This window comes from Marivita geojedonensis (assembly GCF_002115805.1).
Lineage (GTDB): Bacteria > Pseudomonadota > Alphaproteobacteria > Rhodobacterales > Rhodobacteraceae > Marivita > Marivita geojedonensis.
Genome location: NZ_JFKC01000001.1, coordinates 1 through 56,355, shown reverse-complemented (window position 1 = coordinate 56,355; position 56,355 = coordinate 1). Strand labels below are relative to the sequence as shown.

The window sequence follows — 56,355 nt, the reverse complement described above, 5'->3', positions numbered from 1 at the left end:
CTTCGACCACCAGAGCGTTGTCGGTCGGGTAGGGCGAGGAGCGCGAGAAGTGCGGCGCGGTGGTGAAGCCGATCTGGTTGTTCACCACGATATGGATGGTGCCGCCGGTCTTGTGCCCGCGCAGGCCCGAAAGCGCGAAACATTCGGCCACAACGCCCTGACCGGCAAAGGCCGCGTCGCCGTGCAGCAGCACGGGCATGACCGCGCGGCGCTCTGCATCGTTAAGCTGGTCCTGCTTGGCACGGACCTTGCCCAGAACCACCGGGTTCACCGCCTCGAGGTGCGAGGGGTTGGCGGTCAGAGAAAGGTGGACGGAATTGCCGTCGAACTCGCGGTCGGAGGACGCGCCGAGGTGGTATTTCACATCGCCTGAACCATCCACATCTTCCGGTTTGAAGCTGCCGCCCTGGAATTCGTTGAAGATGGCGCGATAGGGTTTGCCCATCACGTTTGCCAGAACCGACAGGCGGCCGCGGTGCGGCATGCCGATGACGATCTCCTTGACGCCAAGGTTGCCGCCGCGCTTGATGATCTGCTCCATCGCAGGAATGAGGCTTTCGCCGCCATCAAGGCCAAAACGCTTGGTGCCCATGTATTTCACATGGAGGAATTTCTCGAAGCCTTCGGCCTCGACCATCTTGTTGAGGATCGCTTTTCGGCCTTCGCGTGTGAAGGCGATTTCCTTGCCGTAGCCTTCGATCCGTTCCTTCAGCCATGCGGACTGTTCCGGATCGGAGATGTGCATGTACTGCAGCGCGAAGGTGCCGCAATAGGTGCGCTTCACGATGTCGAGGATTTCGCGCATGGACGCGATCTGCAGGCCCAGCACGTTGTCGATGAAGATCGGGCGATCCATGTCGGCTTCGGTGAAGCCGTAGGATTTCGGATCAAGCTCCGGGTGCGGGGTCTGCTCGCGCATGCCCAGCGGATCGAGATCGGCGGCCAGGTGGCCCCGGATCCGGTAGGCGCGGATGATCATCAGGGCGCGGATCGAGTCGAGCACGGCGCGCTGGATCGCGTCGTCGGTGACCTGAACGCCTTTTTCCTGTGCCTTGGCTTTGATCTTGTCGCCTGCCCCTTTGATCTCGGCCGGAGCCACGGGCCACTGGCCGTCAAGCGCCGCCGTCAGGTCGTCGTTCGGCACGGGTGGCCAGTCGGTGCGCGCCCAACTTGGCCCTGTGGCCTCTTTCTTGACGCTGACCTCGTCGTCACCCAGCTGCCGGAAAAACGCCTGCCACGCCTCGTCGACCGCGTTCGGGTCGTTGGCGTAGCGCGCGTACATCTGTTCCAGATACGCGGCGTTGTGCCCCTGCATAAAGCTGGACGCGTGGAAAAGATCGTTAGGGCTTTGATCTGTCATGTGTCGTGGTCCTCCCGAACCGGTCTGATCAAGCAGCAGGAAAGCGGATCGCAGGATCCGCTATCGCGCGGCTTTGGTGGTGTGCGCAAGCCGGGCAGTTGCCCGGCCTGTGCGTTTTCTGTTTTGTGCAGGTCGGGTTTCACTCCCGGCCTGCGGGGCGCGTTACCCCTTGATCGCAGCCAGCACCGCTTCGCCAAGGCTTGCAGGGCTTTCAGCAACAACGATGCCTGCGGACTTCATCGCTTCGATCTTGTCCTCGGCGCCGCCCTTGCCACCGGCGACAATGGCGCCAGCGTGGCCCATGCGGCGGCCCGGAGGGGCGGTGCGGCCTGCGATGAAGCCTGCGGTCGGCTTCCAGCGGCCTTTCTTTTTCTCGGAGGCGAGGAATTCCGCAGCTTCCTCTTCGGCGCTGCCACCGATTTCCCCGATCATGATGATGCTTTCGGTTTCGTCATCGGCAAGGAACCACTCCAGCACGTCGATATGCTCGGTGCCTTTGATCGGGTCGCCGCCGATGCCGACGCAGGTGGACTGGCCAAGACCGACATCGGTGGTCTGCTTGACCGCCTCGTAGGTCAGTGTACCCGAGCGGGACACGACGCCGACGCTGCCGCGCTTGTGGATGTGGCCCGGCATGATGCCGATCTTGCAGGCGTCAGGTGTGATGACACCGGGGCAGTTCGGCCCGATCAGACGCGACTTGCTGTCCATCAGCGCGCGCTTGACCTTCATCATGTCGAGCACCGGGATGCCTTCGGTGATGCAGACGATCACTTCCATTTCGGCGTCGATCGCCTCGAGAATCGAGTCGGCTGCGAAGGGGGGCGGCACGTAGATCACCGAGGCATTCGCGCCGGTTTCGTGCTTGGCCTCGTGAACCGAGTTGAAGACCGGGAGGTCAAGGTGGGTCTGACCGCCTTTGCCGGGGGTGACGCCGCCGACCATCTTGGTGCCGTAGGCAATGGCCTGTTCGGTGTGGAATGTGCCCTGCGAGCCGGTGAGGCCCTGGCAAATGACTTTGGTGTTTTCGTCGATAAGTACGGCCACGGTGGCTCTCCTACTTGTGTCGTTCGATCCGCGCGGAGCGGAGTTATTCGTAAATCTGGCTGTACCCGACCGAGAGGGAGACCCCTCTGTCACGGATCCAGCTGTGTGAGACGGCGAAGTGGCGTTCCTTGGGGACGCGGAAGACCCACTGGTGTGCGGCCTCGTGCGGCGATGGTTTGTCCATCTCGTCCGAGAGCGCACGGGGGTAGGTCGCGTCGATCCGGGCCTGCATGATGTCGCGCAGGTCGGTGAAGAACGCCTCGGTTCCGGGGTCGGGCGGGATGTTGAGCTGGCAGGCCATCGAGTCTATCCGGCGCGAGAACACCACATGTGCGCCACCGGGATTGCCGAACATGGCGGCCTCGTCCGAGGCCATCACCTGCGGCAACCCTGCGGCGGATGCGAGTTCCTGTGCCGACGCGAAGAGCGCATCGAAGTCCAGCGATGTGGTGACACATGCCTCTCCGATCAAAGCGCCCGCATCCGCCGGATCGTCAAACGGTCCGGCGAAGGCCCAGCCCGGGACGGCCGCAAGTGCGATTGCGGTTATCCAGCCAGCCCGTTTCATCAGCCCTTGACCGCCTTCACGATCTTCTGTGCGCCATCCTTGAGGTCGTCGGCGGCAATCACGTCGAGGCCGGAGGTGTTGATGATCTCCTTGCCCTTTTCGACATTGGTGCCTTCGAGACGCACAACCAGCGGCACCTTAAGGCCAACTTCTTTGACCGCGGCGACCACGCCTTCGGCGATGACGTCGCAGCGCATGATGCCGCCGAAGATGTTGACGAGGATGCCTTTGACGTTCGGGTCGGAGGTGATGATCTTGAATGCCTCGGTGACCTTTTCCTTGGTCGCACCGCCGCCCACGTCGAGGAAGTTGGCAGGCTCTGCACCGTAGAGCTTGATGATGTCCATCGTCGCCATGGCAAGGCCCGCGCCGTTCACCATGCAGCCGATTTCACCGTCCAGCGCGATGTAGTTGAGGTCGTATTTGGAGGCCTCGAGCTCTTTCGGGTCCTCTTCGGTCTCATCGCGCAGTTCTGCGATTTCCGGGTGGCGGTAGATGGCGTTGCCGTCGAAGCCCATCTTGGCGTCGAGGCACTTGAGATCGCCTTCATCGGTGATGATCAGCGGGTTGATCTCGAGCATCTCCATGTCCTTGTCGACAAAGAGCTGGTAGAGCGTGCCCATCAGCTGAACGCACTGTTTTACCTGCTTGCCTTCAAGGCCGAGGTTGAAGGCGATGCGGCGACCGTGGAAGGCTTGATAGCCGGTGGCCGGATCGACGGAGAAGCTGAGGATTTTCTCGGGTGTGCTTTCGGCAACCTCTTCGATGTCCATGCCGCCTTCGGTCGAGGCAACAAAAGACACGCGCGAGGTCTGACGGTCGACGAGCAGCGCGAGATACATCTCGGTCTGGATGCCAGATCCGTCTTCAATGTAGATACGGTTGACCTGCTTGCCCGCTTCGCCGGTCTGCTTTGTGACCAGCGTACGACCGAGCATCTTCTTGGCTTCATCGGCAGCTTCTTCGACCGACTTGGCAAGGCGAACGCCACCGGCTTCACCGGCGCTTTCTTCCTTGAAGGTGCCCTTGCCGCGGCCACCGGCGTGGATCTGTGCCTTGACCACCCAGAGCGGCCCGTCCATTTCGCCCGCCTTGGTCTTCGCCTCTTCGGCTTTCAGAACCACGCGGCCATCCGACACCGGAGCGCCGTAGCTGCGTAGCAGGGCTTTCGCCTGATACTCGTGAATGTTCATCGGTCAACTGTCCCGTTTGTTGCTGCGATTTGCGGCGATATAAGAGGGTGATTTCGGAACACTTAACGGTTTTTTTGCCGCACCGGCCTTCTGACGCGAAAAAAGCGACATTTGTGATCACAGTGAAAAATCGTGTGATCACATTTGGGCCGAGAAGGGGCGATGCAGGTGCGGCATGCGGAGTGATCACACCCGAATCTCTTGGTTTCATCGTCGGTTGCGCGCGGGTTCAGCCAAGGATTCCTGCCATTCTGCAGGGCGCTGCGCGCAGGACAAGCGCATGTTTGGGCCATTCCATTCGCGCCGGGCAACCCGCTAGATGGTGCTATCCAAGAGCGCTGCGACGAGTTTTTTCGCGAACGCACCCTTGGGGTTCGCCACGCGCGTTCCGAAGTGAGCGATGTCGGGGTTCGTGTCGATGCTGTCGATGGCCCAGGTCTGGTTGTCGGGGGCGTCTTGGGGGTTTTCCATATGAACCTTCACGGACATCAGCCGGGCACTTGGAAGCGCATCGAGGCACGCCGAAGCGACCTGCGCCCATTCTGCATGGAGCGTGTCGCATTCCGTGCCTGAGTCTTGGGTGGCTGCGACCAGACTTCCGTCGAATACGAGGAGCGACATCTGTGTCGTGTCTTCATTTGGCGACACACAGACCAGCTTGGTACGGTTGTTCACCTCTCTGGACAGAAGATCGCTGGCTTCGTCCGCGTTCGAAACGATGGTTTTGGACTGGATGTTCGATCGTGCGATCAGGGTGACGGTGCAGTCTTTCTTGAAGCGTGCAACAGCTCGTCTGAGGCCGCGCACGTCTTTTGGCTCGAGGATCAGTTCCCGTTTGAGGGGCAGACCATGCAGGGCGAACCTGTGGCGCAATCTGCTGCGGCCCAGAAGACTGGAATGTGCTTCTGCAAACCAGCCATTCAGCTGCGCCGAAACAAACTTTCTCTTTCGCGTCTTTGTCAGACAAATGAGGTTGCCGTCCAAAATATCCGCCTGCTTGGACAGAGAAGACATACAGGCGATCTTTGCGAATTCTGACGCGGGACATGCTGTGTCGCCGGGGCGTTCAAGAGGGATCGCGCTCTTGGCGGCTTTCTTCTTTTTCAGGGGTTTCAGGACATAGGCCGCGTCGATGAATTTCGGCTTTTTCTTGCTGTCGAGCAGCGTGCTCAGCAGCATTGAAACGTCGCTGCCTGTCCCTTCGATCGTCAGTTCCTGCGGGCCGGTTTTCCGTAGCAATTTTCCGTTTGCACCGGACTCTGCGTAAGAGTCGCAGAACGCCTCCAACTCGATCTCCTCGGCGCCTTCGCAACGGATCCGGATGTCTTTTGGTTTCACAGTTTTGCGGCGGGCGCCGAAGTAATGGCGCATTATCTGTTCCGGGCAGTCCACGGATTTTCCGACCGGTGGATACAACGCGCCAAACATGGCGGGCTGAGGATTTGTCTCGCAGATGATTGCGCTTCCGGTGTCTTTTTCGAAATCGCGGCACAGGACATCCATGCCAGGCGGTCCGGTGTATCCCAGCGCTTTCGCCACAGAGCAGGCAACGGTGTTTACCGGCTTCGACAATCGCCCGTTGATCGGGAGCAGATCGCCACCTGAACTGACGCTTTGCGTCAAACCCAGCAGAACCGGTTCTCCGTTCGCAGGGATGGACCCCATATCAAATCCCTGGAATTCAAGAAGCTGCTCTGATTTGGCATCGGTCTTGATCAATGCGACACGCAGCGCCGGGCTTTGGCGACGGCGGGCATTCTTTGCATCGACCAGTTCCGCAATCGTCGAGCGACCGTCACCCAGGATATTCGGGGGGATCTTCAGATAGGCGCAAATGACTTCCTTGTTCAGGATGAAGGCGCGCAGGTCACATCCGACGAACGTCTCTTCCATCATTATCGGGGATTGAGACCGCTCCTCGCGGGCGAAATTCCATGCGCGTATCAGTGTTTCGTCATCTCGGATTCCAACGGTCACTCCAAGGCCCTGACGGCCTCGGGACGGTTTCAGGACGACGGACTCTGCGAGTGAGCGACGGCTCTCGAGCGCATGCTCCAGAGACCGGACTTCATGTCCTTCGGCGTGAGGGATGCCATTTTCCTTGTAGAACGTTTTCTGCAGCAGCTTGTCATCGCAGAAATTGGTCAGGACCGGTTTCATGCAACTTGGCTGCGCGGCCGCAAACCCGATCTCGCGTGTGCCGTCGCTCAGGACAAGGTGGCGTGCGGGAAGGCTCGGGAAAGCGTGAACGTCCAGCCCATGTGCGCGTGCAGCACGGACCATTTCCTTGACGTCGGTCGAGGACGACACGTCGTACGTGTTTGTTTCGAGACCGGCATATTCTTCGAAATAGGGCCGGAACATCCGGTGATAGGTGGCAAGCGTGTCCTCTACCGTACCCGTATCGGCGCCGCTCTGAGACAGAAAGTCCTTCATGCCGCCGCCACGCGGCCAAGGTGCCGTCCGTTCGAAGGGAACGTGAGGTTGTCGCTGGATACAGCTCTACTGCGCAAATCGATCATTATCTGCCTCGTTAACCTGCCGTTCTCCTTGATTCATGCATATCGGCATGCCGAAAGACAGTTTTGGTGCGCTGTTCGGGGGGTCCCACGCGGCTATTGTGGCTTTATTTGCACAAGAACGCCGCTGACCTGCAGCTGCTCGGCAGGTTTTGCCGCGCTTTTGGGCGGTTTCAGCCCGTGCACGGGACCTGTCAGATCAGGTGCGGCGTTGGATGCTGGGAAAAGGGAGCGTCGGATGATTTGCCCCAAGCGATCTTGGCTGTCCCGCCATTGGCCTGATGTTCCGGGTCGCAAGAGAACGGGGCACAAAAAAATGCCCCGTGGTGATCCACGGGGCACTTATCTTCAAAGGTCGAGGATTTACGCGAGGCTCTCGTCGATGCCTTTGCAGGCTTCGACCAGGCCTTTGACGGCGTTGACCGAGTTGTCGAACATCGCCTGCTCGTCTTTGCTGAGCGAGATGTCGACGATCTTTTCGATGCCGCCGGCGCCGATGATGGTGGGGACGCCCACGTAGAAGCCGTCGAGGCCGAATTCGCCGTCGCAATAGGCCGCGCAGGGCAGGAGGCGCTTCTGGTCCTTGAGATAGGCTTCGGCCATTTCGATGGCGGAGGTCGCCGGTGCGTAGAAGGCGGAGCCGGTTTTCAGCAGGCCGACGATTTCCGCGCCGCCGTCACGGGTGCGCTGCACGATTGCATCGAGCTTGTCCTGGGTGGTCCAGCCCATCTTCACCAGATCCGGGAGCGGGATGCCTGCGACGGTGGAGTAGCGTGTCAGCGGAACCATCGTGTCGCCGTGGCCGCCCAGAACGAAGGCGGTGACGTCTTTCATCGACACGTCGAATTCGAGCGACAGGAAGTGACGGAAGCGGGCGCTGTCCAGAACGCCAGCCATACCGCAGACCTTGTTTGTCGGCAGGCCCGAGAACTGCTGAAGGGCCCAGACCATCGCGTCGAGCGGGTTGGTGATGCAGATCACAAACGCGTCCGGTGCGTTGGCGGCGATGCCTTCGCCCACGGATTTCATGACCTTGAGGTTGATGCCCAGAAGGTCATCGCGGCTCATGCCCGGCTTGCGCGGGACACCGGCGGTGACGATGCAGACGTCTGCGCCCGCGATGTCGGCGTAATCCTGTGTGCCCTTGAGCTTTGCGTCGAACCCTTCGGACAGGCCGGATTCGGCGATGTCGAGGGCCTTGCCCTCCGGGGTGCCTTCAGCGATGTCGAAGAGTACGACGTCGCCCAGTTCTTTGAGTGCCACGAGGTGAGCAAGGGTGCCACCGATCTGTCCCGCGCCGATAAGGGCAATCTTGGGTCTGGCCATGGATTTTGTCTCCGGTCCGTTTTGAATTTGCGCTGTGCTAGTCCGACTTGGGTTATTTCGCAAGTGCGGCGGAGACGCACGCCCAAGCTGGCGGAACGGGTCACGGGCGGATATGTCAATGGAATCCCGTAGGAAAGTGAGGCGCGCGTGGAGGTTCTGAGCTGGACAGTTTTTGCGCTGGGCGTGCCTGCCGTTCTTTTTGCGGGGGTCTCAAAAGGCGGGTTCGGGTCCGGAGCGGCCTTTGCCAGCGCATCGATTCTGGCTGTTTTGGTGGAGCCCGCAATTGCGCTGGGGATCATGCTGCCGCTGCTCATGCTGATCGATGTGGCCAGCCTGCCGGCCTATTGGAAAAAGTGGAACTGGCCCGAAACACGGCTGCTGCTGTGGGGCGGTGTGCCGGGGACTTTTCTGGGGGCGCTCTTTTTCGGATGGGCCAATGACGATGTGATCCGGTTCCTGATCGGGGGCATCTCGATCGGGTTCGTGATCTGGCAGTTGGTGCAGGCCGCAGGCTGGGTGAAGATCGGGGAGCGCCCGATGTCACCGACCGCGGGGGTCTCGGCGGGTGTGGCGCTGGGCTTCACCAGTTTCGTCAGCCATGCGGGCGGGCCGGTGGCGGCGGTCTATCTGCTGGGACGGAAGCTGAGCAAAACCGCGTTTCAGGCGACGACGGTGATCGTGTTCTGGGCGATGAACGTGCTGAAAGCGGGGATTTATGCCGCGATGGGCTTTTTCACGCTGGAGACTCTGACGCTGAACCTTGCGCTGGCACCGTTTGCCATTTTGGGCACCTATCTGGGTGTTCGGGCACATCATATCGTGCCCGAACGGGTGTTTTTCGGTCTGACCTATGTGCTGCTCATGGTGACCGGGTCGAAGCTGATCTTCGATGCGCTGACCTAGGCATCCTCGGCCGGGGTCGGCAGGGATTCGGCGAGCCGTTCGAAGGCCTGACCGCTGGCGACAAGACAGGTGAGGCCTGCGGCGTTGGTGACGGTGATCGTCCAGCTGCCGGTGTCCGTGGAGGCAAAGACCTCGACCATTGTATTGTTCTGGGCAAGCCCGATGGATTGGCGGGTTTCGCCGTAGCTGCTGGCGAGCCGTTCGATCACCAGCGCGCGCGGTGCGCAGTTCTGCTGTGCCTGCGCCAGTGATGCCGACGCAAGCAGCGCTCCGGTTGCGAGTACTGACATCGTCCAGAAATTCCGTTTCATCGCCTTACCCCTTTTCGGCTGTGATGGGGCAGAGCGTCCGGCGGGGTGCCTTACATATGGTTAACGAACCGCACGGAATGCGGGTGCAGCAGCTTTTTTCTGCGGTGCGGCAGATCACCTCTTGCAGTTTTTGCAAAAGAATGTAGCTCTCTGGCGCAACATTATTACTCAAGACTCGCTGAGGAGACCGCCATGGACATGCGCAGCCGCCCCTATCGCTCGGTTCTTTACATTCCGGGGTCTAAAGACCGAGCCTTGGAAAAGGCGCGGGGGTTGCCGGTTGATGCGATCATCTTTGATCTCGAAGATGCGGTGGCTGTCGATGAAAAAACCGCCGCGCGGGAAACGCTGAAGGCGGCGCTGGCGGCCGGTGGGTACGGTGCGCGGGTGCGGATCGTGCGGATCAACGGGCTGGATACCGAGTGGGGCCGGGCCGATGCTGAAGCCGTGGCGCAGATGGATTGCGATGCGGTTCTGTTGCCCAAGGTCGAGAGTGCAGCGCAGTTGGATGCGCTGGCCGAGATCACCGGCGACCTGCCGATCTGGGCGATGATGGAAACGCCGCGCGGTATGCTGAACGCGGTTGAGATTGCGGCGCATCCGAAGATGGCGGGGATGGTGATGGGCACCAATGACCTTGCCAAGGAATTGCAGACCCGGTTCCGCCCGGACCGTTTGCCGATGCTGACGTCGCTGTCGATGTGCCTTCTGGCGGCCAAGGCTGAGGGGCTGGTGATCGTGGATGGTGTGTATAACGCGTTCAAGGATGACGAAGGGCTCAAGGCCGAATGTACGCAGGGCCGCGATATGGGCTTTGATGGCAAGACGCTGATCCACCCCGCGCAGGTGGACATTGCCAATACCGCCTTTGCGCCCGCCCCCGAAGAGATCGACCTCGCCCGCCGCCAGATCGCCGCGTTCGAGGCGGCGGAGGCTGAAGGGCAGGGTGTGGCTGTGGTGGACGGCAAGATCGTCGAGAACCTTCACGTTGCCACAGCGCGTGAAATACTGGCAAAAGCAGAGGCGATTGAAACCATCCAAGCGGGGTAAGCCATGATGGGTCTTCTTGTTCTCGGACTGCTGATTTGGGTTGGAGCCCATATTTTCAAGCGCGTCGCGCCCGAACAGCGTGCGGCGATGGGCGACAAAGGCAAAGGCGTGGTGGCGGTTGCGTTGTTCATCAGCCTCGGCCTGATGATCTGGGGGTACGGCGGGGTGGAGTTCATTCCCGTCTGGTATCCGCCTGCCTTCATGGTGCACATCAACAACCTGCTGATGCTGGTGGCGCTGTTCGTCTTTGGTATGAGTGCCACCACGGGCCGCTTGCGTGGCAAGATGCGCCACCCGCAGCTGACCGCCGTTAAGATCTGGGCCGTCGCGCACCTTCTGGTGAACGGCGACTTGGCGTCGATCATCCTCTTTGGCGGGATGCTCGCCTGGGCCGTGCTCGAGGTGATCCTCATCAACAAGGCCGAACCTGTCTGGGATCGCCCGCAACCGGGTGAAGCCAAGAAAGACGTTCTTTTGGTTGTGATCACGCTGGTGATGTATGCTGCGATTTCGGCCATCCACGTTGGCCTCGGCGTCTGGCCGTTTCCGGGGTAAGCCATGAAGATTTATCGACTTTTGACCGAAGATGACACGTCGGCCTTTTGCCACAAGGTGTCGCTTGCCCTGAGCAAGGGGTGGGAGCTTTATGGCGATCCCACCTATGCGTTCGATCATGCCAATGGTGTGATGCGCTGCGGGCAGGCGGTGACCAAAGAGATCGACACCCCCTACAGCCCGGAGATGAAACTTGGCGAACAGTGACACACTCGACCGACCTGCGACCACCGCAAAGGGCGCTGCGATGACGAAAACGAATGAAGGCCGTTTCTTCGAGGATTACGCGGTTGGGCAGGTGATCCGCCACGCGGTACCGCGCACGGTGTCGGGTGGGGAGCGGGCGCTTTATCATGCTTTGTATCCCGCTCGACATGCGCTGTATTCGTCGGATCTTTTTGCGCAGAGCTGTGGCCTACCGTCGTCCCCGATCGACGATCTGGCTGCGTTCCATGTGGTGTTCGGCAAGACGGTTCCTGATGTGTCGCTGAACGCGGTGGCGAACCTTGGCTATGCCGAGGGGCGCTGGCTGGCGCCGGTCTATGCGGGTGACACGCTGCGTTCGGAATCCGAGGTGATCGGGCTCAAGCAAAACTCCAACGGAAAGACCGGTGTGGTCTGGGTGCGGACGCGCGGTCTCAACCAGAATGATCAGTTGGTCATGGAGTATGTGCGCTGGGTCATGGTGCGCAAGCGCGACGCGGATGCGGCAGCACCTGAGACTGTGGTGCCGGAGCTGAAATCCGTGCTGGCTGTCGAAGACCTGGCGATTCCGCGCGGGCTGGACTTTACCGGCTACGATTTCGAACTGGCGGGCGAGCCGCATCGCTGGGGGGATTACGCGATCGGTGAGAAGATCGACCATGTGGACGGCGTCACCATCGAGGAAGCCGAACACATGATGGCGACGCGGCTGTGGCAGAACACGGCCAAGGTCCATTTCGACGCCACTTTCCGGCCCGATGGGCAGCGGTTGATCTATGGTGGGCACGTCATCAGCATGGCGCGGGCGCTGTCGTTCAACGGTCTGGCAAATGCGCAGATGATCGTGGGCCTGAACGGCGGGGCACACGCGAACCCGTGTTTCAGCGGCACCACCGTGCGCGCTTGGTCCGAGGTGCTGGACAAGGCCGAAACCTCGGTCCCCGGTGTGGGCGCGGTGCGTCTGCGACTGGTGGCGACCTCGGCGAGCGGGTCGATGGACCTGAAAGGCGAGGACGGGAAGTACCTGCCTCATGTCTTGCTTGATCTCGATTATTGGGCCTTGATGCCTGTGTGAGATACGCGCTTGCCCTTTTGGCTGCCGGTGTCCCCGGTAGTCTGATGGCCGACGAGGCTGAAAACGCCTTTGTCGAAGCGAATATCCTTGGAATTTTCTATCACGAGCTGGGTCATGCCCTGATCGACGTGATGCAAATGCCCGTCTTCGGGCAGGAAGAAGACGCCGCCGACGTGGCGTCGATCCTGTTGATCGATCATCTGTTCGAGCCGGAGTCGGCCTTGGATATGGCCTATGACGTGGCCAATGGGTTCTGGGCCGAAGCCGTGGCGAATGCCGACTATCCGGTGCCGTATTGGGACGTGCATGGGCCGGACGAACAGCGGTTCTACAACACGGTCTGCCTGTTTTACGGCGGTGATCCGGACACCCGGGATGACTTTGCCGAGGACATGGAACTGCCCGACGAGCGCGCGGAATACTGTCCCGAGGAATACGATCTTGCCGCTGACAGCTGGGGGGCAGTGTTCGACGAAATGGCGGAAGGCGGTACGCCTATGCGGTTTTCGGCAGAGGACAAAACCACGGTGACGGCGCAACTGATTGCGGCGGAGGTGGACGCATTGAATGCGGATTTCGGGTTTCCGGCAGAGATCGGTGTCTATGCCGAGCCGTGTGGCGAGGCGAACGCGTTTTACGATCCGTCCGATCGGTCGATCATCATGTGCGAAGAGTTCGAAGCCCACTTGCGCGACCTCTACAGAGCCTTGGGGAACTGAAGGTCCGATCGGGTGCGGCGGTTGATGGTCGGACCCATGTAAAGCAGCCTTTGGGTAGCGGTAACGGAAAAACGCCTGAAAAAACGATAACTTCCATTGCCGCGCATTATGTGATCACAGTTTTTATTCGTGTGATCACAAATTTTGATATTTCTTGCTGATTGCGCCAAAAAACCGCGCCTGAGAGCTTTCGCGCGGCGTGACTCGGCTTTCAAAAGCAATAAAAAGGCTGTCAGGAACCGAAAAGGACTCAGACCATGCCTGACGTCAATCGCGGCAACCGGCCGCTCTCACCGTTTATGATCGGGCCGTACTATCGGCCGCAACTCACCTCCGTTACGTCGATCCTCACGCGGATCACCGGCAATGCGCTTATCGTGGCCGCGCTGATGATCGTGTGGTGGCTGCTCGCAGCATCGACCGGTCCGGAATACTTCGCCTTTGCCAACGGCTTTGTCACAAGCTGGTTCGGTGATCTGGTGATGTTCCTGTCCGTCTGGGCGCTCTGGTACCACACGCTGGCAGGCATCCGTCACCTGATATGGGACAACGCGAAGATGCTTGAGATCGACAAAGCCGAAATGCTGGGCTGGATGGTGATCATCGGCTCTGGCGTGCTGACTGTCTTTTCCGTCGTCGTGCTTTGGTAAAGGGGGCGCATCATGGCTTTTCTGACTGACCGCAAACGCGCCACCGGATGGGGCGCCGCGAAATCCGGGACCGAGCATTTCTGGGCGATGAAGAAATCGTCCGTCGCGCTGCTGATCCTGATCCCTTTCTTCGTATTCACCTTTGGCGGTATCCTTGGATCGTCGTTCGAAGAGGTGCAGGCCTACTATGCGCGCCCGTTCCCGGCGATCATCGCCGCGCTGACGCTGATCGTTGGCTTCAAGCATTTCAATGACGGGTTCCAGGTTCTGGTCGAAGACTATGTGCACGGCATCTGGGAGAAGATCCTGATCCTCGGCATGACCTGCATCAGCTACGGCGCGGCCGCCGTTGGCGTCTTTGCAATCGCCAAAATGGCCCTTTGAGACACGGAGTTTCCAGCAACATGGCTGCATACGAATACGAGACGCATGAATATGACGTCGTGGTCGTCGGCGCAGGCGGCGCAGGTTTGCGCGCCACGCTTGGCATGGCCGAACAGGGGTTGCGCACGGCGTGTGTGACCAAGGTGTTCCCGACACGGTCGCACACGGTTGCGGCGCAGGGTGGGATCGCCGCATCGCTCTCCAACATGGGCCCGGACCACTGGCAGTGGCACATGTACGACACCGTGAAAGGGTCGGACTGGCTGGGTGACACGGATGCGATGGAGTACCTCGCCCGTGAAGCGCCCAAGGCGGTTTACGAGCTTGAACACTACGGCGTGCCGTTTTCGCGCACCGAGGAAGGCAAGATCTACCAGCGTCCGTTCGGCGGTCACACCACCGAGTTCGGTGAAGGCCCGCCCGTACAGCGCACCTGTGCGGCGGCGGACCGGACCGGTCACGCGATCCTGCACACGCTTTACGGTCAGTCGCTGAAGAACAACGCCGAGTTCTATATCGAGTATTTCGCGGTCGACCTCATCATGTCCGATGACGGCGCCTGCACCGGTGTTGTCTGCTGGAAGCTGGACGACGGCACGATGCATGTCTTCAACGCCAAGATGGTGGTGCTGGCGACGGGCGGCTATGGCCGGGCCTATTTCAGCGCGACAAGCGCCCACACCTGCACCGGCGACGGTGGCGGCATGGTGGCGCGCGCGGGTCTGCCGCTTCAGGACATGGAGTTCGTGCAGTTCCACCCGACGGGCATCTACGGCTCGGGCTGTCTGATCACCGAGGGCGCACGCGGGGAAGGTGGCTATCTCACCAACTCCGAAGGCGAGCGGTTCATGGAGCGCTATGCGCCGAACTACAAAGACCTCGCACCGCGTGATTACGTGTCCCGGTCGATGACCATGGAAATCCGCGAAGGTCGTGGTGTTGGCGAGGAAGGGGATCACATCCACCTGAACCTGTCGCACCTGCCGAAAGAAGCACTTGCAGAGCGTCTGCCGGGCATCTCTGAGTCCGCCAAGATTTTCGCCGGTGTTGACGTGACCAAGGAGCCGATCCCGGTTCTGCCGACGGTGCACTACAACATGGGCGGCATCCCTACCAACTACTGGGGCGAAGTGCTGAACCCGACCAAGAAAGACCCGAACGCTGTTGTGCCGGGCCTGATGGCCGTGGGCGAGGCGGGCTGTGCGTCCGTGCATGGTGCCAACCGTCTGGGTTCCAACTCGCTGATCGACCTCGTGGTGTTCGGCCGCGCTGCCGCGATCCGCGCAGGCAAGGTTGTGGATCGCGATTCTGCCGTGCCGTCGACCAACACCGCGTCGGTGGACAAGGCATTCGACCGCTTCGACGGGCTGCGCAACGCCAAGGGTTCCATCCCGACCGCCGAACTGCGGCTTGAGATGCAGAAAACGATGCAGGCCGATGCCGCCGTGTTCCGGACCTCGAAGACCATGAAGGAAGGTCTCGACAAGATGGTCGCGATTGCGGGCAAGATGGATGATCTTCAGGTCACCGACCGCAGCCTCGTCTGGAACAGCGACCTGATGGAGACGCTGGAACTGACCAACCTGATGCCCAACGCGTTGGCGACGATCGCCGGGGCCGAGGCGCGCAAGGAAAGCCGCGGCGCACATGCGCACGAGGACTATACCTCGCGTGACGACGAGAACTGGCGCGTGCACACCATCGCAAGGGTCGAGGGCAACAAGATCGACCTCAGCTATCGTCCGGTGGTCAAAGACCCGCTGACGACGGAAGAGCAGGGGGGTATCAGCCTCAAGAAGATTGCGCCGAAGGAACGGACGTTCTGATGCGGACTGTTCTTGGCCTGTCATTGCTGGCCCTGGGCCTCGCGGGCTGTACGGGTCCGCAAATAGCGGTGACGCCGGAAGGGGTCGAGACTGTGGAGGGTACGAGCGGGACTGCTGTGCAGTATGTCGACAGTAATCTTCCGGCCAAGACACGTGTCCCGCAGGAGCGTGACCAAATCCTGAGGGATATGCGCCGGCAGCAGGATGGCGGTCGTTCGGCGTTCTGCACACCGGATGCGCCAGTGATGTACGGAGGCACGCAATATTGCCTAAAACGCTGATCCTGATTGCCATGGGGCTGGTGCTCGCTGCCTGTTCTCCGCAGGCACAGGACCGGATTGCGCGCGATGCGGCGCGCTCGGCGATTACCCCGGTTCTGGTCGAACGCTTCCCTGGCGTGCCGCTGGAACCGGCGCTGAACTGTGTGATCGACAATGCCAGCGCGGTGCAGATCCGGTCGCTGGCGCTCGACAGTGTGACCGGGCCAACTGAGAGCACGGTGCAGATCGTTACGGATATCGTCTCGAAACCCGAGACACTGACATGCCTGGCGGCCGAGGGCCTGCCAGCTTTGCTTCGCTAAGGAGAGAGATATGGTTCAACTGACCCTCCCCAAGAATTCGACCATCCGCACGGGCAAACGGTGGCCCAAGCCGGAAGGCGCCACCAATGTGCGCAAGTTCAGCATCTATCGCTGGAACCCGGACGATGGCGAGAACCCGCGTGTGGACACCTATTTCGTGGACATGGACAAGTGCGGTCCGATGGTTCTGGACGCGCTGATAAAGATCAAGAACGAGATCGACCCGACGCTGACCTTCCGCCGGTCCTGCCGTGAAGGCATCTGCGGGTCCTGCGCGATGAACATCGACGGGATCAACACGCTGGCTTGTATCTACGGTCTCGACGAGATCGAGGGCGATGTGAAGATCTACCCGCTGCCGCACATGCCGGTTGTCAAAGACCTGATCCCGGATCTGACGCATTTCTATGCGCAGCACGCGTCGATCATGCCGTGGCTCGAAACCAAGACGAACCGCCCGGCGAAAGAGTGGAAGCAGTCCATCGAGGACCGCAAGAAGCTGGATGGTCTCTATGAATGCGTGATGTGCGCGTCCTGTTCGACGGCCTGCCCGTCCTACTGGTGGAACGGCGATCGGTACCTTGGACCGGCCGCGTTGCTGCACGCCTATCGCTGGATCATCGACAGCCGCGACGAGGCAACGGGTGAGCGGTTGGATGATCTGGAAGATCCGTTCAAGCTCTATCGCTGCCACACGATCATGAACTGCGCCAAGACCTGCCCCAAAGGTCTGAACCCGGCGAAGGCGATTGCCGAGATCAAGAAGATGATGGTCGAGCGGCACGTGTAACGCGCTTTGACCAGCACTTTCACAGAAGCCATTCTGTTTTCCACGCTGGCCGGGATCGCGATCCCGGCTGGCGCATTTCTGGCACAGGTCGACCGGTTGCTACCGAGGTGGATGCTGGAGGAATTTCGCCATTCGGTGATCGCGTTCGGCGGTGGCGCGCTGTTTTCCGCGATTGCGCTTGTGCTTGTACCCGAAGGGACAGACCGGGTGGGTCCGATTGTGGCGCTTGTCCTTTTTGGGGCGGGCGGATTGGTGTTCGGGATGCTCGACCATCATCTGTCCCAAGGGCAAGGCAGCGTGTCCCAGTTTCTGGCCATGATGCTGGATTACGTGCCCGAGGCCATGGCCCTGGGTGCGATGCTGGTGGGCGAGGCGGATATCGCGCTGCTGCTTGCCGCACTGATCGCGCTGCAAAACCTGCCCGAAGGGTTCAACGCGTGGCGGGAAATGTCGGCGGACCGGCACCATCCAAACCTGATCTGGATATTCATCGCGATGGTGCCCGTCGGACCGCTGGCGACCCTGACCGGATTGCTGGTCCTGTCGGAACTGCCCGGCGTGCTGGGCGGAATCATGCTGTTTTCAGCCGGTGGTATTCTTTACCTTCTGTTCGAGGATGTGGCCCCCCGGGTGCCGTTGAAACGCAAATGGGGGCCACCGATGGGGGCTGTCTTGGGTTTCATGCTGGGGCTGGCGGGGCATCTTGCTTTGCAATGATTTTACATGCTGAGAGGCTAGGAGCCTGACCCATGCCCATCCTTCTGATCCTTCTTCTTGGCGTGCTGGCCTATCTCTACTGGCGGCGCAAAACGACGACGCTGACGCGGGAATGCCGCTGGCGGCGCACCGCGCCGGGGCAATGGCGCTGTGCGTTCTGCGGGGCAGAGACGGCGTCTGAGGACAGCCCTGTGCTGTGTTTGCGACGCGAGACATGAGCGCGAAAAATATTTTGAGTCAGCGAGATAATTTCTATTGCGCCGACTCAAAATCGACTCCATATGCGCGATTAGTGACGCCAACGCACGCGCCTCTGGCGAGGTGGGCAAGCAGGACCTGCACCCACGCGGTTACGTAGCGACGGTAACGTCTCTGAAAGAACTGAGCGGTCTGCGCCGAGCAATCGGAATGGCCGGGTCTATTGGAGATGACCAATGAACGCATACGTAACCGGGCTTTCTGCCCGCGAATCCGCATCTGTATCCCGTGCAGAGGCCTTCATCCTGAGCAACCGTTTTGAGCGCCCGACGCTTGTGATCGACACAGATGCTGTCGCACGTCAGTACGCAGCGCTGGCGCAGGGCCTGGGCCGCGCGCGCATCCACTATGCCGTCAAGGCAAACCCGGCTCCGGAAATCCTGCAGACCCTCGTGGCGATGGGCAGCAACTTCGACGCGGCATCCCGCGCCGAGATCGAGATGTGCCTGAATGCTGGCGCGGACGTGTCGCGGATTTCCTTTGGCAACACCATCAAACGTCCGTCGGACATCGCATGGGCGCATGAGATGGGGATCACCCATTTCGCAGCCGACTCCGAAGAAGAACTGCACAAGCTGGCGCAGAACGCACCGGGCGCAGAGGTCTATATCCGTCTGATCGTGGGCTCGCTGCATGCGGACTGGCCTCTGTCGCGGAAGTTCGGTTGCGCGCTGGACAAGACACCGTCGCTTTTCGCGCTGGCGATCGAACTGGGCCTCAAGCCGGTTGGTCTGTCCTTCCATGTCGGTTCGCAGACCCGCCGTGCCGAAATGTGGGGCGAGACACTGGATCAGGTTGCAGCCGTCTGGCGCGGCCTTAAGGCTGAAGGTTTCGAGCTGTCGCTGCTCAACATTGGTGGCGGGTTCCCGGCGTTCTACGGTCAGGAGCTGGATGCGCCGCAGAACTATGCGGCTTCGGTGATGCGCCAGATCCAGGACCGTTTTGGCGATATTCCGGCGATCATGGCAGAGCCCGGTCGCGGGCTGGTGGCTGAAGCGGGGGCGATTGCGGCTGAAGTGCTGCTCGTGTCCCGGAAGTCGGACAGCGATCTGCACCGCTGGGTGTATCTGGACATCGGCAAGTTCTCGGGCCTGGCAGAAACCATGGACGAGGCAATCCGCTACCAGTTCATTACGGACCGTGATCACGAGCCGACAGGCGCGTGCATTCTGGCTGGTCCGTCCTGCGACAGCGCCGATGTGCTTTACGAAAAGCAGCCTGTGCAGCTTCCGCTCGGACTGCAATCCGGGGACCGTATCGTGATCCGCAATTGCGGGGCCTACACCTCGACCTATGCATCGGTCGGGTTCAATGGCTTCCCGCCGCTGGACGTCATCGCGATCTGAGTCTCCTGCCCAGGCGCGCGATGGGAGGCGCGCGCCGGGTTTTGTAGGTCGGGCAGAATTGTCCGGCCTACGCTTGCGTTTTGTCACAGGCTGCCGTTGAGTTCCTGAAAACGGAGCCTGACATGACCAATGCCCCTGATGACGCAGATGAGCGCCGCGCTGTTGTGCCGGTGATCTGCTATCCAAACGACACGCTGCCCGTGCCCGATCTGTCGCTCTATGCGCAGGCGCTGGCCGGGGCAGACGTGGTGGACGTGTCGGTGGCTGCTCCGCGCGACGCCTGCACGTTTCGGGTTCCTGCGGGATCGTTCTTTCGCATCCTGAGCGTAGATGGTCCGCAGGTGGGGGACCTGAACCTGTGGAACGCCCATGACCTGTCCGAGCGGTTTTATTCCGGCAAGACCCGTGCCTTGCACGGCACACATGTGACCACGGGAGAGCGGTTGTGGTCCTCGTTCCCGACGCTGCGCCCGATGGCGACCATCGTGGAGGACTCATTGGGCTGGTACGGGATCGATTCCTATGGCGGATCGGTGCACGACGTGATCGGCACACGCTGCGATCCGTATACCGGCAACCTGCTGTCTGGCGTGCAGTACCACCACTGTTGTCATTCGAACCTCACGCGGGCGTTGGCGGATGCTACGGGGATGACTTTGGCCGAGGCCGAACCGCATGTGCATGACGTGCTGAATGTCTTCATGTGCACAGGCTTCACGCGGGATACGGGCCAGTATTTCATGAAGGCCAGCCCGGTGCGTCCGGGGGACCATCTGACCTTCTTTGCGGAGATCGATTTGCTGGGTGCGTTGTCGGCCTGTCCCGGCGGGGATTGTTCGGCGGAACATACCAGCGATGCTGCGGCCTGTTATCCCTTGCGGGTCGAGGTTCTGCAGCCCGCTCAGGGGGCTTTGGATGGGTGGTCGCCGCCCCCGGTCAACGGCTACGACCGCAGTCACGGACGGGGTTAGTCGGGACGCGTGGTCTTGTCGTAGGGGTGTGTGGCAAGGATCGTCCAGTACATCAGGTAGTGCAGGGCGATCGGGCCGAGTGTGATTGCAATGATCCAGTCGAATGCGGTGCCATGCCGGGAAGCCAGTTCGTTCAGAAGGATCAGGGCAAACAGACGGGCCACCTGCCAGTTTGCGGCGTTGCGCTGGCCTTCGTCCCAGTCGCGGGCGAACCAGCCGACTTTGTCGCCGTCGCCGAACATGAACACCACCACGACGAACATGCAGAGGTAAACGGCGATGCCGAGGCTCAGGGCGGCCTGTGCGACGGCAAGTGACGGAAGGGCCATGGCACCTGCATAGGCGGCCAGCCAGATCAGGATCAGCTTTCCGCCTGCGTTTCGGATGCCGATGCGTTCATAGCTCTGAAGAGAGGCCGGCATCTTGACCGCGACAACCGCCACGTGACCGAAGAGCGCGCACATGACCGGAAGGACAAGGCCGACTTCTTTGAGTGTCGCATGGTGATGCGATGTCAGAGTGAAGAGCGACAGGGTGATCACGCTGAACAGAAAGAGCATGCGCGGGATCGGCACGCGGCTGGTCAGCAGGACATATATATCGATCACCCAATTCGGCATGGCCCGGGTGTCGCAGAGGATTGTGGCGGTATTGCGAAAAGACCGGGAAATTCGTGGATCCCCCGGTTTTTCGATTTGGCCCTCAGGTGAAGGCGGCAGTCAGCGCAATCTCGACCATGTCTCCGAAACTGCGTTCGCGATCCTCGGCCGGAAGCGCCTCACCGGTCAGCAAATGGTCGGAAACGGTCAAAACCGCCAATGCGCGGACCGAGTGGCGGGCCGCGAGATTGTAGAGTTCTGCCGCTTCCATTTCGACGCCAAGGATGCCGTGGCGGGTCATCTGTTCGTTCAGATCGGGGCGCTCGTCATAGAACACGTCCGACGAATAGATGCCGCCGACATGGGTCTTCGTGCCCTTCATCTCGGCCGCGGCGACGGCGGCACGCAAGAGGCTCCAATCCGCACAGGGGGCGAAATTCAATTCCTTGAAAATGCCCCGCGACGGAGTGGACAACGTGCTTGCCGTCATCGCGAGGATGACATCGCGGATACCGACACTGGGCTGCATTCCGCCACAGGATCCGATGCGAATGAGTGTTTTCGCATCGTAATCCCGGATCAGTTCGTTGGCGTAAATGGACAGTGATGGCATCCCCATGCCGGAGCCTTGAATGGTCACACGGTGACCTTTCCATGTACCGGTAAAACCCAGCATGCCACGCACTTCATTTACGAGTTGCGCGTTTTCAAGGAAGGTTTCCGCCGCCCATTTCGCGCGATAGGGATCGCCCGGCATCAGGACCGTTTCAGCAATCTCTCCGGGTTTGGCTCCGATGTGGATTGTCATTTCAGATCTTCAGATCTTCCATTGTCTTGCCTGCGGCAAGCGCATCAATCACCCAATTGGGTTTGCGGCCTTTTCCGGTCCAGGTCTGGGACGCGTCAGCCGGGTTCTTGTATTTCGGCGCGCTCTTGGAGCCTTTTTTCTGCGGCGCTCCGCCAAGGAGTTCATCCAGCGAAAAACCGTACTCCTTCGCGGCGGATTCAGCAGCCTTCTTGGCTTCTGAAAGACGGCGTGCTTCGAGTGTTTTCAGCGCTTTTTCCGCGTCTTTGATCAGCTGTTTCAGCTCATCTTTCGACATATTGTTGAGATCAACGCTCATGTGTCCCTCCGAGACAATTTATAATTTATGGCAAGAGCGATAAGCGACTTTCGAGGGAAGTCAATTCGCGATTCAAAATTGCAATTTATGAGCGAAATTGGCGCAATTTGAAGTTGTTATTGACGCTATTGAGCGTCAATTTCCATCATGGATTGCATCATCGCTGCCATGAATCCGGACTCCTCCATGCGTTCCATCATCAGGTTGGTCAGCCCACATTCGGAGTTGACCTGAAGCGAGAACTCTTCTGAGATGCCTTCGGGCAGGAAATCGGTGTCCTCTTCCATCGTTTCCAGATCCATCTCCGCAATCTGGGGAATGAACGCCTCCATCCTGTCGAGCATGTCATCGACGACCGATGCGCTGGATGCGTTCGTGTATCTGTCCAGAAGACAGGCGCCAGCATCTCGGTACACATCGTTCCAGGTGCTGTCGGGGATCGCGTCACGCAGCGGCGCTGGATTGCCGCCTTCTTTTTCTACCATCCGGATCATGGCCTCGAACATACCGCTGGTCATTTGTTCGGAAATGGTCTCGAGCCGTTCAAGTTGGGTTTCGGCAAGTGCAGAGATCGGCAGGGTCACAAAAAGAACAATTGAAAGAACGTGTTTCATAACGGGTCTCTTGGAAATGCAAAACGGGTACGGTGGGACCGTACCCGCTTGTACCTGCATCCGAAAGATGGAGTTTGATTATTCCGCCGCGACAGCCTTGGGATCGGCCAGCGTGACGATATCCATCATGATCGCGTTCAGCTCGAAATCCTTGGGCGTGTAGACCTTGGCGACGCCCATGGCGCGCAGGCGTTTGGCGTCGTCGTCAGGGATGATGCCACCGACGATAACCGGGATGTGGCCAAGGCCCGCCTCGCGCATCTTGGTCATCATGTCCTCGACCAGCGGGATATGGCTGCCTGAGAGGATCGAGAGACCTACGACATGCACTTCGTTGTCGCGGGCGGCGGTGACGATCTGGTCCGGCGTGAGGCGGATGCCTTCGTAGTCGATGTCCATGCCGCAATCGCGGGCGCGGAAGGCGATCTGTTCGGCACCGTTGGAATGACCGTCGAGGCCCGGCTTGCCGACAAGGAACTTGAGGCGGCGGCCCAGACGGTCGCTGACGGCGTTGACCGCTTCGCGGATGTCGTCCAGCCCTTCGGTCTTGTTGGACACGGATTTCGACACGCCGGTGGGGCCACGGTATTCGCCGAAGACAGCGCGCATCTCGCCGGCCCATTCGCCGGTTGTGACACCGGCCTTGGCGCAGGCGATGGAGGCGGGCATGACGTTTGCGCCTTCCTTGGCTGCAGCGCGCAGATCGGCGAGGGCCTTTTGCAAGGCATCGCTGTCACGCTCGGCGCGCCACGTGTTCAGGCGATCGATCTGTTCCTGTTCCACGGCAGGATCGACAACCATGATGCCGCCGTCTTCGGTCTGAAGCGGCGAGGGTTCGCCTTCGACCCATTTGTTCACGCCGACGACGATGGTCTCGTTGCGCTCGATCTTGTTCAGGCGGTCTGCGTTGGAATCGACCAGACGGCCCTTCATGTATTCGATCGCGCCGATGGCGCCGCCCATGGAGTCGAGGTTGGCAAGCTCTGCCCGGGCGCCTTCCTTGAGTTTCTCGACCTTGGCGTCGACGGCTGGGTTTCCGTCGAACAGGTCGTCGAATTCCAGAAGGTCGGTTTCATAGGCCAGGATTTGCTGCATCCGCATCGACCATTGCTGGTCCCACGGACGGGGCAGGCCAAGTGCTTCGTTCCATGCGGGAAGCTGCACGGCGCGGGCGCGGGCTTTCTTGGAGAGCGTCACGGCCAGCATCTCGATCAGGATGCGGTAGACGTTGTTTTCCGGCTGCTGTTCAGTGAGACCCAGCGAGTTCACCTGTACGCCATAGCGGAAGCGGCGGTATTTTGCGTCAGTCACGCCGTAGCGCTGTTCGAGGATCTCGTCCCAGAGATCGACAAAGGCGCGCATCTTGCACATCTCGGTGACGAAGCGGATGCCTGCGTTCACGAAGAAGGAAATCCGGCCGCAGAGCGCGGGGAAATCCTCGGCTGGAACGCGGGGCTTCAGTTCGTCGAGAACGGCGATGGCGGTGGCCAGGGCGAAGGACAGTTCCTGTTCAGGTGTCGCGCCTGCCTCTTGCAGGTGGTAGGAACACACGTTCATCGGGTTCCATTTGGGGATGTGCGTGTAGCAGTATTCCGCCACGTCCCCGATCATCTTGAGCGACGGTTTCGGCGGGCAGATATAGGTGCCGCGCGAGAGGTATTCCTTGATCAGATCGTTCTGCACGGTGCCTTGCAGCTTGGACACATCCGCGCCCTGTTCCTCGGCCACTGCGACGTAGAGCGCGAGAAGCCAAGGGGCGGTCGCGTTGATCGTCATGGACGTGTTCATCTGTTCCAGCGGGATCTGGTCGAAGAGCGTGCGCATGTCACCGAGATGGCTGACAGGCACACCCACCTTGCCGACCTCACCGCGTGCGAGGACGTGATCGCTGTCATAGCCTGTCTGCGTGGGCAGGTCGAAGGCGACGGAAAGACCGGTTTGCCCCTTGGACAGGTTGGAGCGGTAGAGCGCGTTCGACGCCTTGGCGGTCGAGTGTCCCGCATAGGTGCGGATGAGCCAGGGGCGGTCACGGGTGGGTGTCTGTGCGTCGGTCATGTCGGCTCCGTCAGGCGGGATTCGGTTGTGTAATCTTGTTGCGTGATGCGATGCATACGCGAAACTTTATGTCGCTGTCAATTCGCCGCGCTGCGGCGAGAATAATGTTGCTGCGCGACAGCATATCCGATGCGCGCCACCGAGGAAAAGCAAGACCGTTGTCGCATGTCATGTGCAGGGACGCCCCATGCCGTGACGTGTCTCATGAGCAGTGTCCTTTGCTGTTTACCTGTGCGTTCATCGTTGCAAGAGTGACGCCATGACGACGCAGGTGACGCTACCGCTCTGGGCTTTTCTTCTGATCCTGCTTTTCGCAGCGGTGACTTTCGCCTCGCATTTCCTGTTCCCGTCGGTGCGCTGGTTCTTTCGTCGAAGGATGGAGCGCGCCGTTAAAAAACTGAACGAACGGCTGGAGAGGCCAATCCAGCCGTTCAAGCTCTTGCGGCGCCAGGACATGATTCAACGGTTGGTCTACGACCCGGAGATCACGCAGGCGATCGTGGATCATGCCAAAGAGGAGGGTGTGCGCGAGGATGTCGCCTTTGAACGGGCGCGGCGCTATGCACGCGAGATCGTCCCGTCCTTTTCTGCGTGGGCCTATTTCAGTTTCGCCATCCGCGCGGCGCGGTTTCTGAGCAATGCGCTGTATCGCGTGCGGATGGTTCATCAGGATGCGGGGCTGACCGAGGTCGATCCGGAGGCGACGGTGGTTTTCGTGATGAACCACCGGTCGAACATGGATTACGTGCTGGTGACGTATCTCGCGGCGGATCGGTCCGCGCTCTCCTACGCCGTGGGAGAATGGGCGCGGGTGTGGCCGCTGTCGCGGCTGATCCGGGCGATGGGCGCGTATTTCATCCGCCGCAGATCGCGCAATGACCTCTATCGCAAAGTGCTGGCCAAATACGTGCAACAGGCGACAGGGGCGGGGGTGACACAGGCGGTGTTCCCGGAAGGTGGGTTGAGCCTCGACGGCAGTCTGGCCGAAGCGAAGGTCGGGATCCTCAAATACATCCTCGAAGGGGCAGAGGCCGCAAATCGGGATGTTGTCTTTGTCCCTGTCGCACTGAACTACGATCGGGTTCTGGAGGATACGATCCTTCTGCGCGCGCAGGCCAAAGGCGAACGCAAGTTCCGCGCGCGGATCAGTGTCGTGTTCCGCGCCATTCTGCGTCAGCTTTGGTTGCGGGTGACCGGGCGGTTCCACAAGTTTGGGTATGCGGCGGTCAGTTTCGGGGAGCCTCTGGTTCTGAGCGAGGTGGCAAACGGGGCGGTTGATCCCGAGTCGCTGTCCCGCGCGATCATGGGGCGGATTTCATCGGCGGTTCCGGTTTTGCCTGTGCCTTTGATTGCAACGATCCTGCTGCGCGACGGACCCATGTCCCGCGGGGCCCTGGAGATCGCGTTTTCAGCAGCCTTGGAAGAGCTTGAAGACGCGCAACTGCATCTGCCGCGCAATAACCGGGATTATGCGGTCGAGGTTGGGCTGAGGAACCTGATCGAACGGAAGATTGTCGTCGAAGATGGTCCGCGACTGATCATCCCGGACCGAAAACGCACACTGGCCGAGTTCTATGCCAACTCGATCAAACACTTGATGTAAGGATATTCTGCGCGCGCGAAGGAATTTCTGCGTTCGCTCGGTCATAAAATTACAAAATACGCGCAAATCTTGTTGCATAATTTCAATCCGACCCCTATTTCAGGGTCAGACGCCGCGATTCTGCATTGCGGCACGCAGTAAAAATGACTTTAGGAGGCTCCGATGGCCCTGGATCAGCAGACCGGCATCGCGGCGTATGATGCGCCTGAGAAAGACTTGTACGAGATCGGCGAGATGCCCCCGCTCGGGTACGTGCCGAAGAAGATGTACGCCTGGGCCATCCGCCGTGAGCGCCATGGTGAGCCGGAAAAGTCGTTCGAAGTCGAAGTGGTCGATACCTGGGATATCGACAGCCATGAAGTGCTGGTTCTCGTTATGGCCGCTGGCGTGAACTACAACGGCGTTTGGGCGGGACTCGGTGTTCCGATCAGCCCGTTTGACGGTCACAAGCAGCCGTATCACATCGCAGGGTCTGACGCGTCCGGTATCGTCTGGAAAGTCGGCGACAAGGTGAAGCGCTGGAAAGTCGGTGATGAGGTGGTGATCCACTGCAACCAGGATGACGGCGACGACGAAGAATGTAACGGCGGCGACCCCATGTATTCTCCGACCCAGCGTATCTGGGGCTACGAGACCCATGACGGATCGTTCTCGCAGTTCACACGGGTTCAGGCGCAGCAGTTGATGCCGCGGCCCAAGCACCTTACCTGGGAAGAAAGCGCCTGTTACACGCTGACGCTGGCGACAGCGTACCGGATGCTCTTTGGTCATCACCCGCATGAGCTCAAGCCGGGTCAGAACGTGCTGGTCTGGGGCGCCTCGGGTGGTCTGGGATCCTACGCAATCCAGCTTGCCAATACAGCGGGCGCCAATGCGATTGGTGTGATCTCTGACGAGGACAAGCGTGATTTCGTGATGTCGATGGGCGCCAAGGGCGTCATCAACCGCAAGGATTTCAAGTGCTGGGGGCAGCTGCCCACGGTGAACACCCCCGAATACAAGGAGTGGTTCAACGAGGCGCGCAAGTTCGGCAAGGCGATCTGGGACATCACCGGCAAGGGCAACAACGTCGATATGGTGTTCGAACATCCGGGCGAGTCGACTTTCCCGGTCTCGACACTGGTGTGCAAGAAGGGCGGCATGGTCGTGATCTGCGCGGGCACCACCGGGTTCAACTGTACCTTCGACGTGCGTTACATGTGGATGCACCAGAAGCGCCTTCAGGGTTCGCACTTTGCCCATCTCAAGCAGGCGGCTTCGGCCAACCAGCTGATGGTGGAGCGTCGTCTGGATCCGTGCATGTCGGAAGTTTTCCCGTGGAACGAAATTCCGCAGGCCCACACCAAGATGCTGCGCAATGAGCATAAGCCGGGCAACATGGCGGTTCTGGTTCAGGCGCCGAAAACCGGGCTGCGGACCTTCGAGGACGCACTCGCTGCGAAATCGTAACCTTCTGCTTACATCTTGCTGCTAACACGAACCCGCAGGCCGATGAGGTTTGCGGGTTTTTCTGTGTCTAAGGATCATCTCAACCAAATCAGTGACGTAGAAATCAGCACCTCACTGGATCTGGGGAGTTGGAATAAGGGAATTTGTCAAATTCTCGACACATGTTATGGTTGTGTTAACGATCTGTTAACTATCTGGAGGTGACGCTGAAATGGGACATGACTGGATCATAGACGTGTTGACCGACCTCAAGACATTTGCAGCAGCAAATGATCTGGATGCGCTGGCGGCCAAGCTGGACGATACGCAGCTGTTCGCCCGGGCAGAGCTTGTGTCACACGGTGAAGGGATGAGCCGTGGGCTTCTTGGAGAAAGTGCCTCAGCTGGACGATGTGATCGCACGATTGGAGTGCGCAGAACATCTTGAGGAATTGCAGAATGTCATTGAATGGCTGTGCGACCATTATGCCGTCGATGACATGGTGTATCACTGGGTTTCCAGCAATGGCACGCAATATGGCTGTGGGACTTATGACCCGAAATGGGTCGCCCGATATCTTGAGAAAGGATATCTGCGCATCGATCCGGTGGTCCTTGGCTGTTACCAGCGGTTTCATCCCGTAGACTGGAAGCGCCTCGACTGGTCGAGCAAGGCGGCGCCGGCCTTTATGGCCGACGCGATGGAACACGGTATCGGCAATCAGGGCTATTCCATTCCGATCCGCGGTCCAAATGGCCAATTTGCCCTGTTTACCGTCAGCCACAGTTGCAGCGATGACGAGTGGCACAGCTTCACGGAACTGAACCGTCGCGATCTCATCCTTCTGGCGCATTATTTCAACCAGACGGCGTTGAAGCTGGAGCCCGGTCGCGCACCGGAGCCGACGCAACCACTGTCCCCGCGCGAGGTCGAAACGATGACGCTTCTCGCGGTGGGGTACAGCCGCGCGCAGGTGGCCGAGACCCTGTCGATTTCCGAGCATACATTGCGGGTCTAGATCGAAAGCGCTCGGTTCAAACTGGGAGCCTTGAACACCACCCATGCGGTCGCACGGGCCATGTCGCGGGGACAGATCGTGGTCTGACCGGCGGTGTTGCTGACGGATCGGCAAGTCAGTCCGCGCAACGGTCACCGTTCGGCGCGGCAAGAAACTGTTCACCTTTGATCCGCAGCCTGTCGTTCGACATCGGAGGACAGGCCCATGATTCGCTATCTTTATGCTGACCAACTCTCTCAGTTTCCGCGCCTGGGGCGCACCATGTTCGAAGATCGCGCGGATCAGTTCAGAACGCGCCTTGGTTGGGATGTTACGGTCAATGACGCCGGCCAGGAGCGCGATGAGTATGACGACCTCAACCCGCTTTACGTGATCTGGGAAAAGGCGGACGGCTCGCATGGCGGGTCGATGCGGTTTCTTCCGACGACCGGGCGCACGATGGTCAATGAGCATTTCCTGGACCTGACGCATGGCGTTCCGTTCCAAAGCCCGTTGATCTGGGAATGTACCCGGTTTTGCCTGTCCCGGAACACCGAGCCGGGAACTGCGGCTGCGCTGATGCTCGCCGGGGGTGAGATCATGCAAGGCTTTGGCGTACGACATTTTGTCGGTGTCTTCGATGCGCGCATGGTTCGGATCTACAATCGGATCGGAGCCGCGCCCGAGGTATTGGGGACTCAGGGCGAGGGCCGGCAGTCCGTCGGCGTCGGTCTTTGGGAATTCTCTGAAGCCGCGCAGAAGCAGGTGTCCCGGGTTGCGGGGGTGCCGCTCGATGCCTCGCGCGCCTGGTTTGACGCAGCCTTTGGTGACGTGGTGCCGCAACCCTGCATGACAGCCGCCTGACGCTGGTGCCTGCTGCGCGGGCGCTATAGGGTCCGCGCATGACCTTGCCCGCGTTGACATATTCCGAAGATCAGGCCGCCGCCCATGATGCTGTGGCCGACATGCTGCGCGAGGCGGGCATCGACCTTGACGATGGTCTTCTGCTGCCGCCGCGGGATGGCAAGACCAAGATCATGGCGATCACCGGCAAGGCCGGATCGGGCAAGACCCTGCTTCTGGCCGAGCTGTGCAAATCCCTGCAGGCGGCGGGGGTCGAGGTTGTTTCTGGCGACTATGAAGGACGTCGTCGTAAGGACCGCCGGACGCTGGCGGTTTTGGCGCCGACGAACAAGGCGGCGTTTGTTTTGCGGATGCGGGGTGTGCCTGCAACCACCATTCACCGCATTCTCTATACGCCGGTGTACGACCCCGAATACGAGCGCATCGCCGAATGGCTGATGGGCAATGGTGACAAGCCCGAGATCGAAGGGCTGACCGAGGAAGCACTCGCGCGTGCGCAGATGTCGTACGAGGCGCACAAGTCGATCCCGGCGGCATTGGCGGCGGCGGGCTTGCGCGGGTCGGATTTCATCACCGGCTGGAAACGGCGCGAAGACCCGTTGGATATCGGCTTCGTCGACGAAGCGTCGATGCTGGATGAACGGCAGGTCGAGGACCTGCGCGAGATTTTCCCGAACCTGCTTCTGTTCGGCGATCCGGCGCAGCTGGCCCCGGTGAACCAGTCGGGCAAGATGGTGTTTGACACGCTGGCACCAAGCCAGGTGCTGAACCTGAACCGCATTCACCGGCAGGACGCGGACAACCCCATTCTGGATCTGGCGCATGCGCTTGCCGACCCGAACCTGAGTTTCGACGGGTTCGAACGCATGGTCGAAGACATCGCGCGGACGGATGACCGCGTGGTGCTTGGACAGCGTGTCGAGGTTGATCTGATGGCGCGCTCACCGGTTCTGGTCTGGCGCAACGCCACGCGCATCCGGCTGATCAACGCATTCCGGTCGGTCTACGGGGCACCGGAGGATTCGCTGCTGGAAGGCGAACCGCTGATCTGTGACGGGATCGAGCTGCCGCTCAAGCATCGCAAAAAACGGCTGGACCTTGAGGCGCGGGGGCTGATCAAGGGTGCGCAGGTGATTTACCTTGGGCCAGGGCGGAAACCGGGATTTTCGCGGTTGCATGTGATCGGGGCGGAAGACCCGCAAGTGTCGGCGGCCTCGATTGTGAAGATCGAAAAGCCGAACGAGGAAGAGCCGTTCATCCCTTTTGCCGCCCGTATGGGGGCGACGTTCCTGCATGGGGCTGCAGTGACGATCCACAAGGCACAGGGGTCGCAATGGGACGAGGTGCAGGTCTTTGCGCCTGACCTCTACGCCGCTGCCCGCATGGGGCGCAGCGAGGCGGGACAGCCGCTGTGGAAGCGCCTTGCTTATGTGGCCATCACGCGGGCGCAGACGCGGCTTCATTGGGTGGTGCGCGCCCGGCTGTCAAAGCCGAGCGGACCGTTGCAGGTGGATGATCTGAAGGCCGCCCCTGCGGCCCCCTTGGCGCTGGAAGTCGAAGCCGAGTTCTAGAGCTTGACGATCTGCTTGCCGGTGTTGCCGCCCTTGAGCATGGCGATGAAGGCGTCTGGGGCGTTTTCCAGTCCTTCGGCCACATCTTCGAGATAGGCAATCTCGCCCGCCGCGACCTTGGGGCCGACCTCCTTTAGGAAGGCCGGGTACTGATCCCAGTGGTCGAAGATGATGAAGCCCGACACCTGAAGGCGTTTGACGAGGATGCTGCGCCACATGGCCGGAAGCTGGTTCTCGGGTGCGATGTTCGACCCGCCGTACCATGCGATCATGCCGCAGACCGGGATTCGCCCGTGCACGTTCATCAACGGCATTACCGCCTCAAGCACCTGACCGGCGACGTTTTCCCAGTAGATGTCCACGCCATCGGGCGCGACCTCGGCAATCGCGTTGCGCAGGGAGGCGGCGTCGTCATGCGCGCGGTGGTCGATGGCGGCGTCGAAACCGAACGTCTCAGTCGCCAGGCGGCATTTTTCGGCACCACCGGCGATGGCGATGGTGCGCAGGCCCATCTGTTTTGCGAGTTGTCCGACCATCGAGCCAACAGGGCCGGTCGCGGCACCGACAACAAGCGTTTCCCCGGCTTTGGGTTTGCCGAATTCGTTCAGACCGACCCAGCCGGTGAGGCCCGGCATTCCGAGAACACCAAGCGCGGTTGAGGGCGGCAGAGTCGGATCAAGCTTACGCACCTCGCTACCGGGCAAACAGGCGTGGCTGGCCCATCCGGTCATGCCAGTCACCATGTCGCCCTCCGCAAAACCGTCTGCGGTGCTGGCAAGTACGCGACCGACGCCCTGGCCGGTCATGGTGCCGCCCAGACCGACCGAGGGCGCATAGCTTTTCACGTCATCCATGCGACCGCGCATGTAGGGGTCGAGCGACAGATGCGTGACCTCGATCAGCACCTCGTCTTCTGCCGGAGCCGGCAGCGGACCGGTTTCCAATTTGAAATCCTCGGGCACAGGCGCGCCTTTGGGACGGCGTGCCAGCGTGATGCGGGACATCGTGTCGGACATGGATTTGCTTCCTCACGGTTAGGGGTTGCGCGAATTCCGTCGGATCATCAGTGTATCTGGAACGACAGGGCAGAAGGCAAGGGAGGGCTTGATGCACGGAATGATGATGAACCGACCTTTGTCGGTGATCGAGCTGCTGCGGTACGCAGCGGAAATTCACAGCGCCGGTGAGATCGTGTCGGTCCGGACCGAGGGTGACCTGCACCGCCAGACCTACGCGGAGACCTTCAAACGCACGGCGCAATTGGCGCATGGGCTTGCCGCGTTGGGGGTTCAGCAGGGCAACCGTGTGGCGACACTGGCGTGGAACGGGTATCGCCATTTCGAGCTGTATTACGCGATTTCCGGCATGGGGGCCGTCTGCCATACGATCAACCCGCGCCTGTCGGCGGAACAGATGCTTTACATCATCGGCCACGCCGAGGATCGGGTGCTGTTCGTCGACCTGACCTTTGTGCCTATACTTGAGGCGTTGAAGGATCACCTGCCTGCCGGGTTGAAGCTCGTCGTGATGACCGACGCGGCGCACATGCCGACCTCGGCGCTTGAATTGCATTGCTACGAAGACCTGATCGCGCCGCATCCGACGGAGTATGACTGGCCGGACCTGCCCGAAGAGACCGCGGCGGGGCTGTGCTACACCTCGGGCACGACGGGCAACCCCAAGGGGTCGCTCTATTCCCATCGGTCGACCGTTCTGCATGCGCTGTTCATCGCGGTGACACTCCCGCGCTCGCTGCACGAAGGCGCGCGTCTGTTGCCGGTGGTGCCGATGTTCCACGTCAATTCCTGGGGTATGCCCTATGCGGCGCCCATCGTTGGCGCGTCGCTGATCATGCCCGGGGGCAAGCTGGATGGGCCCTCGCTCTATGATCTGATGGAAAGCGAGAAAGTGACGGCAAGCTGGGGTGTGCCCACCGTCTGGCTGGGCCTGCGGGCCGAGATAGACGCACGGGGCAAGCCGCCTTCGGCGCTGGATCAGGTGGTGATCGGAGGCTCCGCCGCGCCGCGCAGCATGATCGAGTTTTTCGAGAAGATGGATATCGACGTTTGCCATGCGTGGGGCATGACCGAGATGAGCCCTGTGGGCACGACAGGCCAATTGCCGAACACGGCGGACGATGCACCGTTTGAGGACCGAATGGCGCTCAAGTCGTTGCAGGGGCGTCGGATCTTCGGGGTTGATCTCAAGATCGTGGGCGACGATGGCCAGCGCCTGCCGCATGACGGTAAGGCGGTTGGAGAGCTGTATGTGCGCGGCAATGCGGTGATCTCGGGTTATTTCAAGAACGAAGAGGCGACCGCGGCGGCGATCGATGCAGAAGGCTGGTTTGGCACCGGCGATGTGGCGAGCATTTCACCTGACGGATATCTGAGCATTCAGGACAGGTCCAAAGACCTGATCAAGTCGGGGGGTGAATGGATCAGTTCGATTGATCTGGAAAATGTCGCCATGGCGCATCCCGAGGTGGCGAACTGCGCGGTGATCGCGATTGCGCATCCGAAATGGGACGAGCGGCCCGTGCTGGTGGTTGTGCCTAAGGACGGCTGCGAGCCGACGCTTTCGGACATCCATGCGCTGATGGAGCCGCATTTCGCCAAGTGGCAGTTGCCCGACGACCTGGTGTTTGTAGATGCGCTGCCGCTGACGGCGACGGGCAAGGTGTCCAAGCTGACCCTGCGCCAGCAGTTTGCCGACTACGTGCTGCCTGATGTCCGCTGACATTCTGCGTGACATGCCGCCCAGCCTTTCGCGGTGGTACGAGATTGGTCAGGATCGCATCAACGCATTCGCCGATGTGACCGAGGACTGGCAGTTCATCCATCTGGATGAAGAGCGGATGGCCTCGCAGGGAGGAACCATGGCGCATGGGTTCCTGACCCTGTCGATGCTTTCGGCCATGTCCTACGATGTGCAACCCGAAATCCCCGGCATGGTGCAGGGCTTGAACTATGGCTTCGACCGCATCCGCTTTGTCAGCCCGGTGCGGGCCGGGCAGCGAATAAGGGGCCGTTTCAGCGTTGCCGATGTAGTGGAAAAGCCGGGGCGCTACGACGTGACGTGGGATGTCACGGTCGAGATCGACGGTGCAGACCGCCCCGCCCTTGTCGCCAAGTGGATCAACGTGTTTGAGGTCGAGGCTTAGACCGACGCCCGGATGGCGCGGATGTTTTCGCCGTAGGGGGCGGGGTTTTCGACCGAGCCGCCTTTGAAAACGGCAGAGCCTGCGACCAGCACGTCTGCGCCTGCGGCGACGACAAGCGGTGCGGTGGTGGGATCAACGCCGCCGTCGATCTCGATATGCACTTCGCGGTCGCCGATCATCTCGCGCAGTTCGGTGACTTTCTGCACGCAGGAGTGGATGAACTTCTGGCCACCGAAGCCGGGGTTCACGGTCATCACGCAGATCAGGTCAACGAGGTCGAGCAGGGGGGCTGCCGCCTCGGCCGGGGTGCCGGGGTTGAGGGCGAGGCCCGCCTTGGCACCGGTGGCGCGGATGGCCTGAAGCGTCCGGTGAATGTGCGGACCGGCCTCAACATGGGCCGTGATTACGTCGGCACCGGCATCGGCGAATGCCTGGATGTACGGATCCACGGGTGCGATCATCAGGTGCACGTCCATCACCGTCTTGATGTGCGGGCGGATCGCGGCGCAGGTGGCCGGGCCGAAGGTGATGTTGGGCACGAAATGGCCGTCCATGACATCCACGTGGATCCAATCGGCGCCCTGTGCTTCGACCGCCTCGATCTCGGCGCCGAAATTGGCGAAGTCGGCAGAGAGGATGGATGGGGCGATTTTTACCGAACGGTCAAATTTCATGGCGGCAGCTCCTGATAGGTTGCGGAGGGCTTAGTACCCGGCGTCCCGGTCCACAAGGTGCAAGAACGGCTCACCCGCTTCACCACGGCGGATATTCTCGGCAATCGCACGCGAGGCGCTTGGCGCACGGGTCTCGGACGCGATATGCGGCGTGACGGTGACGCGGGGATGGGCCCAGAACGGATGATCCTGCGGCAGCGGTTCGACGCGGAACACGTCAAGCGTGGCGTGCGCGATGTGACCGCTGTCGAGCGCGGCCAGCAGCGCGTCGTCGTCGATCAGCGGGCCGCGACCGGGGTTGATGATGAATGCGCCTTTGGGAAGCATCGCCAGCGTTTCGGCGTTGAGTGTGTTTTCGGTCGCCGGGGTGCTTGGCAGCAGCAGGATCAGGATCTGCGATTGGCGCAGGACCGCGTGCAAGCCGTCGGTGCCGGTGTGACAGGTGATGCCGTCGATCTGTTTCTGGCTGCGCGCCCAGCCGCTGACCGGGAAACCGAGGCGCGCGATGGTCTGACCGCAGGCGCTTCCAAGCTCGCCCAGACCCAAGATGCCGACCGGACGATCGGATGCCACGGGGGGCGCATCGGGCAGCCATTTGTGATCGGGGTTCACGATATGCGCGTCCATGCCAAGGTGATGCCGCAGCGTGTGGCCCGTGACCCATTCGACCATGCCCTGAGTCAGTCCCTGATCATCGACCATACGTGCGTAGGGTACCTTGAGCGTTGGGTTGCCAACCGCGTCTTCAACCCCGGCCCAGAGGTTCAGAACGGCCTTGAGCCTTGTGTAGGGCGTGAAGTCCTGTACGGGCGAGTTTGGCGCGTAAACGATGTAGTCGACCTCTGCCGGTGGCAGGTCGGTCGCCAGCGTGTAGGCCACACCGATCTCGTCCAGCGCGGTGCGCAAAGGGGCTTCGTATTGCGCCCAGCGTTTCTCGTGGGCGGCGAAGAGGACGTTGATCGGCATGGCTTACCTCGGTCGGTGGATATGGGCGCTCTGTACCAAGCCGAACGCGATCATCAAGACCAACATGGCCGACCCACCATAGCTGACCAGCGGCAGCGGAACTCCGACGACAGGCGCGAGGCCCATGACCATCGACATGTTCACAGCGAAGAACAGGAAGAAGGTGACACCGATCCCGAGGATCAGGAGCGAGGAATAGCGGTCCCGGTTCTGAAGCGCGGACACGATGCAGAAGACAAGGATCAGCACGTAGAGGAGCAGGAGCGAAATGCCCCCTATAAAGCCGAATTCCTCGGCCAGAGTGTTGAAGATGAAGTCGGTGTGTTTTTCCGGAAGGAAGTTCAGTCGTGACTGCGTGCCCTGCATGAAGCCTCGTCCGGTCCAACCACCGGACCCCATGGCGATTTTGGCCTGGGTGATGTGGTAGCCTGCGCCGAGCGGGTCAGAGGAGGGATCGAGGAAGGTGTCGATGCGGCGGAACTGGTAGTCCTTGAGCAGTTGCCATTCGGTGCCGCGGCTCATGAAGACAGCATATATGCCGCCGATCCCTGCGGCGATGACGGTGGCGAAATAGGCCCAGTGGACACCGGCGAGGAACATCATCAGACCACCCCCCGCGACCAGCAGGAGGGCGGTGCCAAGGTCCGGTTGGGTCAGGACAAGGAAGGTCGGCAGCAGGATGATGAAGACCGGCACAAGCACCCAGAACGGGTGTGAGGTCTTCTTGATCGGGAGCCAGTCGTAATAGGCGGCCAGCACCATGACCATGGCGATCTTCATCAGCTCTGACGGTTGCAGACGCATGAAGCCGAGATTGATCCAGCGCTGTGCCCCCATGCCCACGGAGCCGAAAAATTCGACGGCGATCAGCAGTGCGAGGGCGACGAGATAAGCCATCACGGACATGTTGCGCCAGAACCAGATCGGGACCATCGCGACAATGAACATGAGCGTGAGACCAAGCGCGTAGCGCTTCATCTGAGGTTCGGCCCAGGGCGTCATCGCGCCACCCGCGACGGAGTAAAGCATCAGGAAGCCGACCCCGGCGATCGCGGACAGCAGGATCACCAGCGGCCAGTTGATGAACAGCATCTTTCGCCAGCCCGCAGGGACCGTCTTAACGGTATATTCAAGATAACTCATGCGCGGCTCCGGCCGTCCGGATCGTTCTCGCGCAGAACCTGTTGCAGGCGTTCCTGCTGACTGCGGATGCGGTCGCGGTCTTTGGACGGGTAGGCGTCAAGCGGTGGGTCTTCTCCGTAGAGAGCCTGGAGCGTCACGTCCCGCGCGATCGGGGCTGCAGCGGCAGAGCCTCCGCCCCCGTGTTCAACAACCACGGACACGGCGATCTTCGGCGCATCGAAGGGCGCGAAATTCACGAAGAGGGCGTGGTCACGCCGGTTCCACGGCAGGTCCTCGTTGCGGGTCACGCCGCGGGCGCGTTCCGCTGCGGTGATGTTGCGAACCTGACTTGTGCCGGTTTTGCCTGCCATGCGGTAGGCATCATCAATGATCCGCGACCCATAGGCGGTTCCGCGGCGGTTGTTGCTGACCGAATACATGGCGCGACGGATTTGACGAAGATGGTTTTCGTTGAACCCGAGAGCGCCACCGCCGAGCGTGGTTGGCTCAACCCCATCCACGGTGCGCACAAGACGCGGCACCACATCGTTGCCGGTCGCCAGCCGCGCTGTCATCACAGCAAGTTGCAGTGGTGAACTGAGCACAAACCCCTGACCGATGGAGGCGTTGACCGTGTCACCGATCACCCATTCCGAGCCGCGTTCGCGAAGCTTCCAATCCTTGTTGGGCATCAGCCCTTCGGTCACCGCCGACATTCCGATGCCAAATGCCTGGCCGAGTCCGAGCCTGCGGGCGGTTTCGGCGATCCGTTCGATGCCAACCTTCAGCGCGAGGTCATAATAATAGACGTCACAGCTTTCGCGCAGCGACTGTTCGAGGTTCATGTGCCCGTGACCGGCGCGTTTCCAACAGTGGAAGCGACGCCCGCCCACCTCCATGTGGCCGGGGCACCAGACAGTTTCATCGGGGGCGACCAGGCCCGCATCCATCGCGGCAAGCGCTGTCACCATCTTGAAGGTCGAGCCCGGCGGGTAGGCATCCTGCACGGTCTTTGATGCCAGCGGTCGATGATCGTTGTCGCGCAGTTCGGCGTAATCGTTGATCGAGATACCACGCACAAACTTGTTCGGGTCGTAAGACGGAGACGAGGCAATGCCGAGAAGGTCGCCATTGCTGACATCCATCACCACAACTGACGCGCTTTCCTCGCCGAGCCGGGCCTGTATGTAGCTCTGCAGTTTGGCGTCGACGGTCAGTTGAAGATCCGCACCGGGTGTACCTTCGCGGCGGTCCAGTTCGCGCATCACGCGACCTACGGCATTCACCTCGACCCGCTTAGCCCCCGCACGTCCGCGCAGCACCTCTTCATGTCGGGCTTCGATCCCGACCTTGCCGATCTGAAAGCGCGGGATGCGCAGAACCGGGTCGGGCGTTTCGTAGCGGGCCAGATCGCGTTCGCTGACCGGACCGACATAGCCGACCACATGCGCAAAATCGCCCCGGCGCGGATATATCCGTGACAGACCGACCTCGGGGGTGACACCGGGCAGGGCAGGCGCGTTTACGGCGACCCGACTGATATCGTCCCATGTGACACGTTCGGCCACGGTGACCGGCAGGAATGGCGCGCTGCGCTGCATTTCCGTCAAAGCACGGTTGAGTTCGTCTTCGTCGAGTTCGACCAGAGAGGACAGCCGGGCGATGACGTCATCCACATCTCCCGCATCCTCTTTGACCATGGTGATCCGGTAGGAGGGTTCGTTTGCGGCGAGGATTACTCCGTTGCGGTCGAAGATCTGCCCGCGGGTGGGCGGTATCAGGCGGATGTTGATGCGGTTTTCTTCGGCAAGCAGACGGAATTCGTCGGCCTGATCGACCTGAAGATGCTGCATCCGGAGTCCGAGCGCTCCGGCAAAGGCAAGCTGCACGCCGCCGAGGATCACCCCCCGGCGCGAAATCTTGCGGAAACTCTCCGCAGTATCCTTTGGCGCTCGTCTCATTGCGTTCGGCCCAATCGATCGACATCCCCCGGAGCGGCCCGACGCACCCCGAACAGGAAGTAGGACACGCCAACGACCAGCGGATAGACCGCGATGGTCATGAGAACCTGCACAAGGCTCAGCGTCAGCGTACCCGGTGCAAGAATAAGGATCATCATCACCGCGCGATAGAGGATCGTGATCACGATCAGGGTACCGGCGAAGGTCAGCCATTCAAGCACAAATGTAGTCTCGCGCTGGCGCCGTTCGCGGGATTTGAGCCATTCGGCAGCGCAGACCACAAGCACCGACCAGAGGCCCGGAGGACGCTGGAGCATCATGTCTGCCAGCAGCAGCGTTGCGGCGACCAGAAGGATCGGGACGTAATCCGGACGGCGGACAGCCCAGGCAAACACCATCGCGACCAGCACGTCCGGACCGGCCCATCGGCTGGGCGCCGGATCAAGCGGCAAGAGGTGAAAAAACAGAATCAGGAGGGCCAGCAGCACGAACAGGGCGCGCATTCCCCAGAGTTGCAGCAGGCCGGAATCCATCATTGGTCCGTCTCGGCAGAAGATGCTGCGGTATCGGCCGCGCCGGGCGGGGTTTCGGGCAGGATCAGTGCAGACGGGTTTGATACGCGGCGCGCGCCGTGATCGCGGAGCACCCTCAGGAATTCGAGCCTTTCGTAATCAGCAGCCAGACGTGTGCGCAAGCGACCGCCCGGATCCTGCGCCACCTGACCGATCAGAAGGCCGGGGGGAAACACATCACCGTCGCCAGAGGTCACAATCCTGTCCCCGGGTCGCACCTGATCGGGATTTTCCAGAAAGTCGATCGGCGGTGCGGAGGTATTGTCTCCGACGATCAGCGCGCGCTGACCGGAGGGTTGGATCGTGGCGGGAATCCGGCTGGTCGCGTCGGTGAGCAGGATCACCCGGCTGGTGTTTGCCCCGACACCGGAGATGCGACCGACGAGGCCGGTGCCGTCCATTGTTGCCCAACCGTCAACAATCCCGTCGCGAGAACCCACATTGATCAGAACCGACTGGCGGAAGGGTGATCCGGAATCCGCAAGAACAACGCCTGTGATGTAGGTCAGGCGGGGATCGAGCCGGACATTGTTCAGGTCGCGCAGTTTTGCGTTTTCCTGTTCGAGTTGAAGCGCCGCTTCCTTCCAGGCGGTCATCTGGCGCAATTCGCGGCGGAGTTCCTGATTCTGTTCGTAGATGCGTTGGTAGCTCCGAAAGTCGCGGGCAATGTTCACTGTGGCCGTCACGGGTGCCATCGCCCAGTCGAAGCTGGGCATCACCGTGTCAATCACTGCCGCGCGAAAGCGTTCAACGCGTGGGCTGTCGATCCGCCAGATGAAGAAGAGACCCAGAAGGCACAGGATGACCACCGCCAGCAGCAAGCGCCGCAGAGGCGTTGTGTAGTCTTCGCTGTTGGTGCCGTTCTTTGCCAAATATCCCCCTTTCAAGCGCACCCCGAAAGTTGGGATTCGAATTTCGGATCAGGCTGCGCGCACTCTTAACACATACTCTGGCTCTTGGGTGGCCGGATCAGCTGTCGTAGTCAATCGCGTGACGCAGCTGTTTTTCGTATTCCAGCGCCTTTCCGGTGCCAAGAGCCACGCAGTTCAGGCTTTCATCTGCAATCGACACGGCCAGGCCCGTCTGCTCCCGCAGCGCCAGATCCAGATCACCCAGAAGAGCGCCGCCACCGGTGAGCATCACGCCACGGTCAACAATGTCGGCCGCGAGGTCCGGCGGGGTGGCTTCAAGCGCGGTCATCACCGCCTCGCAGATTGCCTGTACGGGTTCGGACAGGGCTTCGGCCACCTGAGCCTGACTGATCTCGGTTTCCTTGGGAACACCGTTGAGCAGGTCACGGCCCCGGATCTGCATGGAGCTGCCCCGTCCGTCGTCGGGCATGCGGGCGGTGCCGATGGAGGTCTTGATGCGTTCGGCGGTCGATTCGCCAACCAGCAGGTTCTGCTGACGGCGCAGGTAGTTGATGATCGCTTCGTCCATGCGGTCACCCCCGACGCGGACCGAGCGGGCGTAGACGATGTCGCCCAGCGACAGGACCGCGACTTCGGTTGTCCCGCCGCCGATGTCGACAACCATGTTGCCGGTCGGATCGGTGATCGGCATACCCGCGCCGATGGCAGCGGCGATTGGTTCTGCGATCAGGCCTGCCTTGCGCGCCCCGGCGGACAGAACCGACTGACGGATTGCGCGCTTTTCAACGGGTGTCGCGCCGTGCGGCACACAGACGATGATCTTCGGCTTGGAAAAGGTCGAGCGCTTGTGCACCTTGCGGATGAAGTGCTTGATCATCTCTTCCGCCACGTCGAAGTCTGCAATCACGCCTTCACGCATGGGCCTGATGGCCTCGATGCTTCCGGGGGTCCGGCCCAGCATCAGCTTGGCATCTTCCCCAACGGCGAGGACTTTTTTCTGGCCGTCCTTGATGTGGTAGGCCACAACCGACGGCTCGGACAGGACGACGCCGCGCCCCTTGACGTAGACGAGCGTGTTCGCTGTCCCAAGGTCGATGGCCATGTCCGATGAAAACATGCCCAGCATTTTGTCCAGTCCAAACATCTGCGTCTGCCTCAAGCCAATAAGTCTTAGGCCCGCGACTCTCTTGGGCGCAGGCCGAGGGTCTTATAGGGTCGGTTTTGCAGGTGCGAAAGGGCCTGATCGCGCATTGCCAGCATGAATCTGCCGCATGGCTCAACCTGTCGGTCTGATAAGTCCGAGTCGGCCCATTTTCCGCCAATTGTATTCAATTTGACGACGAATTTTCAGTATCGGGTTCATTGCCCCAAGACAGGAACCTTTCCGAGTGCGTTTGCCCAGGAAAAGACATGCAGCCATCGCATTGGCTGCCTGATTGTAGGCAAAATTTAGGCAGGATCAGCCAGGGGTAAGTGATGATCGGTAAACTGTTGAAAAGTATCTTCAAACTCGGCTTCTATGCCGGGGGACTGGGAGCTGTTGTTGCTGTCTGGGATTATACCCAGCAGGCCAAAGCAGCGGATTATCAATATTCGTACGAAGAGTATAAACTGTCGGTGATGGACCGTTACGGAGAAGAGGCCGTGTTCGCTCTTTCGACGCTTGAGTCCGCGAAATCCGGTTTGAAGACCGGCGCGCAGGCCGGTCTGAAACTGGCTGAGGACTCAGGTTTGCTGGAAAAGATCGGGATCGCGTTGCCCGAAACGGTGTTTGAAGACGAAACTCAGCCCGTCGAAATCGTGATCGGACCCGACGGCGAAATGGTGATCGCGCCTGTGGAGCTTGCTGTTGCGACCCAGGCACTGGCGCCGGAGACCTCTCTTTTTCCTCGGGCCCGCGTGCTTCGGTAAAGATTTCATGCGACGCCGCGTCGTTTTCCTGCCGCAACGTGTCGGGTAGGTTTGGCGGCGCGCGCAACGCAGGGGTATTCACGGGGTCAAACGCCTTGGAGTGAAGACCCATGAAAACCCATGTCAAAGCTTTGGTTGTCGGCGGCGGCGCCGTCGGCACCTCGATCGCCTATCACCTTGCCCGTGCGGGCTGGGACGATGTGATGCTGCTCGAACGGGATGAGCTTACATCCGGGTCGACCTGGCATGCGGCGGGTCTGCTGCCTTATTTCAACATGTCCTACGCGACGACTCACATCCACGACTACTCGATCAAGTTCTACAAGACGCTTGAGGAAGAGACCGGGCTGGATGCGGGTTTCTTTGTGGTCGGCAATCTGCGCATGGCGCAGACCGAAGAGCGCATGGATGAGTACCGGGTCTATGCCACGACGGCTGAGACCTGTGGTGTGCCCTATGAGTGGATGACGCCTTCCGAGATCAAGGCGCGCTGGCCTCTGATCCGCACCGAAGACCTGAAAGGCGCGATCTATCACCCGACGGATGGCTACATCAACCCGGCGGACGTCACCATGGCGATGGCCAAGGGCGCTCGGCAGCGTGGCGTGACGATCGAGCGGAAATGGCAGGCGGATGCCTTCGAGTGGAAAGGCGACCACTGGGACGTGACCTGCACCAAGATGGTCGAAAAGGGCGGAAACCTTGTTCCGTCCGACGAGCAGATTGTCATTTCGGCCGAGCATGTCGTGACCGCGTCAGGCAACCACGCGCAGCGCACAGCGAAGATGCTGGGCATCAAGATGCCGGCGATCCCGGTCGAGCATCAGTTCATCGTGACCGAGCCTGATCCGGCGCTGGTCGAGTATCGCAAGACCAATGAACAGCATCCGGTGATCCGAGATGCGGATGCCAAATGGTATGTGCGCGAAGAGCGTGGCGGCTGGATTTTGGGCCCGTATGAGCGCAATGCACCCGCGCGGTTCGAATATGGCGTGCCGGACAGCTTCCGCGCCGACCTCTTCCCGCTCGATCTGGAGCGGATCGAGGAAGAATACATGAGCATGATTCACCGCATTCCGTCGTCGGAAACCGTGGGTCTCAAGGACGATTTCAACGGTCCGATCTGCTACACGCCCGACGGCAACCCGCTGGTCGGTCCGGCTCCGGGCCTGCGGAATATGTGGCTGGCCGAAGGCTTCTCGTTCGGGATCACCGCTGCGGGCGGCACCGGCTATTACCTTGCCCAGTTGATGGTCGAGGGCGAGGCCGAGATCGACATGGCGTCGCTCGATCCCAAGCGCTACGGCTCGTGGATGACGACCGAATACGCCGCGCGCAAGAACGAAGAGGCGTATGAGCATGTCTACATCCTGCACCACCCGGATGAAGAGCGTCCGGCGTGCCGTCCTCTCCGGACCGCTCCGGCGTATGACCGCCAAAAGGCGCTGGGCGCGCAGTTTGGTCATGTGAACGGCTGGGAGCGTCCGAACTATTACGGGCCTTTGGATGCGGACGAGAATTTCGACCACGACGCGCGGTCGTTCCGCCGGGGGGGCTGGTGGAAGTATGCCGTGGACGAGGCCAAGGCCGTTCGCGAAGGCGTCGGCCTGATCGACGCGACGGCGTTTACCAAGCATGTCGTCAAAGGACCGGGTGCAACGCAGTTTCTCGACTGGTTCACCTGCAACAAGCTGCCCAAGGTCGGTCGGATCAACCTGACCTATGCGCTGACCTCCAAGGGGACGACGCGGACGGAATACACGATCGTCCGTCTGGCCGAGAACGAGTATTACCTCGTCTCTGCGGGTGCCTGGACCGCGTACGATGCAGATTACCTGCGCAAGGCGGCCGAAGATAAGGCGGGCGAGTTCGGGTATATCGAAATCCAGGATGTGACGACCCAGTGGGGTGTCTTTGCCATCGCCGGGCCGAAGTCGCGCGATGTGCTCAAGGAAATCGTCAAGGATGCCGATCCCGAAACCGTTCTGGGCAACAAGCGGTTCCCGTGGCTCACGTGCCGTGACATCGAACTGGGCATGTGCCCGGTGCGCGCGATCCGCGTGGCCTACACGGGTGAGTTGGGCTGGGAATTGCATCACCCGATCGAGATGCAGAACTACCTCTGGGACCAGCTTATGGCTGCTGGTGCAAAGCATGACATGAAGTTGGTCGGCGCGCGGGCGCAGAACTGGCTGCGGCAGGAGAAATCCTACCGCGCCTTCGGCACCGAACTGGGCCGCGATGCGACGCCGCTTGAAGCCGATCTGCCGCGCTTTGTGGACCTGTCAAAGGACTTCCATGGCAAGGCCGAGATGGAAGCGACCGGCGTCCGGGTGAAGTGCTGCACCTTCCTGATCGACGGGCCGGCGGATGCCGATCCGTGGGGTCGCGAGGCGCTGTATGACGGCGAGACCCGTGTGGGCCGTCTGACCTCGGGCGGTTATTCCGTGGCTTTCGGAAAATCCATCGGGGTGGGCTATGTGAAGCCGGAACTGGCGGTGCCGGGCACCAAGCTCAAGGTCAAGATGCTGAACCAGCTTTGGGATGCGGAGGTTGTCGAGGACAGCCCCTACGATCCCAAGAACGAGGTCATCCGTAAAGACGGCTGAACCAGAAAGCGCGGGCGGTAACGCCCGCGCTTTTTGCTTTGTGTCAGCCGCGACCGAAATCGGCCGTGGTAACGACGTTGTCACCGTTGCGGTCCATGCCCGCGAACCAAGCGGGAACGGCATCCATGAACTCTTCGCGGGTGACGTTTCCATCGCCGTTGGTATCCGTCACTTCGCGCAGCATTCCGTTGGCCGGATTGCGCTGCCCGCCGCCGTGACCCATGCCGTTCTGCTCCATATCCTGCTTGCGCGCCTCGTCGAAAAGATCGTGCTCTTCGGCTGTCAGGACACCGTTTTCATCGGCGTCGAAGGTCAGGAACACGTCGCCGCGCCGTTCAGTGGCTTCGGCCAATGTGACCTGACCATCGCCGTCAAGGTCCCAATTTTCCACGAAATGGCCGCCGGGATTGCCCTGCTGGGCAAAGGCGCCTGTCGCAGCAAAAAGCAGGGCAAGGATAAGGGGGGATTTGGACATGATGACCTCATACATATTAGTTATTTGGAATATGTATGGGCGTCGATGGGGATCTGCATCCCCCCAAAGTGTCGCAGGGTCAGCTGCGCAATTCGTCGTAAACCTCAAGCGCCTTACCGGCATACATCAGGCCCGGTCCGCCCCCCATCTGGATGCAGGTTGCCAGCACTTCGGACACTTCCTCGCGTGTCGCTCCGAGACGCACCAAAGCCTCTGTATGAAACAGGATGCAGGGTTCGCATCGTGTCGCGACCGCGATGCCAAGGGCCACGTATTCCTTTTCCTTGAAGGACAGGGCGGCGTCATGTTTGACGGTCTTTCCCAGTGCTCCGAAGGCAGCTGTGGTTTCGGGAATCGCGGCGTTCAGCGATCTCAGCTGCATCTTCGTGTCGTTCAGTTTGGCTTTCCAGCTCATTTGATGCTCCTGCAATGTGTCGGGGTTGCAAGAACACTCTGCTGCGTCCCGGTCCTTGATACAGATCAGGAGATTGCTGCATCTGCAAAAAAGAAGGCCGGACAAAGTGCCCGGCCGTCAGGATTTTGACGCGAAGCGCTTGCTTCAGCCCAACAGCCGCCGGGCAATGACCTGGGCCTGAATCTCGGCAGCGCCCTCAAAGATGTTTAGGATGCGCGCGTCGCACAGAATGCGGCTGATCTTGTATTCAAGGGCAAAGCCGTTGCCGCCGTGGATCTGCAGCGCATTGTCGGCTGCGGCCCAGGCGACGCGGGCGCCGAGCAGCTTGGCCATACCGGCTTCGAGGTCGCAGCGGCGGCCTTCGTCCTTTTCGCGGGCCGAGAAGTAGGTCAGCTGACGCGCGATCATGAGCTCAACCGCCATCATCGCCAGTTTCGACGCGACGCGCGGGAAGTTGATCAGTGCTTTGCCGAACTGCTTGCGGTCCTGCGCGTATTTCATCCCTTCATCGAGGGCCGATTGCGCGACGCCGATGGCACGGGCGGCGGTTTGGATGCGGGCCGATTCAAACGTCTCCATGAGCTGCTTGAAGCCTTTGCCCTCTTCCATGCCCAGGAGGTTCTCGCCCTTCACTTTGAAATCGTCGAAGTTGAGCGTGTATTCCTTCATGCCGCGATAACCGAGGACTTCGATCTCACCGCCCGAGATGCCTGGATCCTGCCAGGGCTGTTCGTCGGTGCCGGGTGTCTTTTCGGCAAGGAACATGGACAATCCACGGTAATCGGTGGTGTCGGGAACGGTTCGGGCAAGAACGGTCATCACATGCGTGCGGGCGGCGTGTGTGATCCAGGTCTTGTTGCCGTTGATGATCCAATCGCCGTTGTCATCCTTGACCGCGCGGGTCCGCAGGCTTCCAAGGTCGGAGCCGGTGTTCGGTTCGGTAAAGACAGCGGTGGGCAAGATTTCACCGGAGGCGAGGCCCGGCAGCCACTTGGCTTTCTGTTCTTCCGTGCCACCCGCGATCACCAGTTCTGCCGCGATCTCGGACCGTGTGCCAAGGGACCCGACACCGATATAGCCGCGCGACAGTTCTTCGGAGACCACGCACATGGAGTTCTTGGAGAGACCAAACCCACCGTGTTCCTCCGGGATCGTCAGGCCGAAGACGCCCATCTCGGACAGCTCTTCGATGATCTCCATCGGGATGAGCTCGTCCTTGAGGTGCCATTCGTGGGCAAAGGGTTCCACCTTGTCGAGAGAGAAGCGGTGGAACTGTTCGCGGATCATGTCGAGCTCATCGTCAAGGCCGCAGGCCCCGACGGTCAGCTCTGCGCTGCGTTCCTGCATGAGTTCGACAAGACGGACACGGGCGGCCTGGGTGTTGCCGCCTTGTGTCAGCTGCATGACCTCGGGCGTCATCAGCGCGCCCATGTCGTCCTGGCTCAGGCCGATGTCCTGAAGGCGGACCACTTCGCCCTGGTTCATCTGGATGCCGCCGTAGATCTGCCAGAGGTATTCTCCAAAGGCGATCTGGTGGATCAGTTGTTCCACCTCTCCGAACTTTCCGTCGGCCTCCAGACGTTCGGCCCAGCCCTGCATCTGGCGCAGCGATTCGACATAGGTGGCCAGCCAAGCCAGCCCGTGCGCCGCTGTCTGGTTTTCTTCGATCAGTGCGCCGGACACGCGACCGTCGGACTCGACCATCGCACGGACGCGGCTGTTGGCCAGATCAAGAATGGCATTCGCTGGTTCGACCGCTGCGGCGGTCAGTTTCAGCAGGTCCGGCAGGATCGTCTCGGTGGTTAGGGTCAGGTCTTGTCCATCATGGGCCATGAATCGTGTCCTTTTCAGCTTTGGCGCTGGATAGCCATTTTGCAGGTGCAGCGCAACAAAAATACCCAAAGAGATCGAATATTGTTTCAATCTTTCGCGTTGAATTGCTGCTGTGCAGCGCGTAACACCTTGCGTCCGCAGAAAAACAAAGGGCGAGTGCACCGGAGTATGGTGCGCTCGCCCTGTTTTTTCCAAGCGCCTTTCGACGCAGGCGGTTTAACCGATCGCGGCCGCTTTCACATCGTCGTCGATATACGGCACGTATTGCGCAAAGTTGTCGGCAAACATTTGAACGAGTTTTTCTGCCTGTGCGTCATACGCGTCTTTGTCGTTCCAGGTGCGACGCGGGTCGAGCAGCATGTCCGGCACGCCTTCGACCTTGACCGGCACTTCGAAGCCGAAGTTCGGATCCTTGCGGAATTCTGCCTCGGCAAGGCTGCCATCGAGCGCTGCGGTCAGCAGGGCACGGGTTGCCTTGATCGGCATCCGTTCGCCAGAGCCATAAGCGCCACCGGTCCAGCCGGTGTTGACCAACCAGCAGGTTGCACCGTGCGACGCGATCTTTTCGCGGAGCAGGTTGCCGTAGACTTCTGGACGGCGGGGCATGAACGGTGCGCCGAAGCAGGTCGAGAAGGTGGGTTCCGGTTCTGTTACACCGCGTTCTGTTCCAGCGACCTTGGAGGTGAACCCGGACAGAAAGTGGTACATCGCCTGCGCCGGTGTCAGCCGCGAGATCGGCGGCAGAACGCCGAATGCATCGCATGTCAGCATGATGATGTTCTTCGGATGCCCGCCAAGCGCGGTCGATGACGCGTTCGAAATGTATTCGAGGGGGTAGGCGCAGCGCATGTTGGCTGTCAGGCTGTCATCCTTGAAATCCAGCTCGAAGGTTTCCGGATCGAACACCATGTTTTCGATCACGGTGCCGAATTTGGTGGTGGTTGCGTAGATCTCCGGCTCGGCTTCCGCCGACAGGTTGATCGTCTTGGCGTAGCAACCGCCTTCGAAGTTGAAGGTACCGCGGTCGGACCAGCCATGTTCGTCATCCCCGATCAGGATACGGTTCGGGTCAGCCGAGAGCGTGGTCTTGCCAGTGCCCGAGAGGCCAAAGAAAATCGCTGTATCGACCGGGTTGCCGACCGCGTGGTTGGCCGAGCAGTGCATCGGCATGATGCCTTTTTCCGGCAGCAGGTAGTTCAGCAGCGAGAAGATCGATTTCTTGTTCTCACCGGCGTATTCGGTGCCGCCGATCAGGATGAGTTTCTTGTCGAAATTCATCGCGATCACGGTTTCGGTCCGGCAATCGTGCTTCTTTGGGTCTGCCTGGAAGGATGGGCAGTTGATGACGGTGAAGTCGGCGGTGAAGCTGTCGAGGTCTTCACGTTCCGGGCGGCGCATCATGTGGCGGATGAACAGATTGTGCCACGCCAGTTCCTGAATGAAGCGCACGTCGATGGAGTGCTTGGGGTCGGCACCGCCAACCAGATCCTGCACGAAGTATTCGCGGCCCTTCATGTGCTCGAGCATGTCGGCATAGAGCGCATCGAACCCTTCTGGCGACATCGGCGCGTTGTTTTCCCACCAGATCGTGTCCGCGACGCTGTCGGTCTTGACCACGTGCTTGTCCTTGGGGGACCGGCCGGTGAACTTGCCGGTGGTGACAAGGAAAGCCCCGCCATTGCCCAGCGTACCTTCGCCGCGTTTCAGCGCTGCTTCGATCAGAGCAGGCTCTGTGAGGTTGTAATAGACATTACCAAGCCCGTTGATCTGTTGATCTTCCAGCCGGAATTCCGGGTTCACCCGTCCAAATGTCATTTGCCAAGCTCCTGTAGCCGCGCTCTTTTGCGGCGGTATTGTCGAGAGGCGTCAACGAAACGCCCCACCCACGGCGGCCTGCCGGGGATATTCGCCTCTTAGCATGTCGGTTCCGAAGCTGAACAGGACGCATTCGCGCAGTTAGCGCAACCAAAACGGGTTTAGCGCAACCATGGCGACGCCTCGCCTGTCCGAGTGATGCAAATTAGTCATCCGTAAGGAAATTTCGGACTGAATAAGGCAACGGTGACGAAGTGATTCGCAAAATTACGTTGGCGCAATGGGAAAAATCTCGCATAATGCCAGAAAAAACATAATTGAGAGCAGTACAAGGAACACACTCCATGTCGAAAATCGCCCTTGTGGACGATGACAGGAATATCCTGACATCGGTCGCGATCACCCTCGAGGCAGAGGGATTCGAGGTCGAAACCTACAATGACGGACAGGCCGCTTTGGACGCATTTAACAAGAAAATGCCCGATATGGCCGTCTTTGACATCAAGATGCCGCGCATGGATGGCATGGACCTGCTTCAGCGGGTGCGCCAGAAGTCCAAGATGCCGGTGATCTTTCTCACCTCCAAGGATGACGAGATCGACGAAGTTCTCGGCCTTCGTATGGGCGCCGACGACTACGTGAAAAAACCGTTCTCGCAGCGCCTGCTGGTGGAACGCATTCGCGCGCTTCTGCGCCGTCAGGATGCGGTTGCAGGCGACGCAGCTGGTGTCGAGGTCGAAGAGGCCAAGCTGATGGTCCGCGGAAACCTGACAATGGATCCGCTGCGCCACTCGGTGTCCTGGAAAGGGCAGGACGTGTCCCTTACGGTCACGGAATTCCTTTTGTTGCAGGCACTTGCACAGCGTCCGGGCTTTGTTAAGTCGCGCGATCAGCTGATGGATGTGGCCTATGACGATCAGGTTTACGTCGATGACCGGACCATTGACAGCCACATCAAGCGACTGCGGAAAAAGATGCGCTCGGTCGACAATGATTTCTCGGCCATCGAAACGCTCTACGGGATCGGTTACCGTTACAACGAAGAGTGACCATGGCATTGGTTGAAGGCGTGGAATCCGGTTCGTCCGGCGGGCGCAAAGATGCGGACGTGGTTCTCGGGGACGACTGGGTCGCCCCCGACAAAACCGTTGAGTCCGAAGTGCGCACGATCCGCGAAAAGCGCGGTATCTTCTCGCTTAACCGGTCGCCTCTGACCCGGAAGATCATCACCTTCAACCTTGTCGCCCTCAACTTCCTCGTTGCGGGTATTCTGTTTCTGAATTCGTCGCGCGACACGTTGGCCGAACAAAAGGCGGCGTCCGTGCGCAGCGAAGCAGAATTGATAGCCGACGTCTTCGAAGCGCAGGCGCGACCGGGAGTCGCTGTCAACCTGGGGACTGGTGACGGCATCAACGTCAGCGAAACGCTGGCAAACCTGGAAATGCGGCCCGGTCTTCGGGTCTTTGTGTTTGATTCAGCGCGGTTTCTGGTTGGAGACGTGGAGCGGGCAAGCACCGCGCCGCTGACCGCTGCGGAAAAACCGACGGTGATTTCCGACTTTCTGTTGACCGTCTGGTCCAGCGTATCCTCGATTTTCCGCAACAACGGTGATCTCGGTCCACTGACGCTGGAAGATATCCTGCGTCGCCAGATCGAGGAAACCGACCCGTCCAGAACCCGGATCGAACGGAGCGAAGGGCCAAACGGAGAAACGATCTTCACCGCTCTCAGCCCGATTCAGGTCGACAGCGGCGTTGCCGGGACAGTTGCTCTTGTCAGCTATGCGCCCGAAATCGATGCGGCGGTTCGGCGCGAGCGGGAAAACGTGTTGCAGATGTTTGTCATCGCGACGCTTGTTTCGATCGGACTGAGCCTGGTTCTGGCCTCGACGATTTCCAACCCGATCTCCAACTTGGCCGATGCTGCTGAAGTCGGACGTGATCGCAATCGCCGGAATGTCTCCTCGGGGCGGATCCGCATTCCCGACCTGACTGCGCGGCCCGACGAGATTGGCCGTCTGTCCGGCGCTTTGCGCGGCATGGTGGCTGCGCTTTACGACCGTATCGATGCCAACGAACAGTTCGCCGCCGACGTGGCGCATGAAATCAAGAACCCGCTGGCGTCACTTCGATCTGCGGTGGGCACGCTCCGCGTGGCGCGTCGTCCCGATCAGGTGGACCGCTTGCTGGATGTGATCGATCACGATGTCCGTCGGCTCGACCGGCTTGTCAGCGACATTTCAAATGCGTCCCGGCTGGACAGCGAACTGGTCAAGGAAGAAGAGGCGGAATTCAATCTTCTGGATATGCTGGGCAATCTCGCACAGTTTCTTGGTGAAGACGCAAAGCGGCAGGGCATTGAATTCATTGCGGATCTTCCGGAAAAACCGATCCGTGTTCACGGCCTTGAAGCCCGTCTGGCGCAGGTCTTTGTCAATCTCATCACCAACGCGATCAGCTTCTGTGAAGATGGCGACGCCATCCGGCTCTGGGCGCGGCGACGCGAGAGTCGCGTGCTGATCGTGGTCGAGGACACGGGGCCCGGTATCCCGGACGAGGCGCTGACCAAGATCTTCAAGCGCTTCTATTCGCAGCGGCCGGAAAATGACTTTGGCAATAACTCGGGCCTTGGCCTCGCCATTTCAAAGCAGATCGTCGAAGCCCATGGCGGTGTGATCTGGGCCGAAAACATACGACCTACCGAAGCCGACGCCACCTCTGAACCACTGGGCGCACGGTTTGTCGTGGGGCTTCCGCTGTAAGGCATAGCCATGTCTGATCTCGGCCCACTTACTCTTCACGCGACTGCGGTGGCGCTGAATGGGCGCGCGGTACTGCTCAAGGGCGCATCCGGTTCCGGCAAATCCTCATTGGCGCTCGAGATGATGGTGCGCGGGGCCACTCTTGTCGCCGATGACCGTGTCATCCTGAGCGCGGTCTCGGACGGTGTTGAGCTGACGTGCCCTGATCCTTTGAAAGGCATGATCGAAGCGCGTGGCGTCGGGTTGCTGCACGCAGACTACGTGCCTTCAGCGCATCTCTGTCTGGTGGTTGATCTCGATCAGGAGGAACGTGACCGGTTCCCGCAAGAGCGGACCATCACGTTCTTCACGCAAACATTTCCATTGCTTCACAATGTTGCGTCTGCGCATTTTCCTGCTGCAATTCTGCAATATCTCTCGCACACGGGTCGCGCCACTCCGCGGCTCTGAAACTGGAACACGAAACCCATGTCGACCAATCCGGCCCGCAATCGCGTAGTCCTGGTGACCGGCCCGTCCGGTGCCGGCCGACTGACTGCGATCAAGGTTCTTGAAGACCTGGGGTTCGAGGCCATCGATAATATTCCTTTGCGTATGATCCCTCGGCTGTTCGACAGCGTACCGCTGGACCATCCTTTGGCGTTGGGAATCGATATCCGAAACCGGGATTTTTCCGTCACACGGCTCATCGACACGTACCGGGAACTGATTGCCCTCACTGACGACAAGGCGACACTGCTGTTTCTCGATTGTCGTCCCGACGTCCTGCTGCGCCGGTATTCCGAGACACGGCGTCGCCATCCTATGGCCGCTGACGAAGCCCCCGAAATCGGCATTGCGCGCGAAATCGAGCTGCTCAAGCCTATCGAGGAACAGGCTGACATCGTGATCGACACCTCTGTGTTGACGCCACACGATCTCAAGGCGGAGATGCATCAGTGGTTTGCTGACAGCACTGAACAGAAGCTGTCTGTGACGGTTCAGTCGTTTTCTTACAAACGGGGCATCCCACACGGTGTGGACATGGTGTTTGACTGCCGATTCCTTGCCAACCCGCATTGGGAGACCGCGCTGCGCAGCAGAACCGGGCTGGACCCGGAAGTGCAAAGCTATGTGAAAGCCGACCCGAGGTTTGCCCAATTCGCCGAGCGTATCACCGAGATGCTCGGGTTTTTGTTGCCGGAGGTCGAAACCGAGGGAAAAACGCATCTTTCGGTTGGGATCGGATGTACCGGTGGGCAACACAGATCGGTCGTTGTTTCGGAATCTGTTGCTGCTGCCCTTGCAGAGGATGGCTGGCGGGTGTCAATTGACCACAAGGAACTGTCGCGACGGGGACTCGCAAAAGCGGGCAGCACCACGATGCCGGAACTTGGAGGGGCTACACAGTGATCGGGATCGTGATCGTGGCGCATGGCGGCCTGGCGCAGGAGTACCTGTCCGCTGTCGAACATGTCGTCGGTCATCAGCCCGGGATGGCGGCCGTGTCCATCGATGCCGATCACAATCGCGACGCCAAGCAGTCCGAGATCTGCGCCATTGCCGATGAAGTCGACAAAGGCGATGGCGTGGTCATCGTGACGGATATGTTTGGCGGTTCTCCGTCAAACCTGAGCCTTCGCGCCTGTCAGCCCGACAATCGGCGGATTGTCTACGGGGCGAATCTTCCGATGCTGATCAAATTGGCGAAAAGCCGCGACAAAACTGTGCCCGAGGCGGTTCGGGCTGCGTTGGACGCAGGTCGGAAATACATTGACAGCCAAGACATTACCCTGGATCAGAGCGCCTGATCAAAAGGGTTAGGGAGGCCCGGCACCATGTCCGAAACGGCGCAGCGCGTTTTGAAGATTGTGAACGAGAAGGGTTTGCACGCCCGGGCATCTGCGAAACTGGTCGAAGTTGTCGAGGGATTTGACGCAACGGCAGAGGTCCGAAAGGACGGCATGAGCGCGTCGGGTGACAGCATCATGGGCCTTTTGATGTTGGCAGCTTCCAAAGGAACCTCTATTGAGGTACTCACCTCCGGGCCAGACGCAGAGGCCCTTGCTGCCGCGATCGAGACTCTCGTGGCGGATCGGTTTGGGGAAGACTGCTGACCGTGCAGGTCGGCACGGGCAACCACAACAGGACGTCACACTGCCATATGGTTGACAGCTATCAACACACATCCCAAGACGCGCATGCCGTTGCGCCGGAAAATGTGCCGTATGATAAGCGCAAGCTCAGCTATGCGAACACCTTTACCAATCCGTGGAAGGCCAACACGATCCGTGCGCTGGAGTGGATGACGGGAAAGATTCCGTTGTTGCGCCTCGTGCGGCGTTTCGAACGGATGGGGCCGGCGGAAGGTCAGGCGTTCTGGGGGCAGGCGCTTGGCCTGATGAACATTGATCTGGAAACGCCGGCGGAACAGATTGCCCGCATCCCGAAAGAGGGTCCGGTGATCATTGTGGCCAACCATCCGCATGGTCTGGTCGATGGAATGATTTTGGCCGAGCTCATCGGACGGGTCCGCACCGATTACAAGATCCTGACGCGGTCGCTGTTGACCGGTGTGACCGAGATTGAAGAATTCATGATCCCGGTGCCGTTTCCGCATGAGGAAGATGCCCGCGAGCAGAGCCTCGAGATGCGCAGCCGTGCGATGAGCCATCTGAAAACGGGTGGCGTGATCGCTCTTTTCCCGTCAGGGGTCGTTGCATCGAGCGACAGCTATTTCGGACCGGCCATCGAGAGGACATGGAACCCGTTTACGGCCAATCTCATTCAGCGTTCCGGCGCGACCGTGGTTCCGATATATTTTCCGGGCCAGAATTCCCGCGCCTATCAGATCGCAAATCAGCTTTCAGCGACGTTCCGGCAGGGTCTGTTGATCCACGAAGTGATCCACGCCTGCGGTAAGCCTCAGGCTCCGATCGTGGGTGAACCCATTCCGGCGGAAACGATCAAAGCGTTCGCGGGGCGCAGCCGAGATTTCGTCGCGTCTCTGCGAGACACGACGATGAACCTCGGCAAAGACACCTAGCGGGTCGGGACCGGCGTTTCGCCCCTGTAGTCGTAGAATCCACGCTGTGTCTTGCGGCCCAGCCATCCGGCTTCCACGTATTTCGTCAACAATGGGCAGGGGCGGTATTTGGTGTCGGCCAAACCGTCGTGCAGGACGTTCATGATGGCCAGGCAGGTGTCGAGTCCGATGAAATCCGCGAGTTCAAGAGGCCCCATCGGATGATTGGCACCCAGCTTCATCGACTGGTCGATGGAGTTCACGTTCCCCACACCTTCGTAGAGCGTATAGACCGCTTCATTGATCATCGGCATGAGAATTCGGTTGACGATGAATGCCGGGAAGTCCTCGGCTGAGGCGGCGGTTTTGCCCAGCTTTTCCACGACACCAAGGCAGGTTTCGTAGGTTTCCTTGTCGGTTGCAATGCCGCGGATCAGTTCCACCAGTTGCATCACCGGAACCGGATTCATGAAATGGAAGCCCATGAACTTTTCCGGGCGATCCGTTCGGCTTGCCAGGCGGGTGATCGAGATGGAAGAGGTGTTCGACGTCAGAATGGTATGTTCGGCCAGATGTGGCAGCAGGCTGTCGAAAATCTTCTGTTTGATGCCTTCGTTTTCGGTGGCGGCCTCGATGATCAGATCGGTCTTGGCGACCTGCGGCAACTCCTGGGTTGTCGCGATACGGGCCATCGCGGCATCGCGGGTCTCTGCGCTGATCTTTTCGCGGCTGACCTGACGATCCATGTTGCGCTGAATGATCTCGACCGCGCGTGTCAGAGCTTCTTCGCTGATGTCGTTCAGAACGACATCATACCCTGCGAGCGCCATGACATGGGCAATGCCGTTGCCCATCTGCCCGGCTCCGATCACGCCGATTGAATTGACCGTCATGCGATTGCTCCGTCCGTTTCGCCGCACAATGGCCCTTGGGGCAGGGCGCTGCAAGGTGGATCGGAATGTTCGGTCGAATTTTAGCCTTAGGGTCAGGA

57 protein-coding genes and 1 pseudogene (1 of these 58 only partly in view) are annotated in these 56,355 nt (G+C 60.3%); 33 read left to right on the top strand and 25 right to left on the bottom strand.

Going from position 1 to position 56,355, the window contains the following annotated elements:
* From MGEO_RS00290 to mdh, 6 genes are all read right to left on the bottom strand, one after another.
* A protein-coding gene (locus MGEO_RS00290) for a 2-oxoglutarate dehydrogenase E1 component (RefSeq protein WP_085634703.1) crosses the window boundary here: on the bottom strand, positions 1-1,360 show its 5' end (the start). The gene continues 1,607 nt to the left of window position 1, outside the view; 1,360 of the gene's 2,967 nt are visible here — the first part of the coding sequence; it begins with the start codon at positions 1,358-1,360; its stop codon lies off the left edge, out of view.
* A 162-nt stretch (positions 1,361-1,522) separates the two neighbouring features.
* Entirely contained in the window at positions 1,523-2,407 is an 885-nt protein-coding gene (gene sucD, locus MGEO_RS00285) for a succinate--CoA ligase subunit alpha (protein ID WP_085634702.1), read from the bottom strand.
* 43 nt (positions 2,408-2,450) lie between these two features.
* Complete coding sequence (locus MGEO_RS00280; protein WP_085634701.1) at positions 2,451-2,975, bottom strand: hypothetical protein; 525 nt, start codon at positions 2,973-2,975, stop codon at positions 2,451-2,453.
* Complete coding sequence (sucC, locus tag MGEO_RS00275) at positions 2,975-4,168, bottom strand: ADP-forming succinate--CoA ligase subunit beta (protein WP_085634700.1); 1,194 nt, start codon at positions 4,166-4,168, stop codon at positions 2,975-2,977. Before sucC ends, MGEO_RS00280 begins: the two co-directional genes overlap by 1 nt.
* Positions 4,169-4,483: 315 nt before the next feature.
* Entirely contained in the window at positions 4,484-6,604 is a 2,121-nt protein-coding gene (locus MGEO_RS00270; RefSeq protein ID WP_085634699.1) for a hypothetical protein, read from the bottom strand.
* A 446-nt stretch (positions 6,605-7,050) separates the two neighbouring features.
* Positions 7,051-8,013: a malate dehydrogenase gene (gene mdh, locus MGEO_RS00265; protein ID WP_085634698.1), complete on the bottom strand. Its 963-nt coding sequence runs from the start codon at positions 8,011-8,013 to the stop codon at positions 7,051-7,053.
* A gap of 147 nt (positions 8,014-8,160) precedes the next feature.
* Between mdh and MGEO_RS00260 the strand changes: the two genes are divergently transcribed.
* Positions 8,161-8,916, top strand: coding sequence for a sulfite exporter TauE/SafE family protein (locus MGEO_RS00260; protein ID WP_085634697.1), 756 nt, complete (start codon positions 8,161-8,163; stop codon positions 8,914-8,916).
* Here MGEO_RS00260 and MGEO_RS00255 read toward each other — a convergent pair.
* Positions 8,913-9,206 carry a hypothetical protein gene (locus MGEO_RS00255; protein WP_233139516.1) on the bottom strand — a complete coding sequence of 98 codons (294 nt, stop codon included), beginning with the start codon at positions 9,204-9,206 and terminating at the stop codon, positions 8,913-8,915. The genes MGEO_RS00260 and MGEO_RS00255 overlap by 4 nt on opposite strands.
* Positions 9,207-9,419: 213 nt before the next feature.
* Here MGEO_RS00255 and MGEO_RS00250 point away from each other — a divergent pair, with 213 nt between their 5' ends.
* The 15 genes from MGEO_RS00250 (at position 9,420) to MGEO_RS00180 (ending at position 20,355) form a co-directional block, all read left to right on the top strand.
* Positions 9,420-10,277 (top strand): HpcH/HpaI aldolase/citrate lyase family protein, encoded by an 858-nt coding sequence (locus MGEO_RS00250; RefSeq protein ID WP_085634695.1) that lies wholly within the window; start codon positions 9,420-9,422, stop codon positions 10,275-10,277.
* A 6-nt stretch (positions 10,278-10,283) separates the two neighbouring features.
* Positions 10,284-10,832, top strand: coding sequence for an NnrU family protein (locus MGEO_RS00245; protein WP_198948076.1), 549 nt, complete (start codon positions 10,284-10,286; stop codon positions 10,830-10,832).
* Between the two features lie 3 nt (positions 10,833-10,835).
* Positions 10,836-11,039 carry a DUF1737 domain-containing protein gene (locus MGEO_RS00240; protein ID WP_085628053.1) on the top strand — a complete coding sequence of 68 codons (204 nt, stop codon included), beginning with the start codon at positions 10,836-10,838 and terminating at the stop codon, positions 11,037-11,039.
* A 40-nt stretch (positions 11,040-11,079) separates the two neighbouring features.
* Positions 11,080-12,111: a MaoC family dehydratase gene (locus MGEO_RS00235; protein WP_085634693.1), complete on the top strand. Its 1,032-nt coding sequence runs from the start codon at positions 11,080-11,082 to the stop codon at positions 12,109-12,111.
* Positions 12,108-12,830: a DUF4344 domain-containing metallopeptidase gene (locus tag MGEO_RS00230; RefSeq protein WP_233139515.1), complete on the top strand. Its 723-nt coding sequence runs from the start codon at positions 12,108-12,110 to the stop codon at positions 12,828-12,830. The genes MGEO_RS00235 and MGEO_RS00230 overlap by 4 nt, the downstream gene beginning before the upstream one ends.
* A 257-nt stretch (positions 12,831-13,087) precedes the next feature.
* On the top strand, positions 13,088-13,480 hold the full coding sequence (sdhC, locus tag MGEO_RS00225) for a succinate dehydrogenase, cytochrome b556 subunit (RefSeq protein ID WP_085634692.1): 393 nt from the start codon (positions 13,088-13,090) through the stop codon (positions 13,478-13,480).
* 12 nt (positions 13,481-13,492) lie between these two features.
* Complete coding sequence (gene sdhD / locus MGEO_RS00220; protein WP_085634691.1) at positions 13,493-13,864, top strand: succinate dehydrogenase, hydrophobic membrane anchor protein; 372 nt, start codon at positions 13,493-13,495, stop codon at positions 13,862-13,864.
* 20 nt (positions 13,865-13,884) lie between these two features.
* Positions 13,885-15,690 carry a succinate dehydrogenase flavoprotein subunit gene (gene sdhA, locus MGEO_RS00215; RefSeq protein ID WP_085634690.1) on the top strand — a complete coding sequence of 602 codons (1,806 nt, stop codon included), beginning with the start codon at positions 13,885-13,887 and terminating at the stop codon, positions 15,688-15,690.
* Positions 15,690-15,971, top strand: a complete 282-nt coding sequence (locus MGEO_RS00210) for a hypothetical protein (protein ID WP_085634689.1) — start codon at positions 15,690-15,692, stop codon at positions 15,969-15,971. The genes sdhA and MGEO_RS00210 overlap by 1 nt, the downstream gene beginning before the upstream one ends.
* Positions 15,956-16,273, top strand: coding sequence for a hypothetical protein (locus MGEO_RS00205; protein WP_085634688.1), 318 nt, complete (start codon positions 15,956-15,958; stop codon positions 16,271-16,273). Before MGEO_RS00210 ends, MGEO_RS00205 begins: the two co-directional genes overlap by 16 nt.
* Positions 16,274-16,283: 10 nt before the next feature.
* Positions 16,284-17,063, top strand: a complete 780-nt coding sequence (locus MGEO_RS00200; RefSeq protein ID WP_085634687.1) for a succinate dehydrogenase iron-sulfur subunit — start codon at positions 16,284-16,286, stop codon at positions 17,061-17,063.
* 6 nt (positions 17,064-17,069) lie between these two features.
* On the top strand, positions 17,070-17,780 hold the full coding sequence (locus tag MGEO_RS00195) for a ZIP family metal transporter (protein WP_085634686.1): 711 nt from the start codon (positions 17,070-17,072) through the stop codon (positions 17,778-17,780).
* A 32-nt stretch (positions 17,781-17,812) separates the two neighbouring features.
* A complete protein-coding gene (locus tag MGEO_RS00190) occupies positions 17,813-17,998 on the top strand; it encodes a hypothetical protein (RefSeq protein ID WP_085634685.1) in 186 nt (61 codons plus the stop codon).
* Positions 17,999-18,214: 216 nt separating this feature from the next.
* On the top strand, positions 18,215-19,384 hold the full coding sequence (locus tag MGEO_RS00185) for a type III PLP-dependent enzyme (protein WP_085634684.1): 1,170 nt from the start codon (positions 18,215-18,217) through the stop codon (positions 19,382-19,384).
* Positions 19,385-19,506: 122 nt separating this feature from the next.
* Positions 19,507-20,355: an urea carboxylase-associated family protein gene (locus MGEO_RS00180; RefSeq protein WP_085634683.1), complete on the top strand. Its 849-nt coding sequence runs from the start codon at positions 19,507-19,509 to the stop codon at positions 20,353-20,355.
* On the opposite strand, the gene MGEO_RS00175 is transcribed toward MGEO_RS00180, so the two are convergent.
* The 5 genes from MGEO_RS00175 to MGEO_RS00155 form a co-directional block, all read right to left on the bottom strand.
* A complete protein-coding gene (locus MGEO_RS00175) occupies positions 20,352-20,975 on the bottom strand; it encodes a hypothetical protein (RefSeq protein ID WP_085634682.1) in 624 nt (207 codons plus the stop codon). The genes MGEO_RS00180 and MGEO_RS00175 overlap by 4 nt on opposite strands.
* An 82-nt stretch (positions 20,976-21,057) precedes the next feature.
* Complete coding sequence (gene deoD, locus MGEO_RS00170) at positions 21,058-21,762, bottom strand: purine-nucleoside phosphorylase (RefSeq protein WP_085634681.1); 705 nt, start codon at positions 21,760-21,762, stop codon at positions 21,058-21,060.
* 1 nt (position 21,763) lies between these two features.
* Positions 21,764-22,078: an H-NS histone family protein gene (locus MGEO_RS00165; protein ID WP_085634680.1), complete on the bottom strand. Its 315-nt coding sequence runs from the start codon at positions 22,076-22,078 to the stop codon at positions 21,764-21,766.
* A 125-nt stretch (positions 22,079-22,203) separates the two neighbouring features.
* Positions 22,204-22,692, bottom strand: coding sequence for a hypothetical protein (locus tag MGEO_RS00160; protein WP_085634679.1), 489 nt, complete (start codon positions 22,690-22,692; stop codon positions 22,204-22,206).
* 78 nt (positions 22,693-22,770) lie between these two features.
* Positions 22,771-24,747, bottom strand: a complete 1,977-nt coding sequence (locus MGEO_RS00155; RefSeq protein ID WP_085634678.1) for a protein meaA — start codon at positions 24,745-24,747, stop codon at positions 22,771-22,773.
* A gap of 259 nt (positions 24,748-25,006) precedes the next feature.
* On the opposite strand from MGEO_RS00155, the gene MGEO_RS00150 reads away from it, so the two are divergent.
* The 6 genes and pseudogenes from MGEO_RS00150 to MGEO_RS00125 all read left to right on the top strand — a co-directional run bounded on the left by MGEO_RS00150 (position 25,007) and on the right by MGEO_RS00125 (position 31,211).
* On the top strand, positions 25,007-26,350 hold the full coding sequence (locus MGEO_RS00150) for a 1-acyl-sn-glycerol-3-phosphate acyltransferase (RefSeq protein WP_085634677.1): 1,344 nt from the start codon (positions 25,007-25,009) through the stop codon (positions 26,348-26,350).
* A 162-nt stretch (positions 26,351-26,512) separates the two neighbouring features.
* Positions 26,513-27,799 carry a crotonyl-CoA carboxylase/reductase gene (gene ccrA / locus MGEO_RS00145; protein WP_085634676.1) on the top strand — a complete coding sequence of 429 codons (1,287 nt, stop codon included), beginning with the start codon at positions 26,513-26,515 and terminating at the stop codon, positions 27,797-27,799.
* Between the two features lie 211 nt (positions 27,800-28,010).
* Positions 28,011-28,226 carry a hypothetical protein gene (locus MGEO_RS00140; protein WP_085634675.1) on the top strand — a complete coding sequence of 72 codons (216 nt, stop codon included), beginning with the start codon at positions 28,011-28,013 and terminating at the stop codon, positions 28,224-28,226.
* A pseudogene (locus MGEO_RS00135) lies at positions 28,204-28,884 on the top strand (helix-turn-helix transcriptional regulator). The gene MGEO_RS00140 and the pseudogene MGEO_RS00135 overlap by 23 nt, the downstream one beginning before the upstream one ends.
* 117 nt (positions 28,885-29,001) lie before the next feature.
* A complete protein-coding gene (locus MGEO_RS00130; protein WP_085634674.1) occupies positions 29,002-29,640 on the top strand; it encodes an acyl-homoserine-lactone synthase in 639 nt (212 codons plus the stop codon).
* A 38-nt stretch (positions 29,641-29,678) separates the two neighbouring features.
* The gene (locus MGEO_RS00125; protein ID WP_085634673.1) at positions 29,679-31,211 is read left to right on the top strand and encodes an ATP-dependent DNA helicase; all 1,533 of its coding nucleotides are present in this window, start codon (positions 29,679-29,681) and stop codon (positions 31,209-31,211) included.
* Here MGEO_RS00125 and MGEO_RS00120 read toward each other — a convergent pair.
* Positions 31,208-32,227, bottom strand: coding sequence for an NADP-dependent oxidoreductase (locus MGEO_RS00120; RefSeq protein WP_085634672.1), 1,020 nt, complete (start codon positions 32,225-32,227; stop codon positions 31,208-31,210). The two genes, MGEO_RS00125 and MGEO_RS00120, sit on opposite strands and share 4 nt — an antisense overlap.
* Before the next feature lie 91 nt (positions 32,228-32,318).
* On the opposite strand from MGEO_RS00120, the gene MGEO_RS00115 reads away from it, so the two are divergent.
* Both MGEO_RS00115 and MGEO_RS00110 read left to right on the top strand, forming a co-directional pair.
* Positions 32,319-33,950, top strand: a complete 1,632-nt coding sequence (locus MGEO_RS00115) for a long-chain-fatty-acid--CoA ligase (RefSeq protein ID WP_085634671.1) — start codon at positions 32,319-32,321, stop codon at positions 33,948-33,950.
* Positions 33,940-34,374, top strand: a complete 435-nt coding sequence (locus MGEO_RS00110) for a MaoC family dehydratase (protein ID WP_085634670.1) — start codon at positions 33,940-33,942, stop codon at positions 34,372-34,374. Before MGEO_RS00115 ends, MGEO_RS00110 begins: the two co-directional genes overlap by 11 nt.
* Here the strand turns inward: MGEO_RS00110 and rpe are convergent.
* The 7 genes from rpe to MGEO_RS00075 form a co-directional block, all read right to left on the bottom strand.
* Complete coding sequence (gene rpe / locus MGEO_RS00105) at positions 34,371-35,048, bottom strand: ribulose-phosphate 3-epimerase (RefSeq protein WP_085634669.1); 678 nt, start codon at positions 35,046-35,048, stop codon at positions 34,371-34,373. The genes MGEO_RS00110 and rpe overlap by 4 nt on opposite strands.
* A 30-nt stretch (positions 35,049-35,078) precedes the next feature.
* Positions 35,079-36,014 (bottom strand): 2-hydroxyacid dehydrogenase, encoded by a 936-nt coding sequence (locus MGEO_RS00100; RefSeq protein ID WP_085634668.1) that lies wholly within the window; start codon positions 36,012-36,014, stop codon positions 35,079-35,081.
* Positions 36,015-36,017: 3 nt separating this feature from the next.
* Entirely contained in the window at positions 36,018-37,157 is a 1,140-nt protein-coding gene (rodA, locus tag MGEO_RS00095) for a rod shape-determining protein RodA (RefSeq protein ID WP_085634667.1), read from the bottom strand.
* Complete coding sequence (mrdA, locus tag MGEO_RS00090; RefSeq protein WP_085634666.1) at positions 37,154-39,097, bottom strand: penicillin-binding protein 2; 1,944 nt, start codon at positions 39,095-39,097, stop codon at positions 37,154-37,156. Before mrdA ends, rodA begins: the two co-directional genes overlap by 4 nt.
* Positions 39,094-39,633, bottom strand: coding sequence for a rod shape-determining protein MreD (locus MGEO_RS00085; protein WP_085634665.1), 540 nt, complete (start codon positions 39,631-39,633; stop codon positions 39,094-39,096). Before MGEO_RS00085 ends, mrdA begins: the two co-directional genes overlap by 4 nt.
* Complete coding sequence (gene mreC, locus MGEO_RS00080) at positions 39,630-40,541, bottom strand: rod shape-determining protein MreC (RefSeq protein WP_085634664.1); 912 nt, start codon at positions 40,539-40,541, stop codon at positions 39,630-39,632. The genes MGEO_RS00085 and mreC overlap by 4 nt, the downstream gene beginning before the upstream one ends.
* A 97-nt stretch (positions 40,542-40,638) precedes the next feature.
* Complete coding sequence (locus tag MGEO_RS00075) at positions 40,639-41,685, bottom strand: rod shape-determining protein (RefSeq protein WP_085634663.1); 1,047 nt, start codon at positions 41,683-41,685, stop codon at positions 40,639-40,641.
* Positions 41,686-42,017: 332 nt separating this feature from the next.
* Here MGEO_RS00075 and MGEO_RS00070 point away from each other — a divergent pair, with 332 nt between their 5' ends.
* Entirely contained in the window at positions 42,018-42,452 is a 435-nt protein-coding gene (locus MGEO_RS00070; RefSeq protein WP_085634662.1) for a hypothetical protein, read from the top strand.
* A gap of 110 nt (positions 42,453-42,562) precedes the next feature.
* A complete protein-coding gene (locus tag MGEO_RS00065) occupies positions 42,563-45,061 on the top strand; it encodes a GcvT family protein (RefSeq protein ID WP_085634661.1) in 2,499 nt (832 codons plus the stop codon).
* A gap of 43 nt (positions 45,062-45,104) precedes the next feature.
* On the opposite strand, the gene MGEO_RS00060 is transcribed toward MGEO_RS00065, so the two are convergent.
* From MGEO_RS00060 to MGEO_RS00045, 4 genes are all read right to left on the bottom strand, one after another.
* Entirely contained in the window at positions 45,105-45,536 is a 432-nt protein-coding gene (locus MGEO_RS00060) for an EF-hand domain-containing protein (RefSeq protein ID WP_085635215.1), read from the bottom strand.
* Positions 45,537-45,615: 79 nt separating this feature from the next.
* Positions 45,616-45,951 carry a carboxymuconolactone decarboxylase family protein gene (locus tag MGEO_RS00055; RefSeq protein WP_085634660.1) on the bottom strand — a complete coding sequence of 112 codons (336 nt, stop codon included), beginning with the start codon at positions 45,949-45,951 and terminating at the stop codon, positions 45,616-45,618.
* A 144-nt stretch (positions 45,952-46,095) separates the two neighbouring features.
* On the bottom strand, positions 46,096-47,784 hold the full coding sequence (locus MGEO_RS00050; protein ID WP_085634659.1) for an acyl-CoA dehydrogenase family protein: 1,689 nt from the start codon (positions 47,782-47,784) through the stop codon (positions 46,096-46,098).
* A 216-nt stretch (positions 47,785-48,000) separates the two neighbouring features.
* The gene (locus MGEO_RS00045; RefSeq protein ID WP_085634658.1) at positions 48,001-49,599 is read right to left on the bottom strand and encodes a phosphoenolpyruvate carboxykinase; all 1,599 of its coding nucleotides are present in this window, start codon (positions 49,597-49,599) and stop codon (positions 48,001-48,003) included.
* Positions 49,600-49,943: 344 nt separating this feature from the next.
* On the opposite strand from MGEO_RS00045, the gene MGEO_RS00040 reads away from it, so the two are divergent.
* The 7 genes from MGEO_RS00040 to MGEO_RS00010 are packed head-to-tail and all read left to right on the top strand — an operon-like array spanning position 49,944 to position 55,385.
* The gene (locus MGEO_RS00040) at positions 49,944-50,648 is read left to right on the top strand and encodes a response regulator transcription factor (RefSeq protein WP_085634657.1); all 705 of its coding nucleotides are present in this window, start codon (positions 49,944-49,946) and stop codon (positions 50,646-50,648) included.
* A 2-nt stretch (positions 50,649-50,650) separates the two neighbouring features.
* The gene (locus MGEO_RS00035; protein ID WP_085634656.1) at positions 50,651-52,360 is read left to right on the top strand and encodes a sensor histidine kinase; all 1,710 of its coding nucleotides are present in this window, start codon (positions 50,651-50,653) and stop codon (positions 52,358-52,360) included.
* A gap of 9 nt (positions 52,361-52,369) precedes the next feature.
* Positions 52,370-52,810 (top strand): HPr kinase/phosphorylase, encoded by a 441-nt coding sequence (locus MGEO_RS21645; protein ID WP_085634655.1) that lies wholly within the window; start codon positions 52,370-52,372, stop codon positions 52,808-52,810.
* Between the two features lie 18 nt (positions 52,811-52,828).
* Positions 52,829-53,752: an RNase adapter RapZ gene (rapZ, locus tag MGEO_RS00025; protein ID WP_085634654.1), complete on the top strand. Its 924-nt coding sequence runs from the start codon at positions 52,829-52,831 to the stop codon at positions 53,750-53,752.
* Complete coding sequence (locus MGEO_RS00020) at positions 53,749-54,150, top strand: PTS sugar transporter subunit IIA (protein WP_085634653.1); 402 nt, start codon at positions 53,749-53,751, stop codon at positions 54,148-54,150. Before rapZ ends, MGEO_RS00020 begins: the two co-directional genes overlap by 4 nt.
* Positions 54,151-54,177: 27 nt before the next feature.
* Positions 54,178-54,456 carry an HPr family phosphocarrier protein gene (locus tag MGEO_RS00015; protein ID WP_085634652.1) on the top strand — a complete coding sequence of 93 codons (279 nt, stop codon included), beginning with the start codon at positions 54,178-54,180 and terminating at the stop codon, positions 54,454-54,456.
* 47 nt (positions 54,457-54,503) lie between these two features.
* A complete protein-coding gene (locus MGEO_RS00010; RefSeq protein ID WP_085634651.1) occupies positions 54,504-55,385 on the top strand; it encodes a lysophospholipid acyltransferase family protein in 882 nt (293 codons plus the stop codon).
* Here MGEO_RS00010 and MGEO_RS00005 read toward each other — a convergent pair.
* Positions 55,382-56,257 (bottom strand): 3-hydroxybutyryl-CoA dehydrogenase, encoded by an 876-nt coding sequence (locus MGEO_RS00005; RefSeq protein WP_085634650.1) that lies wholly within the window; start codon positions 56,255-56,257, stop codon positions 55,382-55,384. The genes MGEO_RS00010 and MGEO_RS00005 overlap by 4 nt on opposite strands.
* Positions 56,258-56,355: the final 98 nt, after the last annotated feature.

Excerpts from the sequence above, each read along its gene's own strand:
- MGEO_RS00050 (WP_085634659.1), bottom strand. The coding sequence starts at position 47,784 with ATGGCCCATGATGGACAAGACCTGACCCTAACCACCGAGACGATCCTG.
- MGEO_RS00250 (WP_085634695.1), top strand. The coding sequence starts at position 9,420 with ATGGACATGCGCAGCCGCCCCTATCGCTCGGTTCTTTACATTCCGGGG.
- MGEO_RS00115 (WP_085634671.1), top strand. The coding sequence starts at position 32,319 with ATGCACGGAATGATGATGAACCGACCTTTGTCGGTGATCGAGCTGCTG.
- MGEO_RS00015 (WP_085634652.1), top strand. The coding sequence starts at position 54,178 with ATGTCCGAAACGGCGCAGCGCGTTTTGAAGATTGTGAACGAGAAGGGT.
- rapZ (WP_085634654.1), top strand. The coding sequence starts at position 52,829 with ATGTCGACCAATCCGGCCCGCAATCGCGTAGTCCTGGTGACCGGCCCG.
- MGEO_RS00210 (WP_085634689.1), top strand. The coding sequence starts at position 15,690 with ATGCGGACTGTTCTTGGCCTGTCATTGCTGGCCCTGGGCCTCGCGGGC.
- sdhD (WP_085634691.1), top strand. The coding sequence starts at position 13,493 with ATGGCTTTTCTGACTGACCGCAAACGCGCCACCGGATGGGGCGCCGCG.
- MGEO_RS00085 (WP_085634665.1), bottom strand. The coding sequence starts at position 39,633 with ATGATGGATTCCGGCCTGCTGCAACTCTGGGGAATGCGCGCCCTGTTC.
- MGEO_RS00280 (WP_085634701.1), bottom strand. The coding sequence starts at position 2,975 with ATGAAACGGGCTGGCTGGATAACCGCAATCGCACTTGCGGCCGTCCCG.
- MGEO_RS00130 (WP_085634674.1), top strand. The coding sequence starts at position 29,002 with ATGATTCGCTATCTTTATGCTGACCAACTCTCTCAGTTTCCGCGCCTG.
- MGEO_RS00120 (WP_085634672.1), bottom strand. The coding sequence starts at position 32,227 with ATGTCCGACACGATGTCCCGCATCACGCTGGCACGCCGTCCCAAAGGC.
- MGEO_RS00155 (WP_085634678.1), bottom strand. The coding sequence starts at position 24,747 with ATGACCGACGCACAGACACCCACCCGTGACCGCCCCTGGCTCATCCGC.
- MGEO_RS00200 (WP_085634687.1), top strand. The coding sequence starts at position 16,284 with ATGGTTCAACTGACCCTCCCCAAGAATTCGACCATCCGCACGGGCAAA.
- rpe (WP_085634669.1), bottom strand. The coding sequence starts at position 35,048 with ATGAAATTTGACCGTTCGGTAAAAATCGCCCCATCCATCCTCTCTGCC.
- mrdA (WP_085634666.1), bottom strand. The coding sequence starts at position 39,097 with ATGAGACGAGCGCCAAAGGATACTGCGGAGAGTTTCCGCAAGATTTCG.
- MGEO_RS00035 (WP_085634656.1), top strand. The coding sequence starts at position 50,651 with ATGGCATTGGTTGAAGGCGTGGAATCCGGTTCGTCCGGCGGGCGCAAA.
- MGEO_RS00045 (WP_085634658.1), bottom strand. The coding sequence starts at position 49,599 with ATGACATTTGGACGGGTGAACCCGGAATTCCGGCTGGAAGATCAACAG.
- MGEO_RS00100 (WP_085634668.1), bottom strand. The coding sequence starts at position 36,014 with ATGCCGATCAACGTCCTCTTCGCCGCCCACGAGAAACGCTGGGCGCAA.
- MGEO_RS00075 (WP_085634663.1), bottom strand. The coding sequence starts at position 41,685 with ATGTTTGGACTGGACAAAATGCTGGGCATGTTTTCATCGGACATGGCC.
- deoD (WP_085634681.1), bottom strand. The coding sequence starts at position 21,762 with ATGACAATCCACATCGGAGCCAAACCCGGAGAGATTGCTGAAACGGTC.
- MGEO_RS00040 (WP_085634657.1), top strand. The coding sequence starts at position 49,944 with ATGTCGAAAATCGCCCTTGTGGACGATGACAGGAATATCCTGACATCG.
- MGEO_RS00160 (WP_085634679.1), bottom strand. The coding sequence starts at position 22,692 with ATGAAACACGTTCTTTCAATTGTTCTTTTTGTGACCCTGCCGATCTCT.
- MGEO_RS00060 (WP_085635215.1), bottom strand. The coding sequence starts at position 45,536 with ATGTCCAAATCCCCCCTTATCCTTGCCCTGCTTTTTGCTGCGACAGGC.
- MGEO_RS00165 (WP_085634680.1), bottom strand. The coding sequence starts at position 22,078 with ATGAGCGTTGATCTCAACAATATGTCGAAAGATGAGCTGAAACAGCTG.
- mdh (WP_085634698.1), bottom strand. The coding sequence starts at position 8,013 with ATGGCCAGACCCAAGATTGCCCTTATCGGCGCGGGACAGATCGGTGGC.
- MGEO_RS00175 (WP_085634682.1), bottom strand. The coding sequence starts at position 20,975 with ATGCCGAATTGGGTGATCGATATATATGTCCTGCTGACCAGCCGCGTG.
- MGEO_RS00110 (WP_085634670.1), top strand. The coding sequence starts at position 33,940 with ATGTCCGCTGACATTCTGCGTGACATGCCGCCCAGCCTTTCGCGGTGG.
- MGEO_RS00140 (WP_085634675.1), top strand. The coding sequence starts at position 28,011 with ATGGGACATGACTGGATCATAGACGTGTTGACCGACCTCAAGACATTT.
- MGEO_RS21645 (WP_085634655.1), top strand. The coding sequence starts at position 52,370 with ATGTCTGATCTCGGCCCACTTACTCTTCACGCGACTGCGGTGGCGCTG.
- ccrA (WP_085634676.1), top strand. The coding sequence starts at position 26,513 with ATGGCCCTGGATCAGCAGACCGGCATCGCGGCGTATGATGCGCCTGAG.
- MGEO_RS00065 (WP_085634661.1), top strand. The coding sequence starts at position 42,563 with ATGAAAACCCATGTCAAAGCTTTGGTTGTCGGCGGCGGCGCCGTCGGC.
- MGEO_RS00180 (WP_085634683.1), top strand. The coding sequence starts at position 19,507 with ATGACCAATGCCCCTGATGACGCAGATGAGCGCCGCGCTGTTGTGCCG.
- sdhA (WP_085634690.1), top strand. The coding sequence starts at position 13,885 with ATGGCTGCATACGAATACGAGACGCATGAATATGACGTCGTGGTCGTC.
- MGEO_RS00255 (WP_233139516.1), bottom strand. The coding sequence starts at position 9,206 with ATGTCAGTACTCGCAACCGGAGCGCTGCTTGCGTCGGCATCACTGGCG.
- MGEO_RS00190 (WP_085634685.1), top strand. The coding sequence starts at position 17,813 with ATGCCCATCCTTCTGATCCTTCTTCTTGGCGTGCTGGCCTATCTCTAC.
- MGEO_RS00235 (WP_085634693.1), top strand. The coding sequence starts at position 11,080 with ATGACGAAAACGAATGAAGGCCGTTTCTTCGAGGATTACGCGGTTGGG.
- MGEO_RS00185 (WP_085634684.1), top strand. The coding sequence starts at position 18,215 with ATGAACGCATACGTAACCGGGCTTTCTGCCCGCGAATCCGCATCTGTA.
- MGEO_RS00005 (WP_085634650.1), bottom strand. The coding sequence starts at position 56,257 with ATGACGGTCAATTCAATCGGCGTGATCGGAGCCGGGCAGATGGGCAAC.
- sucC (WP_085634700.1), bottom strand. The coding sequence starts at position 4,168 with ATGAACATTCACGAGTATCAGGCGAAAGCCCTGCTACGCAGCTACGGC.
- MGEO_RS00240 (WP_085628053.1), top strand. The coding sequence starts at position 10,836 with ATGAAGATTTATCGACTTTTGACCGAAGATGACACGTCGGCCTTTTGC.
- MGEO_RS00070 (WP_085634662.1), top strand. The coding sequence starts at position 42,018 with ATGATCGGTAAACTGTTGAAAAGTATCTTCAAACTCGGCTTCTATGCC.
- MGEO_RS00270 (WP_085634699.1), bottom strand. The coding sequence starts at position 6,604 with ATGAAGGACTTTCTGTCTCAGAGCGGCGCCGATACGGGTACGGTAGAG.
- rodA (WP_085634667.1), bottom strand. The coding sequence starts at position 37,157 with ATGAGTTATCTTGAATATACCGTTAAGACGGTCCCTGCGGGCTGGCGA.
- MGEO_RS00150 (WP_085634677.1), top strand. The coding sequence starts at position 25,007 with ATGACGACGCAGGTGACGCTACCGCTCTGGGCTTTTCTTCTGATCCTG.
- sdhC (WP_085634692.1), top strand. The coding sequence starts at position 13,088 with ATGCCTGACGTCAATCGCGGCAACCGGCCGCTCTCACCGTTTATGATC.
- MGEO_RS00055 (WP_085634660.1), bottom strand. The coding sequence starts at position 45,951 with ATGAGCTGGAAAGCCAAACTGAACGACACGAAGATGCAGCTGAGATCG.
- MGEO_RS00010 (WP_085634651.1), top strand. The coding sequence starts at position 54,504 with ATGGTTGACAGCTATCAACACACATCCCAAGACGCGCATGCCGTTGCG.
- MGEO_RS00125 (WP_085634673.1), top strand. The coding sequence starts at position 29,679 with ATGACCTTGCCCGCGTTGACATATTCCGAAGATCAGGCCGCCGCCCAT.
- MGEO_RS00245 (WP_198948076.1), top strand. The coding sequence starts at position 10,284 with ATGGGTCTTCTTGTTCTCGGACTGCTGATTTGGGTTGGAGCCCATATT.